The sequence below is a fragment of the Kosakonia cowanii JCM 10956 = DSM 18146 genome (assembly GCF_001975225.1).
GTDB lineage: Bacteria > Pseudomonadota > Gammaproteobacteria > Enterobacterales > Enterobacteriaceae > Kosakonia > Kosakonia cowanii.
The window spans coordinates 3,450,969-3,508,051 of sequence record NZ_CP019445.1 but is presented as its reverse complement, the minus strand read 5'-3'; the positions used below and the strand labels follow the sequence as shown (position 1 = coordinate 3,508,051).

49 protein-coding genes and 5 pseudogenes (1 of these 54 only partly in view) are annotated in these 57,083 nt (G+C 57.8%); 27 read left to right on the top strand and 27 right to left on the bottom strand.

Annotated features, from left to right (window positions below):
* Positions 1 to 1,818 carry the 5' portion of a TonB-dependent receptor PqqU gene (pqqU, locus tag BWI95_RS16530; protein WP_054803604.1) on the bottom strand. The gene continues 297 nt to the left of window position 1, outside the view, so the window shows 1,818 of its 2,115 coding nt (coding positions 1–1,818); its start codon is at positions 1,816 to 1,818; its stop codon lies beyond the left edge, outside the window.
* Positions 1,819 to 2,083: 265 nt separating this feature from the next.
* Between pqqU and yncE the strand changes: the two genes are divergently transcribed.
* Positions 2,084 to 3,145: a 7-bladed beta-propeller protein YncE gene (gene yncE, locus BWI95_RS16525; protein WP_054803603.1), complete on the top strand. Its 1,062-nt coding sequence runs from the start codon at positions 2,084 to 2,086 to the stop codon at positions 3,143 to 3,145.
* Positions 3,146 to 3,185: 40 nt separating this feature from the next.
* On the opposite strand, the gene BWI95_RS16520 is transcribed toward yncE, so the two are convergent.
* Positions 3,186 to 3,932: a metallophosphoesterase gene (locus tag BWI95_RS16520; RefSeq protein WP_054803602.1), complete on the bottom strand. Its 747-nt coding sequence runs from the start codon at positions 3,930 to 3,932 to the stop codon at positions 3,186 to 3,188.
* Positions 3,933 to 4,037: 105 nt separating this feature from the next.
* On the opposite strand from BWI95_RS16520, the gene bla reads away from it, so the two are divergent.
* The 9 genes and pseudogenes from bla (at position 4,038) to BWI95_RS16475 (ending at position 13,303) form a co-directional block, all read left to right on the top strand.
* Positions 4,038 to 4,907, top strand: a complete 870-nt coding sequence (gene bla / locus BWI95_RS16515; RefSeq protein WP_076769857.1) for a class A beta-lactamase — start codon at positions 4,038 to 4,040, stop codon at positions 4,905 to 4,907.
* A gap of 47 nt (positions 4,908 to 4,954) precedes the next feature.
* Positions 4,955 to 5,151: pseudogene (locus BWI95_RS16510) on the top strand (hypothetical protein); the annotation flags it as partial.
* Positions 5,151 to 5,305 (top strand): annotated as a pseudogene (locus BWI95_RS16505) (formate dehydrogenase cytochrome b556 subunit); the annotation flags it as partial. The pseudogenes BWI95_RS16510 and BWI95_RS16505, both read left to right, overlap by 1 nt.
* A 117-nt stretch (positions 5,306 to 5,422) precedes the next feature.
* Complete coding sequence (treZ, locus tag BWI95_RS16500; RefSeq protein ID WP_076769856.1) at positions 5,423 to 7,210, top strand: malto-oligosyltrehalose trehalohydrolase; 1,788 nt, start codon at positions 5,423 to 5,425, stop codon at positions 7,208 to 7,210.
* A gap of 41 nt (positions 7,211 to 7,251) precedes the next feature.
* The gene (gene treY / locus BWI95_RS16495) at positions 7,252 to 9,717 is read left to right on the top strand and encodes a malto-oligosyltrehalose synthase (RefSeq protein ID WP_232374461.1); all 2,466 of its coding nucleotides are present in this window, start codon (positions 7,252 to 7,254) and stop codon (positions 9,715 to 9,717) included.
* Positions 9,718 to 9,780: 63 nt separating this feature from the next.
* Positions 9,781 to 11,856: a glycogen debranching protein GlgX gene (gene glgX, locus BWI95_RS16490; RefSeq protein ID WP_054803601.1), complete on the top strand. Its 2,076-nt coding sequence runs from the start codon at positions 9,781 to 9,783 to the stop codon at positions 11,854 to 11,856.
* A gap of 141 nt (positions 11,857 to 11,997) precedes the next feature.
* Positions 11,998 to 12,429: a hypothetical protein gene (locus tag BWI95_RS16485; protein WP_054803600.1), complete on the top strand. Its 432-nt coding sequence runs from the start codon at positions 11,998 to 12,000 to the stop codon at positions 12,427 to 12,429.
* Positions 12,419 to 12,970 (top strand): RNA polymerase sigma factor, encoded by a 552-nt coding sequence (locus BWI95_RS16480; protein WP_232374379.1) that lies wholly within the window; start codon positions 12,419 to 12,421, stop codon positions 12,968 to 12,970. The genes BWI95_RS16485 and BWI95_RS16480 overlap by 11 nt, the downstream gene beginning before the upstream one ends.
* Positions 12,971 to 12,997: 27 nt before the next feature.
* Positions 12,998 to 13,303 carry a hypothetical protein gene (locus BWI95_RS16475; protein ID WP_054803598.1) on the top strand — a complete coding sequence of 102 codons (306 nt, stop codon included), beginning with the start codon at positions 12,998 to 13,000 and terminating at the stop codon, positions 13,301 to 13,303.
* Here the strand turns inward: BWI95_RS16475 and BWI95_RS16470 are convergent, their stop codons facing one another.
* A complete protein-coding gene (locus tag BWI95_RS16470) occupies positions 13,304 to 14,632 on the bottom strand; it encodes a glycoside hydrolase family 10 protein (protein WP_083699402.1) in 1,329 nt (442 codons plus the stop codon).
* A gap of 86 nt (positions 14,633 to 14,718) precedes the next feature.
* Positions 14,719 to 15,177, bottom strand: a complete 459-nt coding sequence (locus BWI95_RS16465) for a DUF943 family protein (RefSeq protein WP_054803597.1) — start codon at positions 15,175 to 15,177, stop codon at positions 14,719 to 14,721.
* Positions 15,178 to 15,295: 118 nt separating this feature from the next.
* Between BWI95_RS16465 and BWI95_RS16460 the strand changes: the two genes are divergently transcribed.
* The 8 genes and pseudogenes from BWI95_RS16460 (at position 15,296) to BWI95_RS16425 (ending at position 27,814) form a co-directional block, all read left to right on the top strand.
* Positions 15,296 to 16,513 carry a nitrate regulatory protein gene (locus BWI95_RS16460; RefSeq protein ID WP_076769854.1) on the top strand — a complete coding sequence of 406 codons (1,218 nt, stop codon included), beginning with the start codon at positions 15,296 to 15,298 and terminating at the stop codon, positions 16,511 to 16,513.
* A gap of 255 nt (positions 16,514 to 16,768) precedes the next feature.
* Positions 16,769 to 18,031 carry a CmpA/NrtA family ABC transporter substrate-binding protein gene (locus BWI95_RS16455; RefSeq protein WP_076769853.1) on the top strand — a complete coding sequence of 421 codons (1,263 nt, stop codon included), beginning with the start codon at positions 16,769 to 16,771 and terminating at the stop codon, positions 18,029 to 18,031.
* Positions 18,032 to 18,043: 12 nt separating this feature from the next.
* Positions 18,044 to 18,964, top strand: coding sequence for a nitrate ABC transporter permease (gene ntrB / locus BWI95_RS16450; RefSeq protein ID WP_076769852.1), 921 nt, complete (start codon positions 18,044 to 18,046; stop codon positions 18,962 to 18,964).
* Positions 18,965 to 19,761, top strand: a pseudogene (locus tag BWI95_RS16445) (ABC transporter ATP-binding protein).
* 11 nt (positions 19,762 to 19,772) lie between these two features.
* Positions 19,773 to 23,929: pseudogene (gene nirB / locus BWI95_RS16440) on the top strand (nitrite reductase large subunit NirB).
* A 56-nt stretch (positions 23,930 to 23,985) separates the two neighbouring features.
* A complete protein-coding gene (locus BWI95_RS16435; RefSeq protein WP_232374377.1) occupies positions 23,986 to 26,559 on the top strand; it encodes a nitrate reductase in 2,574 nt (857 codons plus the stop codon).
* Positions 26,560 to 26,609: 50 nt separating this feature from the next.
* Complete coding sequence (locus tag BWI95_RS16430; RefSeq protein ID WP_076769850.1) at positions 26,610 to 27,305, top strand: transporter substrate-binding domain-containing protein; 696 nt, start codon at positions 26,610 to 26,612, stop codon at positions 27,303 to 27,305.
* Entirely contained in the window at positions 27,302 to 27,814 is a 513-nt protein-coding gene (locus BWI95_RS16425) for a GNAT family N-acetyltransferase (protein ID WP_054804163.1), read from the top strand. Before BWI95_RS16430 ends, BWI95_RS16425 begins: the two co-directional genes overlap by 4 nt.
* Positions 27,815 to 28,092: 278 nt before the next feature.
* Here BWI95_RS16425 and BWI95_RS16420 read toward each other — a convergent pair whose 3' ends face one another.
* The 13 genes from BWI95_RS16420 to BWI95_RS16360 form a co-directional block, all read right to left on the bottom strand.
* Positions 28,093 to 28,572, bottom strand: coding sequence for an RES family NAD+ phosphorylase (locus tag BWI95_RS16420; RefSeq protein ID WP_076769849.1), 480 nt, complete (start codon positions 28,570 to 28,572; stop codon positions 28,093 to 28,095).
* Positions 28,573 to 28,623: 51 nt separating this feature from the next.
* A complete protein-coding gene (locus tag BWI95_RS16415; RefSeq protein ID WP_054804161.1) occupies positions 28,624 to 30,123 on the bottom strand; it encodes a helix-hairpin-helix domain-containing protein in 1,500 nt (499 codons plus the stop codon).
* Positions 30,124 to 30,149: 26 nt separating this feature from the next.
* Positions 30,150 to 31,706, bottom strand: a complete 1,557-nt coding sequence (locus BWI95_RS16410; protein WP_076769848.1) for a PP2C family serine/threonine-protein phosphatase — start codon at positions 31,704 to 31,706, stop codon at positions 30,150 to 30,152.
* Positions 31,706 to 32,746: a TerY-C metal binding domain-containing protein gene (locus BWI95_RS16405; RefSeq protein WP_076769847.1), complete on the bottom strand. Its 1,041-nt coding sequence runs from the start codon at positions 32,744 to 32,746 to the stop codon at positions 31,706 to 31,708. Before BWI95_RS16405 ends, BWI95_RS16410 begins: the two co-directional genes overlap by 1 nt.
* 87 nt (positions 32,747 to 32,833) lie before the next feature.
* Positions 32,834 to 33,472 carry a vWA domain-containing protein gene (locus BWI95_RS16400; RefSeq protein ID WP_042716801.1) on the bottom strand — a complete coding sequence of 213 codons (639 nt, stop codon included), beginning with the start codon at positions 33,470 to 33,472 and terminating at the stop codon, positions 32,834 to 32,836.
* A complete protein-coding gene (locus tag BWI95_RS16395) occupies positions 33,472 to 34,113 on the bottom strand; it encodes a TerD family protein (protein WP_076769846.1) in 642 nt (213 codons plus the stop codon). The genes BWI95_RS16400 and BWI95_RS16395 overlap by 1 nt, the downstream gene beginning before the upstream one ends.
* A gap of 21 nt (positions 34,114 to 34,134) precedes the next feature.
* Complete coding sequence (locus BWI95_RS16390) at positions 34,135 to 34,773, bottom strand: vWA domain-containing protein (RefSeq protein WP_023478652.1); 639 nt, start codon at positions 34,771 to 34,773, stop codon at positions 34,135 to 34,137.
* Positions 34,774 to 35,066: 293 nt separating this feature from the next.
* Positions 35,067 to 35,540 carry a hypothetical protein gene (locus BWI95_RS16385; RefSeq protein WP_023478861.1) on the bottom strand — a complete coding sequence of 158 codons (474 nt, stop codon included), beginning with the start codon at positions 35,538 to 35,540 and terminating at the stop codon, positions 35,067 to 35,069.
* 155 nt (positions 35,541 to 35,695) lie between these two features.
* Positions 35,696 to 36,652, bottom strand: a complete 957-nt coding sequence (locus BWI95_RS16380) for an HpcH/HpaI aldolase/citrate lyase family protein (RefSeq protein WP_076769845.1) — start codon at positions 36,650 to 36,652, stop codon at positions 35,696 to 35,698.
* Entirely contained in the window at positions 36,652 to 37,731 is a 1,080-nt protein-coding gene (locus tag BWI95_RS16375) for a cysteine protease StiP family protein (RefSeq protein ID WP_054804159.1), read from the bottom strand. The genes BWI95_RS16380 and BWI95_RS16375 overlap by 1 nt, the downstream gene beginning before the upstream one ends.
* Before the next feature lies 1 nt (position 37,732).
* Positions 37,733 to 38,506: an HAD family hydrolase gene (locus BWI95_RS16370; RefSeq protein WP_054804158.1), complete on the bottom strand. Its 774-nt coding sequence runs from the start codon at positions 38,504 to 38,506 to the stop codon at positions 37,733 to 37,735.
* Positions 38,499 to 39,641, bottom strand: coding sequence for a phosphoribosyltransferase domain-containing protein (locus BWI95_RS16365; protein ID WP_054804157.1), 1,143 nt, complete (start codon positions 39,639 to 39,641; stop codon positions 38,499 to 38,501). Before BWI95_RS16365 ends, BWI95_RS16370 begins: the two co-directional genes overlap by 8 nt.
* Before the next feature lie 9 nt (positions 39,642 to 39,650).
* Entirely contained in the window at positions 39,651 to 40,709 is a 1,059-nt protein-coding gene (locus tag BWI95_RS16360; RefSeq protein ID WP_054804156.1) for an ATP-grasp domain-containing protein, read from the bottom strand.
* Between the two features lie 320 nt (positions 40,710 to 41,029).
* On the opposite strand from BWI95_RS16360, the gene BWI95_RS16355 reads away from it, so the two are divergent.
* The 7 genes from BWI95_RS16355 (at position 41,030) to BWI95_RS16325 (ending at position 47,043) form a co-directional block, all read left to right on the top strand.
* The gene (locus BWI95_RS16355) at positions 41,030 to 41,611 is read left to right on the top strand and encodes a TerD family protein (RefSeq protein ID WP_054804155.1); all 582 of its coding nucleotides are present in this window, start codon (positions 41,030 to 41,032) and stop codon (positions 41,609 to 41,611) included.
* The gene (locus tag BWI95_RS16350; protein ID WP_054804154.1) at positions 41,611 to 42,783 is read left to right on the top strand and encodes a TerD family protein; all 1,173 of its coding nucleotides are present in this window, start codon (positions 41,611 to 41,613) and stop codon (positions 42,781 to 42,783) included. The genes BWI95_RS16355 and BWI95_RS16350 overlap by 1 nt, the downstream gene beginning before the upstream one ends.
* Positions 42,784 to 42,805: 22 nt before the next feature.
* Entirely contained in the window at positions 42,806 to 43,261 is a 456-nt protein-coding gene (locus BWI95_RS16345; RefSeq protein WP_042715814.1) for a tellurite resistance TerB family protein, read from the top strand.
* A gap of 22 nt (positions 43,262 to 43,283) precedes the next feature.
* The gene (gene terC / locus BWI95_RS16340; RefSeq protein WP_023478822.1) at positions 43,284 to 44,324 is read left to right on the top strand and encodes a tellurium resistance membrane protein TerC; all 1,041 of its coding nucleotides are present in this window, start codon (positions 43,284 to 43,286) and stop codon (positions 44,322 to 44,324) included.
* 48 nt (positions 44,325 to 44,372) lie between these two features.
* A complete protein-coding gene (gene terD / locus BWI95_RS16335; protein WP_000116676.1) occupies positions 44,373 to 44,951 on the top strand; it encodes a tellurium resistance membrane protein TerD in 579 nt (192 codons plus the stop codon).
* Between the two features lie 55 nt (positions 44,952 to 45,006).
* Entirely contained in the window at positions 45,007 to 45,582 is a 576-nt protein-coding gene (locus tag BWI95_RS16330; RefSeq protein WP_023478842.1) for a TerD family protein, read from the top strand.
* A gap of 213 nt (positions 45,583 to 45,795) precedes the next feature.
* Positions 45,796 to 47,043: a vWA domain-containing protein gene (locus BWI95_RS16325; RefSeq protein WP_076769844.1), complete on the top strand. Its 1,248-nt coding sequence runs from the start codon at positions 45,796 to 45,798 to the stop codon at positions 47,041 to 47,043.
* Between the two features lie 329 nt (positions 47,044 to 47,372).
* On the opposite strand, the gene BWI95_RS16315 is transcribed toward BWI95_RS16325, so the two are convergent.
* The 4 genes from BWI95_RS16315 to BWI95_RS16305 form a co-directional block, all read right to left on the bottom strand.
* Positions 47,373 to 47,729: an MmcQ/YjbR family DNA-binding protein gene (locus BWI95_RS16315; protein WP_076769843.1), complete on the bottom strand. Its 357-nt coding sequence runs from the start codon at positions 47,727 to 47,729 to the stop codon at positions 47,373 to 47,375.
* A gap of 140 nt (positions 47,730 to 47,869) precedes the next feature.
* On the bottom strand, positions 47,870 to 48,385 hold the full coding sequence (locus BWI95_RS23630) for an alpha/beta fold hydrolase (RefSeq protein WP_208864601.1): 516 nt from the start codon (positions 48,383 to 48,385) through the stop codon (positions 47,870 to 47,872).
* The gene (locus tag BWI95_RS23625) at positions 48,373 to 48,810 is read right to left on the bottom strand and encodes an alpha/beta fold hydrolase (RefSeq protein ID WP_208864600.1); all 438 of its coding nucleotides are present in this window, start codon (positions 48,808 to 48,810) and stop codon (positions 48,373 to 48,375) included. Before BWI95_RS23625 ends, BWI95_RS23630 begins: the two co-directional genes overlap by 13 nt.
* Before the next feature lie 116 nt (positions 48,811 to 48,926).
* Positions 48,927 to 49,709: an SDR family NAD(P)-dependent oxidoreductase gene (locus BWI95_RS16305; RefSeq protein WP_076769842.1), complete on the bottom strand. Its 783-nt coding sequence runs from the start codon at positions 49,707 to 49,709 to the stop codon at positions 48,927 to 48,929.
* Positions 49,710 to 49,866: 157 nt separating this feature from the next.
* On the opposite strand from BWI95_RS16305, the gene BWI95_RS16300 reads away from it, so the two are divergent.
* Positions 49,867 to 50,745: a LysR family transcriptional regulator gene (locus BWI95_RS16300; RefSeq protein ID WP_076769841.1), complete on the top strand. Its 879-nt coding sequence runs from the start codon at positions 49,867 to 49,869 to the stop codon at positions 50,743 to 50,745.
* A gap of 14 nt (positions 50,746 to 50,759) precedes the next feature.
* Here BWI95_RS16300 and BWI95_RS16295 read toward each other — a convergent pair whose 3' ends face one another.
* On the bottom strand, positions 50,760 to 51,347 hold the full coding sequence (locus tag BWI95_RS16295) for an alpha-ketoglutarate-dependent dioxygenase AlkB (RefSeq protein ID WP_023478845.1): 588 nt from the start codon (positions 51,345 to 51,347) through the stop codon (positions 50,760 to 50,762).
* 35 nt (positions 51,348 to 51,382) lie between these two features.
* Positions 51,383 to 53,800, bottom strand: a complete 2,418-nt coding sequence (locus BWI95_RS16290) for an excinuclease ABC subunit UvrA (RefSeq protein ID WP_156884950.1) — start codon at positions 53,798 to 53,800, stop codon at positions 51,383 to 51,385.
* Positions 53,801 to 54,157: 357 nt separating this feature from the next.
* Here BWI95_RS16290 and BWI95_RS16285 point away from each other — a divergent pair, with 357 nt between their 5' ends.
* Positions 54,158 to 55,042: a LysR family transcriptional regulator gene (locus BWI95_RS16285; RefSeq protein ID WP_076769839.1), complete on the top strand. Its 885-nt coding sequence runs from the start codon at positions 54,158 to 54,160 to the stop codon at positions 55,040 to 55,042.
* 61 nt (positions 55,043 to 55,103) lie between these two features.
* Here the strand turns inward: BWI95_RS16285 and BWI95_RS16280 are convergent, their stop codons facing one another.
* The 4 genes and pseudogenes from BWI95_RS16280 to BWI95_RS16265 all read right to left on the bottom strand — a co-directional run bounded on the left by BWI95_RS16280 (position 55,104) and on the right by BWI95_RS16265 (position 57,064).
* On the bottom strand, positions 55,104 to 55,430 hold the full coding sequence (locus tag BWI95_RS16280; protein WP_054804150.1) for a DMT family transporter: 327 nt from the start codon (positions 55,428 to 55,430) through the stop codon (positions 55,104 to 55,106).
* The gene (locus BWI95_RS16275; protein ID WP_054804149.1) at positions 55,427 to 55,753 is read right to left on the bottom strand and encodes a DMT family transporter; all 327 of its coding nucleotides are present in this window, start codon (positions 55,751 to 55,753) and stop codon (positions 55,427 to 55,429) included. Before BWI95_RS16275 ends, BWI95_RS16280 begins: the two co-directional genes overlap by 4 nt.
* A 320-nt stretch (positions 55,754 to 56,073) precedes the next feature.
* Positions 56,074 to 56,283 (bottom strand): annotated as a pseudogene (locus tag BWI95_RS16270) (hypothetical protein); the annotation flags it as partial.
* 385 nt (positions 56,284 to 56,668) lie between these two features.
* The gene (locus BWI95_RS16265) at positions 56,669 to 57,064 is read right to left on the bottom strand and encodes a nuclear transport factor 2 family protein (RefSeq protein ID WP_232374375.1); all 396 of its coding nucleotides are present in this window, start codon (positions 57,062 to 57,064) and stop codon (positions 56,669 to 56,671) included.
* Positions 57,065 to 57,083 lie beyond the last annotated feature (19 nt).

Here is a 57,083-nt window from a genome sequence, read left to right as displayed (position 1 = left end):
GAGTGAAGCAAAGCCCATATTGCGCGCGATGCCCGGAATGCGGTTGCCTTCGCAGGACGCGTTACCACACACTTCGCTGCGGTAGGTTGCGTCCAGCCAGGTCCATGCCGCTTTCGCGCGCCAGTTGCCGGCGAACTGCTGATCGACAGAGAGTTCTACACCCTGGCGACGCGTTTTCCCGGCGTTTTTATAGCTGGTGCGTCCGCCGCTGCTGCTGTCGGCAACAATTTCATTATCCGTATCGGTGCGGAACAGCGCCGCCGTCAGCAGACCGTTACCGATGCGGGTTTTGCTGCCGATCTCCAGCGTGTCGTTGGTGGCTGGTTTCAGCGCGAAGTTCAGCCCGCTCTGATCGCCGGAGCGGTAAGAGAGTTCGTTGATGGTCGGCGTTTCGAAACCGCGTCCGGCGGCGGTGTAGATATTCCACGCCGGAGTGACAGCATATTTCAGCGAGGCGGCCGGAAGCCACTTGTGGTAACTCGCATCGCCGCTGTCATCGCCATTCTGCGCGGTCACATAGTGGTCGTTGGAGTCAAACCAGACCGAGCTATAGCGCACGCCCGCATCCAGCGACAGTTTCTCAGTAAGCTGCCAGGCCGTTTGCAGATAGGGATCGACGTTCCACATCAGGTTGCGCTCGTTACGGCGCAGGTTGCCTTTCTGCCCATACTGCGGCGTGGTGCCATTCATGATGAAGTTTTCATAGCCTTTACGCTCTTCACTCATGTTTTCGTAGTTCAGCCCGGCGGTGAAAGTCATTGGCACGCCCAGCTCGCCTTTGTGCGTCCAGCGCGTATCAATGCCCTGGTAGTGGCGGCTCAGATTGATTACCCCGCCAGCGTGGGTCGGTTTGAGCTGCGGCGCGCGGGGAATCGACTGATACTGCGTGGTTTCACGCTCACCGGCATACATCATCACACTCAGATCGTCGCGCTCGGTCAGTTGACGCTCATAGCGCAGGCCCGCCTGGGTCTGCTTGATGGTTTTGCGCGTGTGAAACGCATCGGCGCGCGGCGACTGGCGCGGATTGGCCCGCCACTCTTCGCGGCTCAGCCCGCCCGCATCGTCCGCTTTAATATCAACACTGTTAAAGATGAGATTCAGCTTGCTGGCGTCATCGATGCGTACGCCCAGCTTGGCGTTAGCCAGATTTTTGCGCGCACCGCTGCGGTCGCGATAGCCGTGGGTAACAAAGCGGGTAGTCGAGGCGGTGTAATCCACATCTCCCGCGTGGGTGCCATCGCCCATTGCGCCGGTGGCTTTCATACCATAGCGCCAGCTGCCAAAGCTGCCGTAATAGCTGCTCGCTTCGACGGTGGCCGGTTCGCGCCCGGTCTGCGTCGTCACGTTCATCACGCCGCCGGAGGCATTGCCGTAGAGGGCAGAAAAGGGGCCGCGCAGCACATCAATATGCTCGACACTGTTGAGATCGATATTCGAGGTCTGCCCCTGGCCATCCGGCATGGTGGCGGGAATACCATCGACATAGAGGCGAATGCCGCGCACGCCATAGGTGGAACGCGAGCCAAAACCGCGAATGGAGAGTTGCAGATCCTGGGCGTAGTTCTGTCGGTTCTGCACCTGCAACCCCGGCACGCTGCCCATTGATTCAGAGAGATTCACGCGCGGCGCGGCCTGGCGAATATCATCGCCCTGAACCACGCTGACCGCCGCGGGGCTATCAAGCTCCGAGACCGCCTGCGGCGCAGCGCTGACGATCATGGTTTGCTCACCAGAGGCCGCCCAGGCGGAGGTAGAGAGTGCAACAGGCAGCAGCAAAACGGGCAGCGTGACCTTTGTAACTGAAATGATTTTCATGACGGAACCGAGTTGAAAGAGGAGCAAAAAAAGAAAAATGCGGCAACATGTTAATGGATATGTAAATTATTTGAAAATGTTGAACGCACGTTAGGTTAAGAATGAGTCTATATGGCGGCAGGAAATTTGCCGTGATCAACGATTAAGACTCCACTTTACGAACATAAATAATTACTATTCTCACCTACAACAATAAGCGAAACCGCAGTTTCGTGCACTGGATGCTTGTGAATACGTAATCATAATTTCAACAAAGGGAGTCGTTATGTCTTTAGCTCATTTTTCTCCGTCGCGCCTGCATCGCGCACTGTTCCTCGGTTCATTGCTGCTGGCAGGCTCATTCAGCGCCCACGCAGCCGAAGAGATGCTACGCAAAGCGGTCGGTAAGGGCGCGTATGAGATGGCCGTCAGCCAGCAGGAGAACGCCGTATGGATTGCCACCTCGCAAAGCCGCAAAACCGATAAAGGCGGCGTGATTTACCGCCTCGACCCGGCCAACCTGGATATCACCCAGGCCATTCACAGCGATGTGAAGCCCTTTGGCGCGGCAATCAACCAGCAGACGCAGACGCTCTGGTTCGGCAATACCGTGAATGGTTCAGTCACCGCCGTCGATGCAAAAACCGGTGATATCAAAGGCCGCGTAGTGCTTGATGGGCGTAAACGTTCCGACACCGTGCGTCCGCTTAGCCCACGAGAACTGGTGGTAGATGACACCACCAATACGCTTTACGTTACCGGCGTGGGTAAAGAGAGCGCCATCTGGGTGGTTGACGGCGCAGCGATGACGCTGAAAAGCACAATTGCGAATACCGGCACATATAACACCGGGCTGGCGCTTGATGCCGCCGCGAAACGTCTTTACAGCACCAACGGGGATGGCGAACTGCTGACCATTGATACCGCCACTAACAAGATTATCGACCGCAAGAAGTTGCAGGATGATGGGAAAGAGCACTTCTACCTTAACCTGAGTCTTGATACCGCCGGTCACCGCGCCTTTATCACCGACTCGAAAGCGGCGGAAGTGCTGGTTGTCGATACCCGCTCAGGCAAGGTACTGCAACGCGTCGCCGCCCCGGAATCGCTGGCGGTGCTGTTTAATCCGGCGCGCAACGAAGTCTATGTCACGCACCGTGAGGCGGGTAAAGTGAGCGTTATCGACGCGAAGAGCTACAAGGTCGTGAAGAGCTTCGACACGCCGACGCACCCGAACAGCCTGGCGCTGTCGCCGGACGGCAAAACGCTCTACGTCAGCGTAAAACAGGCGTCGAGCCGTGAAAAAGAGGCTACGCAGCCGGACGATATCATTCGTATTGCGCTGTAACAGCCACAGGCAACAAGCTCCCTGCGGGGAGCTTTTTTTTTCATCGATCCTCAACCGTTTCTACGCCAATAAAATGGCTGACCCGGCTCTGCGGGCCGATGTCGTGAAGCATCAGGGAGACGGGATCGGTAATCGGCGGCACGTTTTTCTCATCCAGCAGCAGCGGATTTGCCGGGCAGATTGAGCCGCAGCAGTAGGCGGCCACACCGGCAAAAGTCGATGCCATCGCGCGGTGCACATGCCCGCAGCAGATCGCCAGTGGCGGGTGCGGCAGGCGGTTAATCAGCGCCGCCAGCGCCTCACCACCATCGCACATTGCCGCATCCAGCGGCGCAATACCGCTCGGGAAGAGGTGCTGATGCAAAAACAGCATTGCCGGTTGCGCCTGCTCGCGCAAAGCCTGCTCCAGCCACGGCAGATGGGGCGTAATATCGCCGCCGCTCTTTCCGGCAACCGTCACATCGACGCCAATCAGCGAAATCCCCTCAACCGTTTCATTGAAATGCAGCGGTTCATCGGCTGAATATCCCGCCAGTTGCGGCATCGTCGCGCACATCACCGCTTTATCATCGGCATTACCCGCCAGCAGCAGGGTGCGGCAGGGCAAACGGCTGAGCTGTGCGGCGATGTCGCGATACCCCTCAGCCCAGCCATCGTCCGCCAGATCGCCACTTACCACCACGATATCGGGCGGGAAGGCGTGCAGCCACGCAATGGCGGTACGCAGCCGGGCGAGGTTGTCGTTATCGGCTGCGGCGTGAATATCGCTAAGTTGAGCAATGCGCATCGTGTCCCCGGATGAAATGAGTTTTCACTCAGCAGTATGGCAGCGCTGCGCCATCAGGCATAATCCGGCAGATACAATATTCACCGCTTAACAAGGACTATCGCTATGCATCTGCCTGCTAAATCATTTCTCGCGCTGCTGCTGCTCGGCGCCTCTGCCGCCAATGCCGCGACCATCGATGCGGCAACCCTCACCGCCATTGCCCGTTTGCAGGAGGAGAAGCTGCACGCGCGCATCGGTATCGCGGTGATCGATACCGCATCGGGAAAGAGCGTCAGCTACCGCGGTGATGAACGTTTTCCGCTGAACAGCACCCATAAAGCGCTGCTCTGCGGCGCGCTGCTCAGCAAGGTCGACCGGGGCGAGTTCGCCCTCAGCGACACCACGCAGTTCAGCAAAGAGACACTGGTGGACTATTCGCCGGTAACCAGCAAATTTGTCGCGCCAAAAAGCATGAGCTGGCAGCAGGTGTGCAGCGCGGCGATTAGCTACAGCGATAATACCGCCGCTAATCTGGCAGCGCAGAAACTGGGCGGCCCGCAGAAGGTCACCGCCTTCTTTGCCGGTTTAGGTGACAACGTCACGCGACTGGATCGGAAAGAGCCGGAGCTGAACAGCGCCGTGCCCGGCGATCTGCAGGACACCACCACGCCGCTCGCCGTCAGCCGCACGCTGGAGAAACTAACGCTCGGCGACGCGCTCAAACCCGAAAGCCGCGCGCAGCTGGTGCAGTGGATGAAGGATGACAAGGTTGCCGATGCGCTGCTGCGCGCGTCGCTGCCGTCGGGCTGGAAAATCGGTGATAAGACCGGCGCCGGTGCCCACGGTTCGCGCTCAATCATCAGCGTGGTGTGGCCGAAAAAAGGGCAGCCAATAATTGTCTCTGTCTATATTACGCAAACAGAAGCGACGCTGGCGCAAAGTAACGATGCCATTGCGCGCATCGGTAAAAGCATATTTGAGGCAACGCGCTAAATAGACGGGCAGAGATAAAACCGGCTTAAGTTAAATCTTATCTCTGCCTCGACAAGATGAACGACGGGCCGTTCCCGACCCATCAAATTGCCGATTGGCACCAACCCGCTGCGCCCGCAAGTCGTTTCCAGCCTGCTGGCAAGGATCTTTGCCAGTGACCGAAACAACATGGGCAACGCGGAAACATTTCCCTATGTCGCCACCACTTACTCGATTACCGAGCTGTTCCGCCACTGGACGATGATGCTCGCCATCCTCGTGCATATCTACATGGCCTTCTGGGTGAAAGGCTCGATCACCGGGATGATTGAGGGGGAATCAGCCGCCGCTGGGCTAAAAAGCACCATCCGCGCTGGTACCGTGAGGTCGAAGCGCAGCAGGACAAGCAGAGACAATAACCGCCGTCGCCTGGTATACAGCGCTGTACCGGGCGACGTACACCGCCGACCTGCGCCCATCGGGTTGCCAATTATCGTCTATGATTGTTCATCGTGGCATCGTGGAGAGGTAATTGCATGGCGACCAAAACGTTTTCAAAAACATGGGGTGCAGAGCGACTGGCCGACGGCGCGGTTCGCTTCCGTTTATGGGCCACCGGTCAGCAGAGCGTAACGCTACGTCTTGACGGGCAAGAGAAGCCGATGACGCGCAGCGAAGAGGGATGGTTTGAAACCACCGTCTCCCGCGTGAACGCAGGCGCGCAGTATCAATTTGTCCTCGCCGACGGTATGGCGATCCCCGATCCCGCCTCGCGCGGCCAGCTGGCAGAGGTTAACGGCCCGTCGCTGGTTGTCGATCCTGAAAGCTATCAGTGGCAACACGCTGACTGGCAGGGCCGCCCGTGGGAAGAGGCGGTGGTTTACGAATTACATATCGGCACCTTTACGCCGCAGGGTACCTTTCAGGCGGCGATCGAAAAATTACCCTATCTCGCTGAGCTTGGCGTCACCATGGTTGAGGTGATGCCGGTCTCGCAATTTGGCGGCACCCGCGGCTGGGGCTATGACGGCGTACTGCTCTATGCGCCGCACTCTGCCTACGGCACGCCGGATGATTTCAAAGCTTTTGTTGACGCTGCCCACGGCTACGGCCTGTCGGTGGTGCTCGATATCGTGCTTAACCACTTTGGGCCGGAGGGCAATTACCTGCCGCTGTTGTCGCCCGATTTCTTCCACAAAGAGCGCCAGACGCCTTGGGGCGCGGGCATTGCTTATGATGTCGACGCCGCGCGCGCCTATATTAGCGAAGCGCCGCTCTACTGGCTGCATGAGTACAACCTCGACGGCCTGCGTTTCGACGCTATCGACCAGATTGAGGACACCAACGAGCCGCATATCCTGGTCGAGATCGCCAAACGCATTCGCCAGGAGATCACCGACCGACCGATCCATCTCACCACCGAAGACAGCCGCAATATCGTCTCGCTGCATCCGCGCGATGAATCCGGCACCGCCACGCTCTTTACCGGCGAGTGGAACGATGATTTCCACAACGCGGTACACGTCTTCGCCACCGGCGAGACGCATGCTTATTACGAAGATTTTGCCGACAGCCCGGAAAAATGGGTAGCGCGCGTGCTGGCTGAAGGCTTTGCCTATCAGGGCGAAGTGTCGCAGCACGCGGGCGAACCGCGCGGCGTCGACAGCACCCAGCAGCCGCCGGTGGCGTTTGTCGACTTTATCCAGAACCATGACCAGGTAGGCAACCGCGCGCAGGGCGACCGCCTCATCTCGCTGGCCGGAGCCGATCGCACCCGCGTAATGCTCGCGACGCTGCTACTGTCGCCGCATATTCCGCTGCTGTTTATGGGCGAAGAGTATGGCGAAACCAACCCGTTCCTCTTCTTTACCGATTTCCACGGCGACCTGGCAAAAGCGGTGCGCGAAGGGCGCACGCGCGAATTTGAAGGCCACGCCGGGCATGAAGGGGAAGATGTGCCCGATCCGAACGATCCGGAAACCTTTACCCGCTCGCAGCTCGACTGGACGCGTCCTCACAGCGTGGAAGGGCAGCGCTGGCTGGCGTTCAGCCGTGAACTGCTCGCACTGCGCCAGCAGCACATTGTGCCGCTGCTACGCGGCGCGACCCGCCAGCAGGGCGAGATTATCGCCACCGCGCCCGGTTTTATCGCCGTGCGCTGGGCGCTGCCGCAGGGCACGCTCTCCATGGCGCTGAATATCGGTACGGCCAGCCAGCCGTTACCGGAACTGCCGGGCGAAACGCTTTTTGCCTGGCCTGAGGCGGGTGCCGAACTGGCGCAGAATGCCATTATTGTTCGTTTATCGCAGGGAGAAGCCGAGTGAGCACGCCAACCGCAACCTACCGCCTGCAGTTTCGTAACGGCATGACCTTTGAGCGCGCCGTAGCGCTGGTGCCCTATATCAAAAAGCTGGGCATCAGCCACCTTTATGCTTCACCGATTTTTACTGCTACCTCCGGCTCCACGCACGGGTATGACGTCACCGACGCTAACGAGATCGACCCGACTCTTGGCGGTCGGGAAGGGTTCGACAAGCTGGCGCAGGCGCTGAAAGCCGCCGGGCTGGGGCTGATCATTGATATCGTGCCAAACCATATGGCCGCCTCGCTGGAGAACGCCTGGTGGCGCGATGTGATCGCTAAAGGCGAAAAGAGCCCATGGGCGCACCATTTTGATATCGACTGGTCGCGCCGCCTGACGCTGCCGTTCCTCGGCGAAGATTTCGACGCCGTGGTGGAGAAGGGCGAGCTGAAAGTGGAAGCCGACCCGCAAACCGGTAAACCGGCATTTGTCTATTACGAGAGCGTTTACCCGCTGGTGGAAGCGAGCTGGCAGGGGCGCGAGCAGGAAATTCTTGGCCTGACCGATGCGGCGAAAATTGCCGAATTGCACGAGCAGCAGCCCTGGCGGCTGATGAGCTGGCGCGATGCGGCGAGCGATCTCTCCTATCGCCGCTTCTTTGAAATCACCGGCCTCGTCGGCATGCGGGTGGAAGATGATCAGGTCTTTGATGACACCCATAAACTGATCCTCGAACTGGTGCACAGCGGCGCGGTCGATGGCCTGCGCGTCGATCACGTCGACGGCCTTGCCGACCCGCGCGGTTACCTGATGCGCCTGCGGCAGAAAGCGGGCGATGACTGCCATATCACCGTTGAGAAGATCCTCGGTAAAGGTGAGCATCTGCCCGACGACTGGCCGGTTTCCGGCACCACCGGGTATGAGTTTATCGCTGCGCTCTCCGATGTGCTGGTTGATGATGAGAATCTCGACGGCCTGCGCGAGGCTTACGATCAGGTGGTCGGCAAACCGGTCGACATGAAAGCGGAGCTGCGCTCGGCGAAGCTATTGATGGTTGATCGTAACTTCGCCGGTGAGTTCAGCGTGCTGCTGCGACTCGCCAGTGAGATCGCCGGGCATGAAGCTTCTGCACCCGCTGAAGAGGCGCTGCACCAGGCCTTGCGCGAGCTACTGATCGCTTTCCCGGTCTATCGCACCTACGGCACAGCGCAGGGTCTGCCGCCTGCCGATCTGGCGCTGCTGCAAAAAGTGGTCTCGAAGGTGAAGGCCAGCAGCTTTGCCCCGGAGCCAACCGCTCTCGACTTTATTACCCGCATTCTGACCGGCGATCTGCCTGACAGCGCGCGTGAAGAGGCTGCCCGTTTCCGCACCCGCTTCCAGCAACTGACCGGGCCGCTGATGGCCAAATCAGTTGAAGATACGCTCTTCTTCCGCCAGAACATGGATCTCGCCCTTAACGAAGTGGGGGCCGAGCCGTTACGCCGTAACTTTTCCCTTGCCCGTTTCCATCAGGAGATGCAGACACGGCTTGAGAAACAGCCAGATGCGCTCTCCGGCACCTCAACTCACGACACCAAGCGCGGCGAAGATGCCCGCGCCAGGCTCTATACCCTGACGGAAGCGCCCGCACGCTGGGCCGAGTGCGTTACCCGCTGGCGTGAAATGAATAAAGATAAAGTGAGCATGCTGGAGGATGGCCCCGCGCCGCGTCCGGCGGTGGCATGGATGATCTATCAGGCACTGGCAGGCGTCTGGCCGGTGACGTTGCAGCCGGACGATGCCGAAGGGCTGAAAGCGCTGGAGGGGCGTTTTGTTGAGTTTGTCGAGAAGGCGCTGCGCGAGGCGAAGCAGCGTACTGACTGGGTCGACAGCAACGATGCTTATGAAAGCGCGGTGCTGGACTACGTTCGCCATCTGCTTTCGCCGGATAATCAGCCATTTTTACAGGATTTCACCACATCTTTACTGCCATTTATCCGCGCCGGGCTGGTGAATAGCCTGACCCAGACGCTGATCAAGCTGGCCGCGCCGGGTGTACCGGATATCTACCAGGGCAGCGAAGCGCTCAATTTCAGCCTCGTTGACCCCGACAACCGCCTTGAGCCGGACTACCCGGAACTGGAGCGCCTGCTTGATGCCCAGGAGCATGCCGACCCGCGTTTGCAGGAGGGGTGGTCGAGCGGTCAGCTTAAGCAATCCTTTATCGCGCGCCTGCTGCACCTGCGTCAGGAGAAACCGGCACTGTTCCGCCACGGCGACTATCTGCCGCTGAACGCCGACGGCGAGCAGGCGGATAATGTCATCGCCTTCGCGCGTGTTGATGAGGATGACGCGCTGATTGTGCTGGCACCGCGCCTGCTGTTTGGCGCGCTGGATGGCAGCCTGAACGGAGCGGTGATCCCGTTACCGGAGCGGCTGGCGCATCGCCATTACCGGGATATGCTTAGCGGAGAGGATGTGTTGCTCAACGATCGCGTCAATTTGCGATCGATTGGCGGTTTTACGTTTGCAGTACTGGTCAGCGCATAAAACGACTTTATGCGTCTGGTTGGGTTAAGTCAGGTGACGCTCTAAATAAGAGAAAGAGGGATCATGTCTAACGGTAAGCCATATCACATCACGGCGGGGCACGGCCAGCAACTCGGTGCGAATTACGACGGTGAGGGCGTGAACTTTGCGCTCTTTTCAGCTCACGCTCATCGCGTGGAACTCTGCTTATACGATCCGAGCGGCAAACAGGAGATTGCCCGCCTGGAACTGCCGGAATATACCCATGAAATCTGGCACGGCTATGTGCCAGGCCTGAAACCCGGTGCCCTCTATGGCTACCGTGTGCATGGCCCGTACGACCCGGAAAACGGCCATCGCTTCAACCCCAACAAACTGCTGGTTGACCCGTACGCGCGTGAACTGGTTGGCGATATCGAGTGGAACGAAGCGCACTTCGCCTACGATCTGCTCCACGAAGATAAAGATTTAACCTTTGACGAGCGCGACAGCGCGCCGTTTACGCCGAAGTGCCGGGTTATCGATCCCAACGAGTTTGAGTGGCAGGATCAAAACCGGCCGAATATCGCCTGGCCGAGCGCCATCATTTACGAAACCCACGTTAAGGGTTTCACCCAGCTTAATCAGGGCATCCCGCAGGATCTGCGCGGCACCTTTGAAGGGATGGGGCATAAGGCGACTGTCGACTATATCAAGAGTCTCGGCATCACCTCCGTGGAGCTGCTGCCGGTGCACTGGTTCCCGGACGATCAGCATCTGCTCGACAAAGGGCTGCACAACTTCTGGGGCTATAACACCCTCGGTTTCTTTGCGCCTGCCTCGCGTTACTATGGCCCGCGCGGCATCCAGGGTTTCCGCGACATGGTGCGCGCCTTCCACGATGCCGGTATCGAGGTGATCCTCGACGTGGTTTATAACCACACCGCCGAAGGCAACGAACTCGGCCCGACGCTCTCCTTCAAGGGCATCGACAACTTCTCCTACTACCGCACGCTGCCGGATCAGCATCGTTACTACATCAACGATACCGGTACCGGCAACACGGTGAACACCTCCCATCCGCGCGTGCTGCAAATGGTGACGGACTCCCTGCGCTACTGGTCGGAATCGATGCATATCGACGGTTTCCGCTTCGACCTCGGCACCATTCTTGGCCGCGAGCCGGAAGGGTTTGACCAGCGCGGCGGCTTCTTCGACGCCATCACCCAGGATCCGGTGCTGTCGAAGCTGAAACTGATTGGTGAGCCGTGGGATATCGGCCCTGGCGGCTACCAGGTTGGCGGCTTCCCGCCGGGCTGGGCAGAGTGGAACGATAAATACCGCGATACGCTGCGCGAATACTGGAAGGGCGATAACGTCTCGACCGATTTCGCCGCCCGTCTGCTCGGCTCCGGCGATCTCTACGATCTGCGCGGGCGTCGCCCGTGGGCGAGCGTCAACTTCATCACCGCCCACGACGGTTTTACGCTTAACGACCTGGTGTCGTACAACGAAAAACATAACGAGGCGAACGGCGAAGATAACAACGACGGTCACAATGATAACCGCTCCTATAACTACGGCGTGGAAGGCCCGACCGACGATGAAGGCATCAACGCCGTGCGCGAGCGCCAGAAACGCAACTTCCTCGCCACGCTGCTCTTCTCCCACGGCACGCCGATGCTGCTGGCGGGCGACGAGTTTGGCCGCAGCCAGTCCGGGAATAACAACGGTTACTGCCAGGACAGCGAGATCTCCTGGATTCACTGGGACACCTTAAACGGCGCGAACGAAGCGCTACGCGAGTTTACCCGCCAGGTGATTGAACTGCGCGCCGCGCAGCCGCTGCTGCGCCGGGAAAACTGGCGCGACGGGATGGAGATCAAGTGGTACAACGCCGGCGGCGGCGAGCAGCTGCCGGAGCAGTGGGAAGAGGGAACCACGCTGGGCGTCTATATTGGCCGCGCCGATCTGCAAGAGGAAGAGGGCATCTGGCACGACGTGCTGATGCTGTTCAACCCGTTTGAAGGCAACGTGCCGTTCCGCATTCCGCAGTTTGGCGAAGGCGGCTGGGTACTGGAGCTGACCACCTCCGATACGGTGAAACGCGGGATCGTTATCACCAAAGAGAAGGATTTCGAGCTGGAAGGCCGCAGCATCGCGCTGTTCCGCCGCCCGTAATAACTTCCTGTTACTCCGCACTTTTTCAGGCGCACTTGTTGCGCCTGTTTTTTTATTTCACTTTTTTAGCAATATTTCCCGCGCTCATTCGTCTACTTCATCACAGGCATTTATTCGCTAATCTGATGAGGAAGAAAAACAATGAGAGATTTTCATATGAATGAACCACAGCACGGTTTTGGTCGCCATCGCGGCGCGAAGCCGCTGATCATTGGCGCCGCGCTGTTTGTGGTGCTCGGCCTGGTGGTGATGTCGCTGTGGAACGCGCTGCTGCCAGCGATCCTCGGCGTGAAAAGCATCGGCTTCTGGCAGGCGCTTGGCATCCTGGTGCTGTCGCGCATTCTCTTTGGCGGCCTCGGTTTTCGCCCCGGCATGTTCGGCATGGGGCGCGCGCACCGGCGTATGCATGAGCGCTGGATGGCGATGACGCCAGAGCAGCGTGAAGAGTTTGTCGAGAAGCGCCGCGAAGGTTTTCGTCGCCACGGCCACTGCGGCTGGCACGAACGCCGCGGTGAGCCGGAGCAGCAGCGTCCGAACGCGGGTGAGCGCGATGACCCGCGTCATGACGACTGAGTCTGCACTTATCACGGCGCTGAACGCCTGCCGCTCAAAGCTGAAAGCCTTTATCCGCAGCCGCTCGCCGGTGAAAGAGGAGAGCGAAGATATCCTGCAGGAGATCAGCTGGCAGTTAATGAAGGTCGAGCAGCCGGTGGAGAATGTCGCCGCCTGGCTGTTTCGCGCCGCGCGCAATGAGATGACCGACCGGGCGCGTAAAAAGCGCGAAGTGCCATTATCGGGCCTGTTTGCTGAGGGTGACGAGGAATTAGACTTCGTTGAAGATGAGGTGGCCGAAACGCTGTTTGGCATCGCGCAGACGCCGGAAGAGGAGTATCTGAAGGGGCTTTTATGGGAGGAACTGGGCCGGGCGCTGGCAGAACTGCCGGAGGCGCAGCGCGAGGTGTTCGAAAAAACCGAGTTACAGGGTTACACTTGCAAAGCCCTGGCGCAGGAGCTGGGCGTCAGCGTGCAGACTCTGCTGTCGCGCAAGCATAAAGCGGTGCTCTATCTGCGCGCGCGGATGCAGACGCTCTATGACGCGCTGACCGGGGAGTAACTAACGGCCACCAGTAAGGAGAAGGGCGTGACGGATGAGGAGCTAACTCGGCTCGTACATGACAAAAGCGACTACCGCAAGCGGCTGGATCTGATTGCCCGCCTGCAACAGGAGCAGAGTGCGCGCAGCACCGAAGCGCTGGTCACGCTGGCGAAAGAGGATTTTGTCTTCGCCGTGCGTCACGCGGCATGGGAAGCGTTAAGCGAGCGGGGCGTGGCCCTGAAAGAGCCACGGCTACGCTCGCGCTTTGCGGACTGGCTGGAGAGGGCTATGGACAGAACCGCGCGCGTAATACGATTTCTTGGCGATTTTTACTGGAAATGGATCCCGTAATTACCTCCCCCAGCGCCCCTGTAGATAGTCCACCGCCTGGCGGGTCTGCGGCTGCGCCAGGTAACCTTCGCGGAACAGGATCGTCCCCGCAATACCCGGCAGGGTTTCATTCATCTCAATCTGCTTTCTCAGCTCCGGCACGCCGCCATCGCGCGTCCACTCCGGCTCCATTTTGGACGGCTCACCCACTTTATAGAGCGCCACGCCAATATAGAGCTTAGTGTTTGTCGGTTTCACCACCTGCGCCCACCACTTCGCCAGCACATCGTAGCGCGCGGCATCGCGGGTAAAGGGCCAGTAGATCTGCGGCGCAATATAGTCAAGCAGCCCCTGCTGCACCCAGCGGCGGGTATCGGCAAAGGATTCATCATAGGCTGCCGCACCGCGCGTCTCGGAACCTGCCGGATCGAACGAGCGGTTACGCCAGACGCCCGCCGGGCTGACGCCAAACTGCACGTTAGGATTCAGTTGCTTGATGGTGCGCGACACCTGCTCGATCAACAGCTGGGTGTTGTGCCGCCGCCAGTCAGCTTTGGCGACAAAACCTTGCCCATACTGGCGGAACGTCTGACTGTCGTTCAGCGCTGAACTGGCCGTTTCGCTGTAGAAGTAGTCATCAAACTGCACGCCATCCACCGGGTAGCGCGCTACCACCTCGGCGACAATACTGGTGATCCAGTCGCGCACCTCAGGAATACCGGGATCAAGCACGTAGCGGTCGCCCGCCGTGCGGATCCACTCCCGGTGCAGGACAAAAATCGACGCCGGGCGCAGGGAGAGGGTGCGGTTAAGCTCCGCGACCGTGGAGGGTTTGGTATTGGTCGAGACGCGGTAAGGGTTAAACCAGGCGTGCACCTTCATGCCGCGCTGGTGCGCCTCATCCAGAATAAATTGCAGCGGATCGTAACCCGGATCCTGACCAATCACCCCGGTAAGCGTATCCGACCACGGCAAAATCTTTGACGGCCACAGCGCGGTAGCATCCGGTTTTACCTGGAAGAAGACGGTGTTAATGCCGAGGCGTTGCAGCTTATCGAGCTTCGCGGTCAGCGCCGCTTTCTGCTGCTCTGCGCGCAGCGCCGGGCTGAGGGTTACCGAGTTGATCGGCGGCCAGTCGAGACGGGAAACCGTCGCCAGCCAGATGCCGCGCATGGTTTGCGGCTGGCTCAGCCCGCCATCGGGCAGCGGCTGTTTGCTCACCGGCGGGTTCGGCGTCACAAGAGATTTCGGCGGTTTTGACGCGCAGCTGGCAAGCAGCAAAGCAGCCATCAGCACGGCCATCTTTTTCAGGCGGCCTGTGCGGGTAACACAACGCGAGTGTGTGGTCATAGGTTTCTGTTTTTCAGCGAGATACGGGGCAAATACATTCTGGTCGGATTACCGGCTAAGTCAAACAATTCGGTGAGTGAATATATCTAGCGAATGCTAAAGGTCTCGTGAACACGTTTCAGGGTGCCGTCTGGCCTCTCCTCGTAACTTGTTTCACCAAAGCTATAAACGGTTTTCTTGCCAGGATGGATGAAAATCAACATCACCATCTCTTTATAGATGCAGTTTTGCGGCGCGCTGATATCGGTGAAGCAGTTGTAGTCATCAATACTGCCATCGCGGGTGCCTGTCGGCAGGCGATCGTAGCGATCGAAGTTCATGATGATCACTACGGCCTTACCGGGGCGCACCAGCAGGGGAAACTGCTTTTGTAGCGCCGCGCGGTTGTCGCGCCACCAGTTCACTTTGCCTCTATCGCTGAACGGCAGGTTTTTCACGTAGAGCGCGCTGTCATCAGCTCGGATTGCCTGCGGCGTACGCAGAAACAGCCACGCCAGCCAGACCACACCGATAAGTAACAGCAGTGCCGCCGTTTTCTTCACCATATCCTGACCCTCTCCCTGTGATGTGAAGTGGCATTCTCACCCGCCCGCGCCTGATGTCAATCGCGGCGGCACACTTCTTGCTTTAGTGAGCCTACGTTTTTCTGGAGAAGGGTGTGCGATGACGCTTTCAGCTCTCGATTTTGTGCTCGCCTCGCGGCGCAGCGAAATCACCGGCCTGCAACAGCTGTTGCAGATGGGCAAGCTGGTCGGCGCGGTGAGCCAGCTTATTCATCTGCTGCAACGCGAGCGCGGTACGGCCAATATTTTCCTCTGCTCGCAGGGGAAAACCTGGGGCGGGCGGCTGCGCGAGCGGGCAGAGCAGGTGGAGCGCGCCGCGCAGGCGGTGCATCAGCAACTGGCAACGCTCGATCAGGAAGGGCTGGAGCGGGGCAACGCCGCGCGGCTTTTTAGCCGCATCGCCAGCGTGCTGCACAGCCTGAGCACGCTGCCGCCGCTGCGCGAGCAGGTGCAGCAGCTCGTCATTGCCCAGCCGGAAGCGATGCAGCGCTACAACGAGGTGATCCGCTGCCACCTGGCGCTGATCGTGGAAACTGCCGACACCTCCGGCGATCCCAGCGTCTCGCGCGCGCTGCTGGCGCTGTTCAGCTTTATGCAGGGCAAAGAGCTGGCCGGGCAGGAGCGGGCGCTGGTGGCGGCAGGCTTTACCACTGGTTCGGTTGATGAGTCAGCGAGCCAGCAACTGGTGGAGCTGATTGATGCCCAGGAGCGCTGCTTTCACACCTTCAGCGAGTTTGCCGATGCCACAAGCCTCGCCCTGTGGCAGCAACAGCAGCAGGAGGAGAGCCGCGAGCTGGAGCGCTTTCGCCGCCTCGCCTGTAGCCGCACGCTGCCGCCGGGCGAGCCAACGGAGGCGGCACTGCGCTGGTTTGAGGTCACCACAATGCGTATCGATGCCATGAAACGTATTGAAGATGCGCTGGAAAAAGGGGTGATGCAGTGTTGTCGCCAGCGCATTGCTGCGGCACAGCGCGACGCCGAGCAGCAGCGCCAGGAGATCGCCCAGCTGCCGCAGGCTGAGGAACACTTTACGGCGCTGATCCCGCCGCAACTGAGCCGCGCGGTGCTGGAGCTGGTTGAGCAGCAGTCCCGCCAGTTGCAGGCGCTGGATGCGGAACTCGCCGGGCTGCGCGCCACCCTTGCCGAGCGCAAGCTGGTGGAGCGGGCGAAAAGCCTGCTGATGCAGCACCACGCGATGAGCGAGCCGCAGGCGCACAAAACCCTGCGCGAGATGGCGATGCAGCAGAACAAGAAGCTGGCGGAGATCGCCGATGCGATGCTCTCCGTCGCCGCCGTAATGGGTAAAAAACCCACCTAACCCCAAAGGAGTAGCTGCACCGCAGGTGTGCATTTCGCCGCCCGTTGCGGTGCAAATTTTGTGAGCCAAATCGCTAATCCCCTGTTTTTACAGGCATCAGAAACCTGGCACACATTCTGCTTATCTCATTTAAGAAGGTGCTGGCTAATGGCGGCCAGCATCACTTCCCGGATAAAGGCGTCCGTTAGCGTTCAGGAGACTGAGCGCTAACCGGACGCTTTTTTTTTGCCCCTTTTCAAATGACAGGATGCCGCAATGACGCAAGACGATGACAACACCGTGAGTAAACTTTCGCGCCGCCGCTTTCTGGCGGGCAGCGCGGCGCTGGGCGGCAGCCTGCTGATCCCGGGCCTGATGAACAGCGTGTGGGCGGCAGGTTCAGACGCGCCGGAGAAGAAGACCCTGCGCGTCGGCTTTATCCCGCTCACCGACTGCGCGCCGGTGGTGATGGCGGCGGTGAAGAAGTTTGATGAGAAGTACGGCATCACCATTATCCCGAGTAAAGAGTCGAGCTGGGCCTCGGTGCGCGACAAGCTGCTCTCCGGCGAACTCGATGCCGCCCATGTGCTTTACGGCATGGTCTACGGCTTGCAACTCGGCGTCTCTGGCCCACAGCGCGAGATGGCGGTGCTGATGACGCTCAACAACAACGGCCAGGCGATCACCTTATCGAATCAATTAAAAGCAGCGGGCGTTACCGATGGCGCATCGCTGAAAAAGGTGATTGCCGCCAGCCCGCAGGGCACCTACACATTTGCGCAGACCTTCCCGAGCGGCACCCACGCCATGTGGCTCTACTACTGGCTGGCGAATGCCGGGATCGATCCCTTTGCCGATGTGCGCAATGTCGTGGTGCCGCCGCCGCAGATGGTGGTGAACATGAAGATTGGCAATATGAGCGGCTTCTGCGTTGGCGAGCCGTGGAACCAGCGCGCCATTCTCGACGGCATCGGCTTTACCGCCGCCACCAGCCAGCAGATCTGGCCCGATCACCCGGAAAAAGTGCTCGGCACTACCTCGGCGTGGGTCTCGGCAAACGGCAATGCGGCGCGCGCCCTGACCGCCGCAGTGCTGGAGGCCTCGCGCTGGATCGACGCCTCCGATGAAAACCGCCGCGAAACGGCAAAAACCATCGCCGCCCGCGCCTATATCAACACCGCCGTCGAGACCATCGAAGGCCGGATGCTCGGCCACTATGAAGATGGATTAGGGAAAACCTGGCAGGACGCCCATGCGATGCGCTTCTTCAACGATGGCGCGGTCAGCTACCCGTGGCTCTCCGACGGCATCTGGTTTCTGACTCAGCAAAAACGCTGGGGCCTGCTGAAAAGCGCTCCCGACTACCTCGCCGTCGCGCGCCAGATCAACCGCAGCGAACTCTACAAACAGGCCGCGACGGCGGTGGGCGGCATCAGCGTGCCCACCAGCCAAATGCGCAGCAGCACCCTGATTGACGGAAAAGTGTGGGACGGCAGCGATCCTGCGGCCTACGCCAACAGTTTTGCCATCCACCGCTAAGTGAGGCCAAGAATGTCTGCGAATACCCAACCGAAAGTGATCCCGCTGGAGCCCACGCCGCAGAGCGCAGCGATTGTGCCGCTGAAAGCCGCCGCGCCACAGGCTGCACCTATAGTGGCGAAACGCGCGCCGGTACACCGCCTGCGCAAGATGATGCAGCGCGTTATTAGCGCCGCGATCCCCGGCCTGCTCGGCGCAGTTGTGCTGATCGCCCTCTGGCAGGTGGCGGCGCTCAACAGCAAAGGCTTTCCGACACCGCTGCAAACCTGGGAAGCGGCGAAAACGCTCTTCGCCGAGCCGTTTTATATCGACGGGCCGAATGATATGGGCATCGGCTGGAACGTGCTCGCCTCCCTTGAGCGCGTGGCGCTCGGCTTTGGTCTGGCGGCGCTGGTCGGCATTCCCGTCGGCTTTCTGATTGGCCGCTTTCGCTTTATCGCCCGCATGTTTGGCCCGCTGATCGCGCTGCTGCGCCCGGTCAGCCCGCTGGCCTGGCTGCCGATTGGCCTGCTGCTGTTTCAGCGCGCCGAACCGGCCTCGACATGGACGATTTTTATCTGCTCCATCTGGCCGATGATCCTCAACACCGCCGAAGGGGTGATGCGTATTCCGCAGGATTACCTCAACGTCGCGCGCGTTTTGAAGCTCAGTGAGTTCACCGTGATGCGCAAAATCCTCTTTCCCGCCGTGCTGCCGCACATCCTCACCGGTGTGCGCTTATCGATCGGTATCGCCTGGCTGGTGATTGTCGCCGCCGAGATGCTGACCGGCGGCGTCGGCATCGGTTTCTGGATCTGGAATGAGTGGAACAACCTCAATGTGCAAAACATCATCATCGCCATTCTGCTGATTGGCGTGGTGGGGATGGCGCTGGAGCAGGGGCTGATGGCCATTGCCCGCCGTTTTAGCTACGACACTCGTCGGGAGTCATAAATGAAAAAGAGACACGCCATTATCCGGGTCGAAAACGTGACCCAAACCTTTGCCACCGCCAGCGGGCCGTTTGTCGCCCTTGATGATGTCAGCTTTACCATCGCCCAGGGGGAGACGGTCAGCCTGATTGGTCACTCCGGCTGCGGCAAATCAACGCTCTTAAACCTGATTGCCGGGCTGAGCCGCCCGACACAGGGGGTGCTGCTGTGTGATAACCAGGAGATCGTCGGCCCGGCCCCGAACGCGGGGTGGTGTTTCAAAACCACTCCCTGCTGCCGTGGCTGACGGCGGCGGAGAATGTCGCGCTGGCGGTACACCAGGTGTTTAAAGGCGAGATGAGCAAAAGCGAGATGCAGGCGTGGATCGCCCACAACCTTGAACTGGTGCATATGGGGCATGCGATGCATAAGCGCCCCGGCGAGGTCTCCGGCGGCATGAAGCAGCGTGTCGGCATTGCCCGCGCGCTGGCGATGAAGCCCAAAGTGCTGCTGATGGATGAGCCTTTCGGCGCACTCGATGCCCTGACGCGCGCCCATTTGCAGGATGCGGTGATGGAGATCCAGACCCAGCTCAACACCACCATTGTGCTGATCACCCATGACGTCGACGAAGCGGTGCTGCTCTCTGACCGGGTAATGATGATGACCAACGGCCCGGCGGCGAAGGTGGGCGAGGTGCTGGAGGTCACACTGCCGCGTCCGCGCTCACGGCTGGCGCTGGCTAACGATGCGCAGTTTCATCACTACCGCCAGCAGGTGCTGCACTTCCTGCATGAAAAACATAAAGCCGTGGCCTGAGGAATATGCCGATGGAGAAACCGCGTCTGATAGTGATTGGCAACGGCATGGCGGGTGCGCGGCTGGTCGCACAGCTCTGCGAACGCGCGCCTGGCCGCTTTCATATTGTGCTGATCGATGAGGAGGCGAGAGCGGCCTATAACCGCATTCTGCTGACGCCGGTGCTGGCGGGCGAGAAAACCTTCGATGAGATCGTGATGCATGACGAGGCCTTGTATGCCCGCCACGGTGTGACGCGGCTTGCGGGGCAGCCGGTGACGGCGATCGATCGCGCCGCCCGCACCGTGTGCGTTGGCGGGGAATCACTCGCTTACGACCAGTTGGTGATCGCCACCGGATCGCGCCCCTTTATGCCGCCGCTTGCCGGCATCGATCTACCTGGCGTCTACGCCTTTCGCCAGCAGGCGGATGTTGAGGCGATGCTGAGCCAGCTCAGCGCCAAAGAGACGGCGGTGGTGCTGGGCGGCGGGGTGCTGGGAATTGAAGCCGCGGCGGCGCTGGCGCAGCGCGGTATTCACAGCGTGATTGTGCATCGCGGCCCGCACCTGATGGATCAACAGCTGGATGCGCACGCGGCAACGCTGCTGCAAGCGAGCCTCAACGCACGCGGCATCGACACGCTGCTGGCGGCAGAGACGCGCGCCTGCTGCGCCGATGCGCAGGGGCGACTTAGCGCGGTGGAGTTGCAGGATGGACGGCAGATCCCGGCGCAGGGCGTGGTGGTCTGCGCTGGGGTGCGACCGAATATCGCCCTCGCGCAGGCTGCCGGGCTGGCGTGCGATCGCGGCATTCTGGTGGATGGACACTTGCGTACTGACGATGCGGCGATTTCAGCGATCGGCGAGTGCTGCCAGTTCGGTGAGATCACCTTTGGATTGGTAGCACCTTGCTGGCGGCAGGCGGAGACCCTTGCCGCCAGGCTTCTTGGTGAAGCGGATGCGCCGTTCGCGCTTGAAGAGGTGCCGCTGCGCCTGAAAGTGAGCGGCCTCGATCTCTACTGCGCCGGGGTGCGCGACGGCGATGCGGTTTACACCGCAACCGATCCGTTTACCGGCGATTACCGCCGCCTGGTGATAAGCAATAACCAGCTGCGCGGCGTACTGCTGTGGGGCGATATCAGCGACGGGCCGGGTTACTTCGCCCGGCTTAATACCCCCGGCCAGCCGAGCCTCTTTACCCCTGAAGAGGATCTTTCCCCCATTCTGAACCAGCCGTTATCCACTGAGATAGCGAGGAGCGATGTGATGTCAAAACCTGTTTTAGTTGTCGCCGGACACGGCATGGTCGGCCACCACTTTCTGCAACAGCTGGTGGAGCGCGAACTGCATCTGCGCTACCAGGTGATTGTCTTTGCCGAGGAGTCGGTACCGGCCTATGACCGCGTGCATCTCTCCGCCTGGTTTTCCGGGCGCAGCGCTGCGTCGCTGTCGATGGTCGAAGAGGGCTTTTTCGAGGCCACCGGCATTGAGCTGCGCCTGAATCAGGGAATTACGCAGATCGACCTTCAGCACCGTTTTGTCGTCGATAAGCTCGGTCGCCAGACGGCGTGGGATCGGCTGGTGCTGGCTACCGGTTCATCGCCGTTTGTTCCGCCGATCCCAGGGAACGACGCACCAGGCTGCCTGGTCTACCGTACCCTCGACGACCTGGTGGCGATCAAAGCCTGTGCCGAGGAGGGCAAGCGTGGCGTGGTGGTCGGCGGCGGCCTGCTTGGGCTGGAAGCGGCGAACGCGCTGCAAAACCTCGGCCTGCAAACCCATGTGGTGGAGTTTGCGCCGCGGTTGATGGGCGTACAACTGGATGAGGGCGGGGCGGCGATGCTGCGGCGCAAAATCGAAGCCCTTGGCGTGCAGGTGCATACCGGCAAAGAGACGCGCGAAATCGTCGCCGGAGAGACCAGCCGCTATCGCATGAACTTTGCCGATGGCACTTTTCTTGAAACCGATCTGGTGCTCTTCTCGGCAGGCATTCGCCCGCGCGACAACCTGGCGCGCGACTGCGGGCTGGCAATTGGGCCGCGCGGCGGCATTGTGATTGATGACCAGTGCCGCACCTCCGATCCTGACGTCTTCGCCATTGGCGAATGCGCGCTGTGGAATGGGCAAATTTTCGGCCTCGTCGCGCCGGGGTATCAGATGGCGCGCACACTGGCGGAGACACTGGCGGACGGTGACGCGGCATTTACCGGCGCGGACATGAGCACCAAGCTGAAGCTGCTTGGCGTTGAAGTGGCGTCGATTGGCGATGCCCACGGCCGCACGCCGGGGAGTGAGAGCTACAGCTGGGTTGATGGCCCGGCGGAGATCTACAAAAAAATCGTCGTCTCAGAGGATGGCAAAAAGCTGCTTGGTGCGGTGCTGATTGGTGACAGCGAGTCTTACAGCACGCTGTTGCAGATGATGCTCAATGATATGCCGCTGCCCGCGAGGCCCGAGACGCTGATCCTGCCTGCCAGCAGTGGGGAAGCAGCGCCAACGCTCGGCGTTGCGGCGTTGCCCGACAGCGCGCAGATCTGCTCCTGTCATAACGTCAGCAAAGCAGATATCTGTGCGGCAGTGAACAGCGGCAGTGCCGATATGGCAGCGATCAAATCCTGCACCAAAGCGGCGACCGGCTGCGGCGGCTGCGCAGCGCTCACCAAGCAGGTGATGGAGTTCGCGCTTGAAGAGATGGGCGTCGAAGTGAAAAAGGATCTCTGCGAACACTTCCCGTACTCGCGCCAGCAGATCTACCACCTGGTGCGGGTGGGCAATATCCGCACCTTTGACGAACTGCTGGCGAAACATGGGCGCGGCCACGGGTGCGAGATCTGCAAACCGCTGGTCGGCTCGGTGCTCGCCTCCTGCTGGAACGAGTACCTGCTGAAGCCGCAACACCTGCCGTTGCAGGATACCAACGACCGCTTTTTTGCCAATATCCAGAAAGATGGCACCTACTCGGTGGTGCCGCGCATTCCCGCAGGGGAAATCACGCCGGACGGGCTAATTGCCATCGGGCAGATTGCGCGGCGCTATAACCTCTATACCAAGATCACCGGCGGCCAGCGCGTCGACCTGTTTGGTGCGCGCCTCGAACAGCTGCCGGAGATTTGGCAGCAACTGGTTGAAGCCGGTTTTGAGACCGGGCATGCGTATGGCAAATCCCTGCGCACGGTGAAATCCTGCGTCGGATCCAGCTGGTGCCGCTACGGCGTGCAGGACTCCACCGCGCTGGCGCTGCAACTGGAGCACCGTTACAAAGGGCTGCGCTCGCCGCACAAAATCAAGATGGCGGTCTCCGGCTGCACCCGCGAATGCGCCGAAGCGCAGAGTAAGGATGTTGGCGTGATCGCCACCGAGAAGGGCTGGAACCTCTATGTCTGCGGCAATGGCGGCATGAAGCCGCGCCACGCCGATCTGCTGGCGCAGGATTTGAGCACCGAGGCGTTAATCCGCACCGTCGATCGCTTTTTAATGTTCTACATCCGCACCGCCGACCGCCTGCAACGCACCAGCACCTGGATGGATAATCTCGACGGCGGCATGGCTTACCTGCGCGAGGTGGTGCTGGAGGATAGCCTGAACATCGCCGCCGAGCTGGAGAGCGAGATGCAGACGGTGATCGACGCTTATCAGTGTGAATGGCAAACCACGCTCTCGGACCCGGATCGGCTGGCGCTGTTTCGCCCGTTTGTGAACAGCGATCGGCCCGATGAGGGAGTGGTGATGGTGCCGGAGCGCCAGCAGATCCGCCCGGCAACCACACATGAGCGCGCCGCACTGCCTTCTTCTGGACACAACCCGCTGCCGCAGGGCTGGGTCGATCTCTGCGCATTATCGGAGATCCCGCACCATGCGGGGATGGCGGCGCGGCTCGGTCATCAGCAAATCGCGCTCTTCCATCTGCCGGATCACCCGCAGCAGGTGTTTGCCCTCAGCAACCATGAACCGGATAGCGAGGCGAATGTACTGGCGCGCGGGCTGCTGGGGACGTTAACGGTGAACCGGTGGTGATTTCGCCGCTCTATAAGCAGCGTTTTCGCCTGCGCGATGGCCGCAGCCTCGATGATGAGCAGACCGCACTCAGCGTCTGGCCGGTGAAAGTGGAGGGCGGGCGCGTGTGGGTGCTGGCGCAGCCGCAAAGCGTCGCGGCAGGGCGCGAACAGCGCATCGCCACGGTGAGCCTGTGACGGGCGCGGCGGTTTCTACCACCTGCGCTTACTGCGGCGTCGGGTGCGGAGTGCGTATGCAGCCTGAAGGGCAAGGGTTTAGCGCCCAGGGTGATACGTTGCACCCGGCGAACCACGGGCGGCTCTGTGTGAAGGGCAGCGCGCTGGGTGAAACGCTGGATCTCACCGGGCGACTGTTGCAGCCAGAGATCGACCAGCAGCCGGTAAGCTGGGAGCGCGCGCTGGATGCGGTGGCGGAAGGGTTGCAGCGGGTAATTGTGCAGTTCGGCCCGCAGGCGGTGGCCTTTTACGGCTCCGGCCAGTTGCTGACGGAGGATTACTATGTCGCCAATAAGCTGATGAAAGGCTTTATCGGCAGTGGAAACATGGACACCAACTCGCGCCTCTGTATGGCCTCGGCGGTGGTGGGCTATAAACGGGCGTATGGTGCCGATGCGGTGCCGTGCAGCTATGAGGATCTGGAGCTTGCAGAGTGCGTGATCCTCACCGGCTCAAATACTGCCTGGGCGCACCCGGTAGTTTACCAGCGGCTGATGAGAGCCAAACAGGCGCGCCCGGAGATGCGCATTATCGTTATAGACCCGCGCATCACCGCCACCTGCGATCTCGCCGACCTCCACCTGCCGCTGTGCCCCGGCAGCGATGCGGCGCTGTTTTGCGGCGCGCTCCATTTTATGGCGCAGCAGGGCAAGCTCGACCGGGAGTTTCTCAATCATTACACCACTGGCGCAGCGCAGACGCTGGCGGCGGTCGAGGAGTGGACGCCTGAGCGCACCGCGGACTATTGCCAGCTACCGCAGGAAGCGCTGCTGGCCTTTTACCAGATGATTGCCGCCAGCGATACGCTGGTGACGCTCTACTCGATGGGCATTAATCAATCCACTTCCGGCGTTGATAAGTGCAATGCCATTATCAACCTCCACCTGGCAACGGGGAAAATCGGCCGTGCAGGCTGCGGGCCGTTTTCGATAACCGGTCAGCCAAATGCCATGGGCGGGCGGGAAGTGGGTGGGCTGGCAAACCAGCTGGCTTCACATATGGGCTTCTCGCCGCAGGAGGTCGACCGCGTCGGACGCTTCTGGAAGAGTGACAACGTCACAAAAAGTCCCGGACTGAATGCCGTCGAACTCTTTCGCGCTGTGGAAAAGGGCGAGATAAAAGCGGTGTGGATTATGGGCACCAACCCGCTGGTCTCGCTGCCGGATGCCGATCGGGTGCGCGCCGGGCTGGCACGCTGCGAGCTGGTGATTGTTTCGGACGTGATGCGCGACACCGATACCACTCGCGCAGCGCATATCCGCCTGCCAGCGCTGGCGTGGGGCGAGAAAAACGGCACCGTTACCAACTCTGAGCGCTGCATTTCCCGCCAGCGCGCCTTTTTACCACCGCCGGGCGAGGCGCGCGCCGACTGGTGGATCGTAAGCCAGGTGGCGCAACGCATGGGGTTTGCCGACGCCTTTAGCTGGCAGCACCCGGCGGAGATCTTTTGCGAACATGCCGCGCTGTCGGGGTTTGAAAATGAGGGCTCGCGGGCGTTTGATATCAGCGGCCTCGCGACGCTCAGCCGGCAACAGTGGGACGATCTTAAGCCCGTGCAGTGGCCGGTAAATGCGCTGCATCCCCACGGCACGGCGCGGTTATTTACCGATAACCGCTTCTTTTTTGCCGATGAGAAGGCGCGCCTGATTGCCGTGACGCCGCGTCTGCCCGCCAACCCGCCGACGCCGCGCTGGCCGCTGGTGATGAACACCGGACGCATCCGCGATCAGTGGCACACCATGACGCGCAGCGCTAAATCCCCGCGGCTGATGCAGCATATCAGCGAACCGTTTTGCCAGTTTCACCCCGACGATGCGCCGCAGATTAGCGCCAACGATCTGCTGCGCGTTTCCTCAACTCATGGCTGGCTGCTGCTGCGCGCGCAGCCGGATGCGCTGCAACCGCGCGGCAGGGTGTTTGTGCCGATGCACTGGAACAGCGCCTTTAGCCAGCAGGCGCGGGTCGATGCGCTGATTGCCGCCGAGACCGATCCGCTTTCCGGTCAGCCGGAGAGTAAGCAGATGCCGGTCAGTATTCAGCGCTGGCAGGCCGCCTGGCAGGGCGAACTCTTTCTGCGTGAAGATACGCTTTCAGCGCCGAAAATCGCCTACTGGAGCCGCATTACTCAGCCCGGCATCACGCACTTTGCGCTCGCTGACAATGCGTGGCCAACATCATGGATGGCGTGGCTGCGCGAACATTTTCTGGCCGACGCGTGGCTGTGCCAGCCTGCCGCCCTTGGCAGCGACGGCTTTAATCTTCTCGCCTGGGCGGATGGCGAACTGCAACTGGCCTTTTACGCGCAGCGTCAGCGCCCGCAGCCAGACCGGGCAGCGGTCATCGCCGCCTTTTCCCGGCCGCCACAAAGCGCCGCACAACGGCTGGCATTACTGGCCGGGCGCAGCGCCAACGGCAAGGCGCCTGCCGGTGCGACAATCTGTAGCTGTTTTGCTGTCGGTGAGCGGGCGATCAGCGAGGCGATTCAGTCAGGGTGCAACAGCGTTTCGCGCCTTGGTGAAAAGCTTAAGTGCGGCACTAACTGCGGCTCCTGTATTCCCGAACTGAAAAGGTTGATTGCCCGCCCGCAGTGACGCGCGTCTGCTATCTTTTGAAGGCATAAACTGCTTTCAGGAGAAGCACTATGTCAGCCAGTCAACCGCTTCGTTTCGCCATCAATTTAGGCAATGCCGTGCTTGCCCGCCAGACCGCGGCGGGTGAGCCTGCCGGGATCACCGTTGAACTTGCCCGGCGGATTGCCGCCGATATGGCAAAAGAGGCGCAATTTATTACCTATCCGACCGCCGGAAAAGTGGTGGAGGATGCAGAGAACGGCGTCTGGGATATCGCTTTCCTCGCCGTCGATCCCAAACGCGAAGAGACATTACGTTTCACCCAGCCCTATATCACTATTCAGGGCACGGCGCTGGTAAAGGCGCAAAGCCCGTGGCAGAGCGTGGCGCAGATGGATAAACCCGGCGTGGTGATAAACGTCGGCAGGGGCGCGGCGTACGATCTCTACTTAACCCGCGAGCTTGATCACGCCACGCTCAATCGACTAAGTTCATCGCAGGCGGCGATTGAAGCCTTTCTACATGGTGAGGGCGATATGGTCGCCGGGATCCGCCAGCCCCTGGAGAAAACGGCGGCAGAACACCCCGGATACCGCGTGCTGGAGGATGATTTTATGCAGATTGCCCAGGCGATTTGTCTACCGCATCAGCAGGATGCGCTCTATCACACGGTAGTGGAAAAGCTGACGCGCTGGCAGACAGAAGGGGTGGTTAAAGAGATAATCGACAGTGAACTGATTGCCTCGAATAATTCAGGAACTCAATGAATGACATCACCATTGCGCCAGCCCGCACCGGGCATCTCGCCGCGCTAAGAGAGATTGAACTCGCCGCTTTTGAAACGCTACGAGCCGCCGGGGCGGTAAGCGGTGAACCGGCGGCAACCAGCCTTGAAGATCTCGAACATTTATCCCGCGAAGGAGTGCTGTTGGTGGCGTTGACTGCCGACCAACAGCCGGTCGGCTTTGCCGGGGCGCAGATCGTCGATAACTGGCTGCATATCGCCGAAATGGATGTTCACCCGGCGTGGCAGCGCAAGGGGATTGGTCGCCAGCTGCTGCGGGCGCTGCTGAGCGCAGGAGAGAGGCGCGGTTTAGCGGGCGCGTCGCTGACCACCGATCGCTATGCGCCATTTAACGCCGCGTTTTACGCTTCGCTGGGTTTTGAGGAGATCAAAGAGGATGTGCTTTCGCCACGGCTTAAAAGCCTGATTGCCGCAGAAGCCGCAAGCGGGCTGGATGCAAGCCGGCGGATTGCGATGCAGCGTTGTTACTAAAACGCAGGCGAAAAAAATGCCCTCACGGGAGGGCAGCAGAGTCAAAATACTATTTTTTCTTTTAGTACATCATCAGTTTGCTCAGTCACGAGCGGGTCTTGATTAGGCAGGAGACACCGTCAAGACAAGAGTAAATATCGCATAAAAATAGTATCGATCAACAATAATTGCCTACCATAATTAATGGTTTTGCAATGATCTGAGATTTATCTGTGCTCAAAAAGCGCGTTCTCTCATACTTTTTTACATTGATAAACAATCTGTTATCTTCACAGGCTTCACGCCACGATCTCCACCTCGGGCTGCCCGGCGCCGCTATTCCAGCTAAACAGCACCAGATGCCAGAGACCCGGCGCTTTGCGCGAAGGGTCAATTAAACCCGCCGCACCCAACGTTTCCAGCTGCTGACGCACGCGCCAGGAGGAGGGCGTGCCGCCTGCGGCGACAATCTCCTGCCACGGCGCAACGGCATCAGCAAGATCGATACCGGCGGCCGTTAACGCAGCAGCGTTGCGTAAATCAAAAATGCGGGCGGCGTGAACGCGCAGTTGCATAATCTCCTGCTGCGCGCTGCGGTTCGCTTTATGCGCCTGCATCGCCGCGTCGACGCCCTCGGGTGAGGAACTCAGGTAGAGCGTCGGTTGATCGGCCCGCGAATATCTGCCCGCATTTCGCGACCCCGCCAGTGCCAGATCGCGGTAAGCAGGATCGATTGCCCGATAAAAAATGCCACTGATGGTGGTAAGCGTTGGCAGCATGATGAACTCCATGAAAAAAAGCAGGCAAAGGCTGCCTGCCGTTGATGTTAATCAGTTGGAAAGGAGCTGAACTACCACAAGCCTGCCGCCTTCTTCCTGGGAGAGAACGAATTGCGCGTTGTCCGTCAGCTCGATTTTGTCGCCAATCGGGATAGGCCTTTTATCCGGGAGCGACATCAGCCCCTCAATCCCTTCGTTCACCAGCCACCACTGATCGTTATGGTAAACAAAGTAGCCAACACGCTTTTTCTGCTCCGCGGTGGTGCGCTCATTCGGCGCAATCAGCCGGTTCACATGCCAGGCGTAAAGGGACTGACCGCTCCACACCATTAACCGGTGATCGTCAGGCCGGAAGCTGCCTGCCTTACGGGAGGAGTAGAGGTTAAGAATCGGCAATTTCCCACTGTAGGGCGTTGCGCAGTAGGGGCAGACCGGTTTGGTTTTGCCGGAGAAGACATACCATTTCTGATCACAGCTGCTGTTCTGGCAGGGCTGGATCAGATCCACGGTTTTCACCAGTGCGCTTTCCCACTCATCAGCCGTCGGGCGACGGGGAGGGTTATGCAACCCCTCGATAAACGCCCGATCGAACAGCGGCGTCAGATAGGGCCCCATAATGGTATAGGGAATTTTTTCCGGGTCGGCCCAGGGCAGCGCAAACGGGGAGATCTGATTAAGCTTGACGGCATTGCTTCTGTCCGTCGGGTGTTCGATAAACAGCGCCCGCTCGCCCATCGCCAGCGTTTCGTCCCGTGTCTCATCATCGAGATCGTGAATTTTTCCGCCTCTGAGCGGGTGGCGGAAAAAGAGATACATGTAGATCAGCACCGCCAGCGCATGGCGATCCGTCGCGATGCTCGGCAGCACGCGCTTAGGATCCTCTTTCGCGAGGTGGCTGGTTTCCACCACTTCCGGCGCGATGAAATCGGGGGTGCCAACCACGTCAGGCGGGTATTTTCCCGGCACGACCAGCCCATCGACATCGATAATACAGGCGTGGCCCTGCTCGGGATCGACCAGCACGTTTTTGTAGCTCAAATCACTGTGGCAGAGGCCTGCGGCATGCATCCTTCTCACCGCACGGGTCAGCAGCAGGCAGACCTTCAGATAGGTGAGGGTGTTGCCGCGCTCGCGCGGATCGAGGAATTTGTTCTGGTTACTGGCGCTGGCGAACCATTTTCCCTCTTTTTCACGCCCTTTGATGCCGAGGAAGTCATCATTCTTCGAACCATACTTAAAGAAGAAGTGCTGCTGATAGACGGGAACGACAATACCGATTTTGTTGTTGTGCTCCACGACATGCGTCGGCCAGCAGAAGAGATCTTTCCAGTAATCCCCGCCCGCCTGCTCAAAGATATTCTGCCGGTAACGCCCGGTGATCATATCAATCCGCTCTCTCGCCTGGGCGTTTTGCGGCTTGTGGTAGAAGGCCACCACATAGGACTTGTCCGGTGAGAAGTAGACATCTTTCATCGAACCCGATCCGATGACTTCGTCGACGTACTGCACCGTCTGCCCATCTTTTGTTGTACATGTAACGATATTTGCCATATTCAGTCACCCGTAACGCGTGTCAGTCACCATGCCAGCACAAGAGTGCGGTCATCATGGTTGCCTGGGGAGAAAAAGTTGAGCCACTCGGCGAGACGTTCCGGTGCCTGCCCGGCATCCTCAAGCAGGGGTGAAAGCTCGTTGACCAGCTGCGTCCACTTCTCGTCGCTGCGCAGGCCGTTATCCGTTTCAAAGCGGGGATCGGAGACGCCATCGGTCATCAGGATAAGATGCGAGACATCCTGCCATTTGCCGACGCTGATGCGTCCGGAGAAGGCGGGATCGGCAATAATCGACGCGTCGAGAAAGCGCGTCTGCCCGGCATACTCGCCGCTGTCAGGATTGCCTAACACGCGCACTTTGCCCGAGGGGCTGTAAGCCGCAATTGCGCCGTCGCCCAGCCAGAACGCGGCGGCAAACAGCTGCTCGCCGAGCCGCAGTGAGACGGTTGCCAGCAGCGTGGTGGAGTAGGTTTTTACCGGCTGCTCCGCGCGAATAGCCTCATTCGAGATGCTGTTAACCGCAAGGGTTGCCGCCTGCTTAAAGTGGTGAAGCATCGCGTTAATGGTATTTTGCTGCTCCTCTGTGCCCCAGCGCGCAATCTGCTGCTTTAACTCTGCGCCTCGCGGCCCGCGTAACTGGCTGAAGAGATACTCCCCGGCCACTTCGGCGGCTATTCGCGATCCTTCGCGGGAGTTTGCCGCGCTGCCCGCGCCATCGGCCACCAGCATCACGCTCCAGCCCGTCTCTTCGCTGTGGTTGAGATAGAAGTCATCATCGCGGAAGCTGCCCGCATGCTCATGGGAGCGCCCGCGGCGGCTCGCCCCGGCGATCCTCACGCCATCACGCACAATCCCTTCATGTTCGACATGCGCTTTCGGGTAGGGGGCATCCGCTGGCGGCTCAATGATTTTCCACAGGCTGCGCGGATCCGGATTCACCACAAACAGCAGCGGCGTTTCACCATTGGTGTGCGAAGCGCAGGACCAGCGCACCAGCATCTCGATATCGCCGCTCTGTGACGGTACGCCGCTCAGTACCTGCTGCGCCTTGTCGAAATGAAGCCCGCACGCTTCAGGGATCACAACATCATTAATGGTTGCCGTCTGCCCATCATCAAGGGTAATCACCAGCGGGGCACAAAAGGCTTCGCCTGCACGGGCATTCGGCACGCTGATACGCGCGCATGGCACAGGGCGTGGCCGTTCTGCTTCGGCGGATCGCGCTGGCGGCACCTGGCCTGGTTTCAACACCGGCGGCGTTGGGTCAAGGGTCGCTTTTGCCGGGGTCTCAAATTCGTAATAGGGCATTAGCTTCCACAACTCCGGGCGCGGCGCGGCCTGTTCAGCGTCGGGCTCTGTTACCACGTCGTCTGCTGATGCGATCGCTTCAGCGCTCTCCTCAGCCTGCGGTGTTGTGGCTTTACCCTCGACGGCCGCGAGCTGGTTTTCCAGCTCGGTGAATAACGCGTCGAGTTTGTCCCGCAGCGCAGGCTCCCCGGACAACGCGGTTAACTCTGCCTCACCGACTTCATGCCCGCGCGACTGCAGAATAAAGCCGATAATCTCTTTTTCAGCGCTCATTAGCCTCGTCCTCTGCTCACGTCAAAATCGGAATCTCCGCCGTTATCTCTGAAGGAGAGCACTCTTTCGCACCATGGGCAAACCACCTCATCAGGCCCATCGATGCAGAGCAGTTTGCCGCAGGCGCACATGGCAAACGCGCTGGCGTTACCGCAGTGGGGGCAGCCCGGCACACCGTGCAGATCGCGGGTGTTTACCTGCACGTTGTAGGTCGATGCGTCAGACCAGTCGAAGTACTCTTCATCGATAGGGTAGCAACCGGCAATATTGAAGTTGTTCAGGTTAAGACGGAAATCGAGACCGGAGACGTTCACCGGCGGGCGCTCATATTTCATCAGATAGGGGCGGCGGGTTTTGCTGCAGCGCCCGGTGAGCGTCACGCAATTCTCATCATAGGCGCGGACAACGTCCTCTTTCGCCAGCCGGACGATATACTCCGTCTGGTTGAGTTCCGGCGGTTTCTCTTCACCCACGCTGCGGCTATGGGCGGTGACGGAGGCGGTGATCCACTTAATAAAGCGGGTAAAGTCACCCTCACGGGACTCGGTAAACAGCATCACATTTTCCGTCAGTTGCCTGAGGATATTGAGATCCGCCGAGGGGCCAAGACCGACCGCGATAAGGTTAACTTTGCGGGCGTAGTGCTCTTTCCAGCGTTTGATCTCCGCGCTGGGATCATCCGTCGGGCGGCCGTCGGTCAGCAGGTAGACCACCGGTTTCCAGTCCCCTTTAACTTCATGGGTGGTGACCCTCACCTGGGTGTCGATCTGCACGCTTAGCTCCCGCAGCGCGGCGCCAAGGTGCGTGCCACCACCAATCGGCAGGCGCGGCGGATAAAACGAGGCGATCTCATGCAGCGGAACAATGGTGCGCGCAATGCCTGCAAAGGCGATGACCGAGACCCAGGCAGTCTCCAGCGCATGGGGATCCTTTCTTAAATCACTGACGATCATTTGCAGACCATCGTTCATTTTTTTCAGGTTTTCACCAATCATGGACTCTGAGCAGTCCAGGACAAAAAATACCGGAAGGCGTCTCATGTCTTATCCTCGTGAGGGCCGTGTAACGCGAACAAAAGGGGAGTGACAGAGAGGCGCAGCACGCCAGCGCGTTGCCTCTCCTGTTCCTTACAGCACCAGCTGGATCTCCGGCGGTGGCGGCGGAAGGTTATCCGAGTCGTTATTCACGCCCGCGCTGGAGCTGCCCGATGAGACGCTCGCCGAGACCCATTTAAAGAAGCCCGCGAAGGCCGTTGAATCGAGGGTTTCGAGCGACACCACTTTATCTGTCAGCTGTTTGAGGTGCTCGTGGCCCGCTTTCGGGCCAACCGCACAGGCGATGATCGAGCCAAATGCGCGGCTGCGAATCGCTTTCACCGCTTCGCCATAAGCGAAGGCATCTGAAGGCGTGCCGTCAGTCATCAGAAAGACCAGCGGTCGCCAGTCACCTTTCTGGTCGCCATCGGCGCGACGTACATCCCGGTCGACGCACTCGATCAGGCACTCCAGCGCCGCACCGGTAAAGGTGGCTCCCGCGCTTGGCACCACGATGTCGGCGAACTGGAAATCCTCCAGCGGCGTCAGCGGAATAAACTCACGCGCCGCATTATCGAAGGTGATGATGGAGATATGGACACTTTCAAGGGCGTAGGGATCCTGACGAAGGGCGCTCAGCATCGCCTGGATACCGACGTTAACGGCGTGAATCGACTCGCCGCGCATCGAGCCGGAGGTGTCGATCACCAGGTAAACGGGTAAGCGGCGCATCACATATAGTTCCTCAGGTGGGCGACAAAGGAGTCTGAAGGCGACGGCTCGCCGATGGCATTCAGCTTCCAGCCGGTCGGTTCACGCACCAGCTCGGCAAACACCATGGAGCGCTGGTGAGTAAAGTTCGGCCCGCCGGAGAGATCAAAGCGCGCCATCTCAACGTTACGGGCATCAACGGCACGGATAAACGCGTTCTGCACTTTACCGAAGTGCTGCTGCAATTTTTCCCCGTTATAGATCTGCACGATAAAGACAATTTTTTCATATTTGGCGTCCAGCGCATTGAGCTTGACGATGATCTGCTCATCGTCGCCGTCACCCGCGCCGGTGCGGTTATCGCCCGTCAGCCAGATATCGCCCGATTTGTGGCGCAGGCTGTTGAAAAAGATAATGTCGCCATCGACCAGCGTCGGTTTGCCATTCTCCACTTTGCCGAGATCGGTCACCTTTCCTGCGGCGTTACAGAGGAAGGCGATCACATCGAGGTCATACTCCTCCTCTTTCTTACCAAACAGCCCGCCCAGCAAACCTTTCTTCTCTTCGTTGATATCCCAACCCAGACCAATGGTGACGGAGGAGAGATCGTGCTCATTTTTCTTCAGGCTCACGCCCTGGCCTTTGCTCAGACTGACAGACATAACGTCCCCTTAATCGATGAGTTATAAAACGACATTCACTTCCGGCGGCGGTGGCGGCAGATCGTCGAGGCCAATCACCTCTTTTTTGCTGGATTCCACCTTCTGGCTGCCTACCGAGATGCTGGCGCTGACCCATTTGAAGAACGCTTTGATGGATGAGCTGTCGGCGGTATCAAGCTGCAGCACCACTTCGGTGATCTCTTTCAGCACGCTGGTGTCGGCATCATGACCCGCTGCGCAGGCGACGACGACGCCGGTGCGCGCCGATTTAAAATCCTGCAACCCTTTGCGCCAGTCGTCGGTCGGGGAACCGTCGGTCATCAGAAACACCAGCGGTCGCCAGTCACCTTTGGTATCTGCGGTGGTTTTCTGCACTTCACTGCTGATGGCGCTGGCGGCAAGGGAGAGCGCTTCACCAAGGGAGGTTGTGCCGCTGGCGGCAAGTGTCGGTAATTGGAAGCTCAGCAGATCGGTTAGCGGTACCGCCTGGCGTGCCGATGAGTCAAAGGTGATCACCGAAACATAGGCAGTTTCCAGGGCATAGGGATCTTGCTTAAGGGTGGTAAGAAGTGTCTGCACGCCGTTTTTAACGGCTTCGATCGGTTCGCCATGCATCGAACCAGAGGTATCAAGCAACAGATAAACGGGTAGTCTTCGCATTATCTAATCCTGTTAGAGGTATGAAAGGTTTGTATCCAGCAATAGCAGAGAAAGCCGGGAGAGACTGTGAATTGCAGCGAAGCGCAGGAAAAAAAAGAGAGCCTTAAATGAAATTAGCGCTTTTTCAACAACTACATAGCGTTATGCCGCGCGGCCTCTGCGAAGTTTAGTCCGCATTCAGCGTGGCGACCATGCGCAATGCGTGTCAAGACGCCAACTTTTATAGGCATCAACAGGGGAAGATGAGGAGAGGGGTAAAACGTGGCGCCCGGCCTGCTGCCGGGGCACGGGAATTAACGCGCGAGCTTTTTGGCGTTGAACTCTTTAATCAGATCGTCGACGGCGCGTTCGGCCAGCTTTTCGACGGCTTCACTGCGCGTCGTACCGCTCAGATTCGCCAGGCGGTCGATTTTGCGCAAGATGCGCATACGCAGCGAGAGCGAGACGGCGGTTTTTTTATCCTTATCGAGATAAACTCTGCCGCCCGTTTCGCTGGTTTTCAGCTCGGCGTGCGCCGCGAGGGCTTCATTCATACGACGCAAGGTCTTCTTATCCAGATGCCCCGGGTTAACAAGGTGGTAAGAGTGCGCCGCCTTGCTGTACTTAATCTCCGCGGAGTAGGACTCACGCAGCTCCTTCAGCGCCCGGGTAAGCGTCGGCTCTGAGCACTCGAGGCTGGTAATAATATCGGCCGCGGCGACGGGTTTACCGGAACCCAGTAAATTGGCGAGCTTAAAAATCCTTTCCTGTCTGGTGTTTAATTGCATCGTTAGGTTTAGCCTGCCTCAAAGGTAGTGGATCAAGTGCGTTCAAACGTCTGACATTAACGTTGCGCTATTCTTCTCTCAGTTCGCTTCCCTGAACAAAATGGCCATCAATGCTAGCAGGCCGATCCTCAATATGAGCTAAATCACGCGCGCCCTTATTGATGCTGAGTCGCGGGAAGCAGCCTGATGCCATCTGCGCTTTGCTCATTCACCAGACCATACACCTGCGCGCGTTCGAGAATACCGACGGCCCAGCGACGGTGCGTCGCCGGTTCGCACATCGACCCCTGGGATTTAAATACCGCCTGGGTCGAGTTGAGAATGCGCAGGGCGTCGGAGTGCTCGCCCTGAGTGACCATCAGCGCTCGCTCAATGACCGCAATCTGCCGCGGATGGATCGCCGTTTTACCGACCAGACCATGCGCCATATCGAGCGCCAGCTCCCGCGCCATCACATCATGATCGTCAATGTGTTCGCAAACGGGCGCGGTCAGCGCGAAATCACGCGGTGCAAATACCGACACCAGCATTTTGATCACGTACCCCATCGGGCTGTCGTAGAGCGTCAGATCGCGCGGACGACGCAGGGAGACCACGTTCATCAGATCGTTGCCACCGATGCGCAGCGCAATAATCCGGCTGTGACAGGGGTGGGCGAGCAGGGCGATAGCCAGCTCACGCATCTGAACAACGTCAAACACCTCTTCGGTTTCGAGGGTAGGCATCATGCAGAGGTGCGTATTGCCCATGATCTCCCACCACTGCGGCAGTGCGCTGAGGGTGAATTTCGGCAGCACAAACCCGTCAACGGCAGAGAGAGCGAGGTGCTCCGTCAGCCATTTCCCCATCTCAGGGTGGCGCGGGCGAATGAACACCAGCGGCCAGTCACCATTGCCGCCAGCCTGTTTGGCAGCGTTGAGGGTGTGTAACAGCTGCGCAAGGTTGGCAAGGGCATCCGGCATATCCGCTTCGCTGACCGCGTCTTCCAGACAGATCACCAGCGAGCGCAGGCCGGGGATCTTCCCGTCGAGGATCGCCCCGGCAATATCGTTACGTGTGGCGGGCATGTAGAGCGTCGCGCCCAGATGCCAGGGGGAGAGGCGTGTAGTCATCAGAGTACCTTCTTGATTATCGTGACGGCCCGGTACTGCCCGAGCTGCTCGCCCATCTCAGTAACGGCAATGCCTTTTTCGCGCGCCAGCCCGACGAGCAGGGCAACGTCCGGATCGTCTGTTGCACGCACAAAGACGTGATCGGGTACGCGGCGCAGCACCGCGCGGGTCGCCTCCGCAATCCCGGGTTTGATACGGTTGACGCTGTCGACGTTAAACTGCTCAGCGAGATCGGCGATCACCTCGCGGCTCTTTTGCCATAACGCCTGCGCGGCATCCAGATCCCAGTGCAGGGCAGGGAGGGTCGCGGGTTGCAGCGTTTTACGAAACTGCGCAACGGTATCGACCAGCATGCGGCTGCACTCATATTCACGCAGATGATCACAGACCACACAGCCGTGTAGCCCCTCTTCAGTCCACACCGAACGGGAGATAAGACCCGATACCGGCGCGCCCATAATACCAAAGGGGATCAGCCAGTCGTCGTCGCTCGCCGCCAGCCATGAACAGCCGCAGGGATCGGCCAGCACCACCAGACGGGGCTGGGGCGGATAACCCTCGCGTCCTTTGAGGGTGCGGATCAGCTCCCCGGTGATGGCGCCTTTACCTGTCCAGCCATCGACAAACACAATGCCGCGCGTGCCGTGCTGACGCTCGATAATCTTCAGCGCTTCACTGTCGATACCACGGTCACGAATGATACTGATGCCGTAGTGAAAAGAGCTTTTGCCCATATCGCGCAGTGCCTGGTGCAGCATCACGCCGAGCGGGACGCCCGCGCGAACAAGGCTGACCAGAATAACCGGTTCGTCGCCAAAACGTGCCGCCAGTTCGCGGGCAAGCTGCGTAACCTCTCTGGCAAGCCGTTCGGCACCGCTGTCGAGCGCCCGCTTAAACAGATCGAGGTGCCACGGTGTTGGTGCCGGCTCCTGGCTGAGCATGTCGGAGTAGTGCTTTTTGCCTGACTGGATCAACGCCTCTTTTTGATCGACCGGGGTCATCTCCATCTCAACCGGCTGAAGCAGGAACTCTACGTCGCCGGGTAAGTAGGAACCGGAAAATCTCGCTTGTGGCTGCATGTTAACCCTCATTAAAAATGCGCTGCGCAATGGCGTCGGCAAACTGGCTCTGACGCGGCATCCCAAACCAGCTGCAGAGCTGCATAAAACGGTGATCGCTCAGGCTGTCGCCGAGACCCAGCACCGGGAAAATGCCGCGCTCGGCGCGCAGCTTCTCCAGCAACCAGCTCACGGCCAGCCCCTTCTCGACGGGCTGCGGAAGCCAGGCGACATTGTTACTGTTGCGGTGAATGTAGAAACCGTCGGTCGGGAACTGCTGCTCGATCTCATCGGCGATGGCATTCAGCTCGTCAAGGCGCGTGCTGTCCCGGTGTTTCATCACCATATAGATCGGCGTGCCATCATACTCATAATTGAGTCTCGCCCAGGCGTTGATGCCCTTCGCCTCCATCATTTCGGTGATAAGGCGCTGCATGGTGACGAGTCTCTCCCCATAGGCAGACAATTTATCGAGCATATGGGCTTTCCACGCCTCATCGGGCTTGCCCTCTGGTGTCAGGATCACCGCCCCATGAGTAGTAATGGCCCAGGAGCGGAAGGGGATCTGCACGCGGCTAATCTCTTCCGTTCCCCTGGCGGTAACCGGAATAAGCTCGGCCTGCTCCAACAGCCAGTCTACTAACATCGCCTGCTCTTCGGTCATAAAACTGCGTGGCGACAGCGAGCGGTCCACGGCACCGGTGCGAAAAGGCTCCAGCGCCAGCTCGTCGACCATTTTGCGGCGGGTCTGGAACAGGGTGTCATCAAGATCGCTCAATACGACGGGCTTATTCATAGGTAACAACCTCAACGACAGGGGCAACATCCGCCAGCGCCGTCAGCAACTGGGTATCGATACTCTCAGCCGCCGTCTCGGTGCAGAGCAGCACGCGGTCAAACCGCTGGTGGCCGACGTTATAGACAAAATTGGCAATGCCGAGACCATAATTGTCGGTAAAGGAGATAACCGACTCGATGGCAAAGCCGAGCGCAATCGGGGAGCGAGTCGTCGAGCTGTAAAAGGCCTGTGCGCCGGCGTTTTCAAGACGCTCGGCCAGCAGAAACGGCTCCCAGACAAACTCACCGCTGCCGAGAACCAGCACGCGCTCACCCGGCGCAACGCGAATCTCACGGCCCAGATCGGCCGCCGGCGCGATCATCCCGAGGCGGCCCCAGCTCTGTTTTCCGGTGATCTCCCACGTGCCGCGGGAGGTGACATTTACGGCGGGCATGACCGGTACAGGCGCATCGGGAAACGGAGTCCAGCTCCATTCGCCGCTGACAAGGGAGACCGCCGTTACCGGCAGTGGGCAGCGCGCCGGTAACGCATTGTTGCTCCAGTCGGTCAGCGTAATGGCGACTACCTGCTCCAGCTGTGGCAGGTGGCCGGTTTCACGGAGCGCCGCCAGCAGGTTGATGAAGGTGTTGCCGGTTGTCGCTTCGTCATCAATCATCACCAGCGTGCGCGCGTCGCTCACCCGGCGGCGCTTCTCTTCATCATCCGGCCAGTAGATCAGATGGTCGGTGGCATGGCTGTGCTCTTCTTTAAACTCGCAGAGCAGTTCGCCCTCGACAGGGTGGCGGGTCGAGGTGAGATAAACCGACTCTCTATAGGTATGGCGCAGTTCGTCAAATACGCCAGCGCCCAGACCGACGGCGGTTTCCGCCATGCCGATAAAGAGCACCGGGCCCGGCAGATCGGCCGGAAATTGACTGGCGAGCTGTCTGTAAGCCTGGCGCATGATGGCAGGCGAAACGGGAATATGGCGGCCGAGCACTTTACTGACAAAGAGAAACGCCCGCTTAGGGTTGCGTCGCTCGGCGATTTCGAACAGGTTTTGCAGCGCGATCTCTCCCTGGTTGCGCGTCACCTGGATGACGCCGCAGGAGAGCGTACGGCGATAGAGTGCATCTTCAGGCACTAAAGACATAATCCAGCCTTAGTTCAGTCGGTTAGAGAGGGTCTGCGGATAGAGCAGCACGTCTGTCACCGCTCTCACGGCGACGGAGGAAAAGGCGGATGCTGCACGCCCAATGACCTCATCTTTTGTCAGCAGGCCAAGCTTAAACGCCGCAAACAGGCCCGGTAAGTTGACGCCACTATGTTGGGTATAACCGATCCCGCCGGAAGGGCGCATGTTAATCTCCAGCAACAGTGGTGTTCCCTGACGATCGTTGCGTGTCTGCACGTTAACCAGCCCATCTGCTTTCATCACACGGGCGCAATTGCAGGCCAGCTCGAAAGCGGCCCCTTCGTTAACCAGATACTGAATCGCCCCCTCTTTTCTGCGACCGACGGCCGCGAGGATTTCGCCGTTGTCGGCAAAAATATCGACGGAGTACTCCGGGCCTGGCAGGTAGGGCATCAATACCAGCGGCTTAAATGATTCGGCGCTGGCGAGCGCGGCAAGATAGTGCTGCGGGTTAACAGTGCGGTTTTCGGGATGGTTAAAGAGATCCATTGCCGCTGCGGTGTCATCAAAACGCCAAAAACCCATGCCATAAATGCCGGTTACCGGTTTTACGCAGATCGGGGTGTCAGAGAAGGGCGGCGACGCGAGATAAGTTTGCAGATCGCTCACGGAATCAACCCGCCATGAGGGGACGACCGGCAGCGCGTGCTGCTGCATCAGCCCGGCAAAAGCGACTTTATCTTCGGCTAATGCGAGCCACTCTGCGCTGGTGGAACCGGTAGTGAGGGTAACGCCAGTGGCCTCAATGGCGGCGCGGTGCTCTTCAAACCACAGGGTGTTGCGGCCAGCGTGAATATGGTGAATGCCGTGTGTCGCTACAATATCGGTGATAAACGACAGGCGCTCAGAGGCCTCTTGTGGCTCGATCAGCGCGTGGTCTGCAACGGATAAGATCTCATTGCGCTCATGGCGGTGTGAGGCATATACGGTCAACTGAAGATGTTGCGCTGCGGCGAAGGTTTTAATTCCCTGAATAATATCTTTTTGGGATGACAAACCTTCCATGAGCCAAATTTTGTTATTCATATTTTTTTATTACCCGAAAAAGCATGCAGCAAGAGGTGATGGGTGAGTCTAAGAATGTCATCAGAGCATGTCAATCATAATATGATGAGTAAAACTGGCATCAGATTGCATTTCACTAAAAATTTATCACGTGTAAATAAATAATAAATTCAATTAGTTAATTTGTTTTTACGGGAACACTCCAGCGCAGTAATGTTGCCTTTTCGCCAAAACCTACCAATATTTACCTTGTCAGAGAACTTCATCATGATATGATTTTTTTCGTTCGCGATTAGCCTACCTTTGATTGTCATGACCATTACCAATTTAAGGAAAAAAGCATGGTTTCATTAACGAAGAACCAGACGGTATCACTCAGCAAACAATCTTCGGCACTCAGTCAGCTTCAGTTTGGTCTCGGTTGGGATCCGATTAAGAAAAAGGGCCTGTTCGGCGGGCTGTTTAGCGGCAGCGACTCTATCGATCTCGATGCGGGCTGCGTATTGATGGACAGCTCCGGCAATACCATCGACACCATCTGGTTTCGCAAACTGACCTCCAGCTGCGGCTCCGTCGTCCACAGCGGTGACAACCTCACCGGGGAAGGCGATGGCGATGATGAGGTCATCACCGTTAATCTCACCCGGTTACCTGGCAACGTTGAATACCTCGCTTTCACGGTAAACAGCTTCCGTGGCCAGACCTTTAATGACGTTGAAAATGCTTTCTGCCGCGTGGTCGATCAGTCTGGCAAAGAGCTTGCCCGCTACAAACTGACCGAGCAGGGCTCCCACACCGGTATTGTTATCTCCTCGCTGCGCCGTAACGGCGGTAACTGGGACTTTACGGCCCACGGTCACGCCTGCCGCGGTCGTACCATTGACGATATGCATACTGATATCGTCGCAACGGTCGTACGCTAATGAACCTGACGCCGGGGGGCAATGCCCCCGTTCCAGCACAAGAGCTTCGGGTTCGCGTCACCTCTGGCGGCGCGGTTGATGCCTCAGCATTTCGCCTCTATGCCAGCGGTAAGGTGCAGGGCGATGCGGATATGGTCTTCTACGGCCAGCCGCGCAACGACGACGGCTCAATCAGCCTCGCCAGCGAAGGCCAGTACTCCACCTTTACTGTGGCGCTTAATCGCCTGAAGCCTGATGTTCAGAAGGTCGCTTTTACCGTGACCTGTGACGGCGGGCAGACAGTTGCCGGGCTGCGCACGCTGACTATTGATGTAGAGCAGGGCGCAACCAGCTTGGTGAGCGGCGTTGTCGATGTCAATGGTCGTCAGGAAGCCGCGCTGATCCTGGGCGAATTCTATCGCCGTAACGACGAGTGGAAATTCCGCTTTGTCGCGCAGGGTTTTAACGGCGGCCTGAAACCGCTGGCAGAGCATTTCGGTGTCAACATCGCCGACGATCCTGCGCCAGCGCCAGTTTCGCCACCACCCGCACCGCCTGTGGCGCCTCCGGCTCCGCCGAAAGAGAGCAAAATCAGCCTGAGCAAAGTGTCGCTCACCAAAGAGAAACCGGCGATCAGCCTGACCAAACGGGATAACTTTGGCGAGATCCGCATTAACCTCAACTGGCACCGTGGCAACGGAAAATCGGGCCTGGCCGGCATTTTCGGCGCGAAGGGCATCGATCTCGATCTTGGCGCGTTTGTTGAGCTGCAGGATGGCTATAAGTCGGTTATCCAGGCGCTCGGTAACGCCTTCGGGAACTATCAGGGCGAGCCGTACGTTCAGTTGCAGGGCGACGATCGTACCGGTGAAGTGTCGGATGGCGAGTGGTTACACATTAATGGCCGTGAATGGAAGCAGATCCGTGAAGTCCTGATCTACGCTTTTATCTACCAGGGCGTGCCGAGCTGGGATAAGACGGATGGTGTTGTCACGATCCATATGCCGGATCAACCGCCCATCGAGACACGTCTTACCGAAGGTGAAAACCGCCAAACGCTGTGCGCTATCGCCAGGCTGGTAAACGAAAACGGTGCAATCAAAGTCGAGCGAATTAACCAGTACTTCAAAGGCCAGGATGAGATGGACCGGGCATTTGGCTGGGGGTTTCGCTGGAGTGCCGGCTCTAAATAACACAGCAATAAAGGACACCACTATGAGTTTTTTTGACAAAGTAAAAGGCGCCATCAACTCCAGTCGTGATGAACTGACCCGACAGGTTGGCCGTTTCAAAAACAAAAAATTTATGCAGGGCACCGTGGCAGTATGCGCGCGGATCGCCGTCTCTAGCGACGGCGTAAGCTCTGAAGAGAAGCAGAAGATGATGGGCTTTCTGCGCTCTTCCGAAGAACTGAAAGTTTTCGATACCAATGAGGTGATCGAGTTCTTTAACAAACTGGTCTCGAGCTTTGATTTCGATATCGAAATCGGTAAAGGCGAAACCATGAAATACATCCTGGCGTTAAAAGACCAACCGGAAGCAGCGCAGCTGGCTCTGCGTGTTGGTATTGCTGTTGCGAAGAGTGACGGCAACTTTGACCAGGATGAGAAAACTGCCGTGCGCGAAATTGCTCTCGCGCTGGGCTTCGACCCGGCTGAATTTGGCCTCTGATCTGCATCCCTAAGGGTAAATTATGGTTTCAACACACATCGGTTTTCCGACTGAAACAGTTATTGTTTTTATCGCGCTCTCAGTCGGTGCCATCTTTATTGACTTGTTTATGCACCGTGACGACAAGCCAATATCCCTGAAGAGTGCCGCGCTCTGGTCGCTCTTCTGGGTTGCGGTTGCGATGGCATTTGCCGGTTTCCTCTATATTCATCACGGCGCGGAAGTCGCCAGCCTGTTTGTGACCGGTTACGCGCTGGAGAAAGTGCTCTCCGTCGATAACCTGTTCGTGATGATGGCCATCTTCTCCTGGTTCGCCGTGCCGGATCGTTACCGTCACCGCGTGCTTTACTGGGGTGTAATTGGTGCCATCGTGTTCAGGGGTATTTTCGTTGCGATCGGTACCAGCCTGCTGAGCCTTGGTCCATACGTTGAAGTGGTTTTCGCCATTATTGTGGCCTGGACTGCGGTGATGATGCTGAAAAGCGGCGACGACGATGATGAAATCGAGGACTACTCCCAGCATCTGGCGTACCGCATGGTGAAACGCTTCTTCCCGATCTGGCCAAAGCTGAAGGGTCATGCCTTCCTGCTTAATCAGAAGGAAGTGGATGCGGAACTGGCAAAACCAGAAAACAGTGATGTGACCATCGGCCGCGGTAAGAAAGCCGCCCTGTATGCAACACCGCTGTTCCTGTGTGTGGCCGTCGTTGAACTTTCGGATGTTATGTTTGCATTCGACTCTGTCCCGGCCATTATTGCTGTTAGCCGTGAACCGCTGATTGTTTATAGCGCCATGATGTTTGCTATCCTCGGCCTGCGTACGCTCTACTTCGTGCTCGAAGCGCTGAAGCAGTACCTGGTTCATCTGGAGAAGGCGGTTATCGTTCTGCTGTTCTTTATCGCAGCGAAGCTTGGCCTTAATGCCACCGACCACATCTGGCACCATGGCTACAGCATTTCGGCGACGACCAGCCTGTATGTTGTACTGGGTGTGTTGGCGCTGGGCATTATCGCCAGCGTGATGTTCCCGGCGAAACCCGATTCAGAGGAAAAGGGGAGTTAATCCCCTCACGTATTACGCTAAATCCATAACAATTTGAGAGGTTATTTTATGAGTGTTTCTCTTTCCAAAGGTGGGAACGTATCCCTGAGTAAAGCCGCGCCGTCAATGAAAAATGTCCTGGTGGGCCTTGGCTGGGATGCGCGCTCGACTGATGGTCAGGACTTTGACCTGGATGCGTCAGCTTTTCTGCTGGCCGCTAACGGCAAAGTGCGCGGTGACGCCGATTTCATTTTTTATAACAACTTAACCTCTTCTGACGGCTCCGTAACCCATACCGGTGATAACCGCACCGGTGAGGGCGACGGTGATGATGAATCGCTGAAAATCAAACTGGATGCGGTGCCGTCTGACGTCGACAAAATCATCTTCGTAGTGACAATTCATGACGCGCAGGCGCGCCGCCAGAGCTTCGGACAGGTTTCCGGCGCGTTCATTCGCCTGGTTAATGATGATAACCAGACTGAAGTGGCGCGCTACGATCTGACTGAAGATGCCTCAACCGAAACCGCGATGCTGTTTGGTGAACTCTATCGTCACAATGGCGAGTGGAAATTCCGCGCGGTCGGCCAGGGTTATGCTGGTGGCCTGGCATCCGTTTGTGCTCAGTACGGCATCAACGCATCTTGATCTCATACATGGGCTGATTATTCAGCCCAAACACAACTGTTAGCAGGAGCTAAAAATGGCAGTTTCTCTCGTTAAAGGCGGTAACGTATCTCTGACTAAAGAAGCACCTACCATGAATATCGCCATGGTCGGTCTGGGTTGGGATGCACGTGTAACTGACGGTCAGGGTTTCGACCTGGACGCCTCCGTATTCGCAGTTGGTGATGACGGTAAAGTGCTGTCAGACGCCCATTTCATCTTCTTCAACAACAAAACCAGCCCTGACGGCGCAATCGAGCATCAGGGTGACAACCGTACCGGCGAAGGCGACGGCGACGATGAGCAGGTCAAAATCGATCTGACCAAAGTCTCTGCTGACATCAAAAAACTGGTATTCGCAGTAACCATCTATGAAGCCGAAGCGCGTAAACAGAACTTCGGTATGGTGAGCAACAGCTTCATGCGCGTTTACAACAACGACAACGGTACTGAAATTGCTCGCTTCGATCTCTCTGAAGATGCGTCTACTGAAACTGCAATGATCTTCGGCGAACTCTATCGCCACGGCGCAGAGTGGAAATTCAAAGCCGTTGGGCAGGGCTTCGCGGGCGGTCTGGCTGCGCTTGCTTCCCAACACGGCGTTAATATCTAAACGCTATAAAAATATAAAACCCCGGAGAGTAAGCCGGGGTTTTTATTTGCTTCTTATATTTAAAGCGTTGCCGCGTTTACAATTTTTATGGCTATTGTGGCATCCGCGCTATCACTTCCTTAACGACGCAAAAGAGATGAATCCGCTTCAGCGCTTCAGGCATACCCGCATGTCTGAGGGCAGGGAGCAGGGTTATTGATAAGGACAACACGTATGAGATTACAACCGGGACAAAACACGCCGCTGGCGGAGAACCTCATCACCCTGAACCTCAACTACACGGGACGGGCAGGGTTTAAGAGCGAAGTCGATACCTGTCTGTTTATGCTCAATGCCGGGGGAAAAGTGAGCGGCGATGCCGACTTTATCTTCTTCAATAATCTCACCTCTGCGGAGGGCGCGGTCAAACTGGCGCTCGGGCAGCAGCAATCCAGCGTAACGATCGCGCTCGATCGTGTTCCCGCCAGCGTCAGCAAGATTAGCATCACGGTCGTCATTGACGGCAGCGAAAGCATTGATGCACTGAGCCAGTTAAGCATTGAGGCTCGGGGCATTGCGGATTTTCACGTTGAAACCGCAGGGCGCAGCGAAAAAGCGATCATTCTGGCGGAAGTCTATCGCCACAATAGCGCCTGGAAATTACGTGCAATGGGGCAGGGCTTTAACGGCGGGCTTGAACCATTAGCCGTCAGCTATGGTGTGGATGTTGCTCAGCCTGCCGCGCAGCCTTCAACGCCGGCACCGACGCGCATAAGCCTCGAGAAAAAGCTGGAAGATAAATCGCCGCGGCTGGTTAGCCTGGCGAAGAAAGCCACGGTCAGCCTGACGAAGAATAAACTGGATACGCTGCAGGCAAGCGTTGCGTTTGTTCTTGATGCTTCCGGCTCAATGAGCGGGCAATTTAACAAAGGTAACGTCCAGGCTGTACTCGATCGCATCGCGGTGCTTGCCGTTCAGTTTGATGATGACGGCGAGATGGATCTGTGGGCGTTCGGCAAGAAACATAAAAAATACCCGAACGTCACGCTGGATAATCTTGACGATTACATCGAGACAATACGCAAGAACGGCAAGCGTACGATGTTTGAGATCCTGCCGGGGCTGGGCGGTGTGAATAATGAGCCGCCGGTGATGGAAGAGATCGTCGATTACTTCAAAGAGTCCAAACTGCCGGTTTACGTGGTCTTCATTACCGATGGCGGCATCAGCAAGACGCGTGAGATTAAAGAGGCGATTCGTCGCTCCGCAAACTATCCGATCTTCTGGAAGTTCGTCGGCCTTGGCGGGTCGAACTATGGCATTCTCGAAAACCTTGATGACTTTACCGATCGCCGGGTAGATAACACCGATTTCTTTGCGATGGATGATTTCGGCACCATGAGTGACGAAAAACTCTATGACAACTTGTTGGAAGAGTTCAGGCCCTGGATCGATGAGACCAGGAAGATGGGGATTCTCTGACAATACGCATAAAAGAGCCGGGGATCCTCCCGGCTTTTTTTATGGTGATAACGGTGAAGCGGTTTCTGCAAAGAGAAGCCGCTTTGATCGCAATGGAGTATGGAACGCGTAACCAGTCGGCTGATATGAGGTTTGCCTCAATGCCGACCGGTAGTATGGGTAGAGCAGGGAATAACACGGCCAGGGCGCGAAGGCTGAGACAACAAAGAGTCTGGATGGATAACCAAATATGTCATTTAACTAAGAGAGTAATGATTATCTGACGCTGCTGTTACTTGCGTTGCCGCGCCGGAAGAGGAAGGGCGCCGCCCGCGGGCGGCGCTGGCATCCTATGCCGGGGTCAGCCGGTGACTTTCAGACAGCAGATTGTGGATCTCGTCTGCTGTGAGGGGACCGTCCAGGATTACGCTCACCCAGTGCTCTTTATTCATATGCCAAGCGGGCAGAATGCCTTCTTTCCTGCGAAGCGACCCGATGTGTTCAGGTCTGACCTTCACGTCCAGTACATCAACGTCATCATGGGTATTAAGACCCAGCTTTGTTCCGGGCACGTTCATGACCAGACCAAACCATTTTTTGCCACCGTGATGGCGCAGCACTGCATAGTGCGGCAGGTTACTCCATAAATATTCAGGTTCAGATTTAAAGTGTTCGCGGGCATATCTGAACAGGCTTTCTCTTTTCATCTCTTCCTCCCGGAGTGACCGGTTTATGATTTCTGAGAATGCAGCGTTTTGCACGTTAAACGTTCATGCGTCGCTCCTGTGATAAACGGGATGCAGCCTAGCCGACGCGCTGACGGCGCTACGGGGAATGTCATCCGGTTTTACGTCAGAAAGAACATTCTGAACGCGTCTGCCAGCTCATCCGGGAACTGCTCCGGTATGTAGTGCCCGCCACCTTCATAGATGACCGACCGGACGTCACCGGCGATTTTATACAGCTCGCGCTGTACCATTTCGCCGCACGCCAGTTCGCCGGCAAAGGCCAGTACGGGAAGGTTCAGCCCGCGTTCGGCATGACTGCGGTACTGGGGGATGGAGCAATCGATACCGCGGTAGTAATCGAAGCTGCCTTTAAGTGCCCCTGGTACTCTACGTAGCATCTCAATATAAAAGTCGCGTGCGTGACGGGGCATGGCGCCCGGCGGGCCAGCCTTTTGATCCATCTGCGTTCCGAAGTAGATTTCTTCGCGACCTTCAACAAGGCGCTCATTGACGCCGTCAATACGGTTAAACATGTGATGCCATAAAAAGGTATTGGTCTGTCCGTCGTCGCAGACGATGGGTGGTGATTCAAACACGCCCGGAATAAAGGCCTCGCCCAGGGCTACCTTGCGCACGCGCCCGGGGCCGTGGCCGCCATGGCGAAGGCGATCCACATCCCTACGTCATGGCCTGCAAGGTAAAAATCAGCGAAACCTAGCCGGTCCATCAGGGCAAACAAATCTGCTGCCGGCGTGTCGGCGTCATACCCGTCGCAGGGCTTGTCTGAGAGACCGGTGCCGCGTGGATCGACGGCAATAACGGTGAAATTCTGGCTCAACGGCAGCATCATCCGGCTCCAGGTGTACCAGTTCTGTGGCCAGCCAGGAACAAGCAGAAGGGCTGGCCCGCGTCCCCCCACCACCGCGTGAAGACCAACGGATCCGGTGTCGACATAAATACTGCGAAACGTCTGGCCAAAGCCGGCTTCCAGCCAGGGCACGCCCGTGACCGAGCCAAAGCCGCTCAGGGAAGGAAACTGCGTAAGATCGGATATGGACATAAATAATTTCCTGCATGATCGGCCTGTCACTGAGTGGACCCAGGCCGGTGTTGCGTGCGGCTCTCCACGTAGTCATGGAGGCCGCAGGGTAAGCGAATGAAGTGAATGTGACTGAATCAGCTGGCGATCCAGCCGCCGTCAACGTGGATCACCTCACCGTTAATGTAGGACGCACCTTCGCTGGCGAGAAAATGAATGGTGGCTGCCACTTCTGATGGCTGACCAGTGCGACGGGCAGGCACGACGGTCTCAAGAAACTGCGCGTTGGATTCGCTGTTGTCGCCACCTGAATCCTGGCCGGCCAGGTCGCCGAGAATTTCTCCTGAGGTGGCCAGAATATCGGTTTCAATGACGCCCGGCGCGACCGTGTTTGCGGTGATACCGTATTTTCCCAGGTCAACGGCGAGACGGCGGGTCATCCCTTCCAGGCCAGCTTTGGAGGTGTCATAGGAAAGGCCATCCGGTGAGGTTCGCGTGGCGGCAATGGAGCTGATGGTGATGATCCTGCCCGACTTCTGGCGAACCATCGCCTCCGAGGCTGGCTTAATAATGTTGAACGCGCCGGTCAGGTTCGTTTCGATGATTTTGTGCCAGAGTTCGTATGAGGTTTCCTCAATACCGGCCAGCCCGTCGAAAATACCGGCGTTGCTTACCAGCACGTCAACCGAACCAAACTCTTTTTCAATACCTTCTACCGTTTCACGAACACGATGCGCATCAGTGACGTCTACCTGGTAGATTTTGACCGTTTTCAGCTCTGCAGCGACGTCATCGAGCCGCTCCTGTGACAGGTCAAACAGGTGAACGCGATCCCCTGACTCTGAAAATGCCCGTGCCGCTGCCGCGCCAATACCGCTCCCGGCGCCGGTAATGATGATGTTACGTTCTGAATGGGACATAGCACTCTCCTTGAGTCGTCTGAATGAAAAAAAAGTATAGGAATGGCTTCCGGGGAAGAAAATGCGTCAAAATGCAGTTCAGAAGTGAAGGTTTGTCATGAATTAACTGTCTGTTGCTATAGTCTGTGCGGACAACTTTTACGGATCGGGTTTACAGATGAATATTTTCAACGGCATTGAAGCCTTCATACAGGTAGCAGAAAAGGGGAGCTTTGCAGGTGCCGCGCGCCAGCTGAACCTTTCACCGTCTGCGGTCAGCAAACTGGTCGCGCGCACTGAAGATGCTTTGGGTACCGTGCTGTTCAACCGCAACACGCGCAGCCTGAGCCTGACGCCGGAAGGCCAGCTTTTCCTGAAAAGAGGCCGGGTAATCCTGAGTGAAATGGCTGCGGCCAGGGCGGATATTGCAGCAGCAGCCGGCACGCCGCGCGGTCAGCTGAAAATCAGCATGCCGAATATCACCTCTTTTTTTCTGCCGCTGATTTGCGGTTTCCAGGAGGCGTATCCCGAAATCGATCTGGAGCTGGATTTCAGCGATCGTGTCGTTGACGTGATTGATGAAGGTTTTGACGTGGTATTTCGCGTGGGGCAGTTGTCTGACTCAAGGCTAACCTCCCGGCAGGTTGCCCGTATCAATATGCAGCTAGTAGCGTCACCGGCGTATGTGGCGAAAAATGGTCTGCCCGACTCGGTCGAAAGCCTTACGCACCATCACTGCATCCAGTATCGCTATCCCACCACGGGACGGCTGGAAGCCTGGCCCATTCCTGAGGAGTACAGAGGAAGCCTGAGTTTTTCAAAACGGCTGGTATGTAACAGTGCCGACGCCCGATTAGGTCTGGCGCTCCAGGGACACGGAATTGCTCTAATGCCCGACCTGCTGTCCGCGCCTTATCTCGGCTCAGGCGATCTGGTCGTGGTTCTGGGGGAGTCGGTGCAAAAAGAGTATCAGCTGCACTTGCTTTGGCCCACGAACAAGCATGCCATGCCGCGCCTGCGTGAATTCGTCGACTATTTCCACCATCACCTTTCCTGAACGCGCGGGAGGAATCAACGGCCCGGCTTCGCCCGGTTCACTCGCAGCGTGATAGACCAGCGCGGATACTTCACCGGGGGTACGGCGTGCTGCCATCCCCAGCGGGCCTCGCCGTCGAGCTTATAAATCGAGCGGGGCATTACTTCAAGGCTGACCGCCCGGCGGCTTGTCAGCACGTCGGGCGGCCAGGGCCTGAAGCGGATCGTTGCCGGGTTGCCCAAGGAAATACCGACGATGGTTTCATAGACCGGGACATCGCGGTGCCATCCCAGTTGCGTGCCGGGCAGGTATTCAGTGACGAGCAGATGAGAAATCGCCCCGTGCTCAATCCTCAGCCAGTCGGCGACGCGGTTTCGCAGCGGAACCAGACGTGCATCAAGCGCCGGACTGGACTTGACGGTATGCGTGTTGAAATCGTAAAGCCCGCCGAAGCTGAGAATGCGGACTTTTGATTCATACTCTTTATACCGTGCAGGCATGAGAGGCAGCGTGGCGATAATCTCCAGCAGGCCTTTCTCTTCTTCCGGGGTGAGAAAATCGGCCTGATAAATCAGCCCCGGGATGGAGGGCAGCGCTTCGTCTGCAAACAAATCAAACTGCATGTATCCTCCGAAACCATCACTAAACCTGACCGGTATTACTCGTCAGGATCGCCATTCCTTTTTTTTAGTCTGGCCGCCAGCCAGGGCGCAGTGAGGCTGTGTTTACTGCGGCTGACCTCTTCCGGCGTGCCGGCCGCAATAATACGTCCGCCGTTTTCGCCCGAGCCGGGACCGAGATCGAGAACCCAGTCGGCTTCTGCGGCAATGCGCATATCGTGCTCCGCCATGACCACCGTATCGCCGCGCTGAACCAACCTGTCGAGAACCCGCATCAGCTTGTCCATATCCGCCGGATGCAGCCCCGTGGAGGGCTCGTCCAGCAGATAGAGCGTTTTACCCCGCTGTACGCGCTGCAGTTCCCAGGCGAGCTTAATGCGCTGGCATTCGCCACCGGACAGTTCGGTGGCGGGCTGACCCAGCTTCAGATAGCCGAGACCGAGCGAGGCAAGCGCGGCCAGGGAGCGCTGGATGGTGTCATTATTTCTGAACACCTCAACGGCTTCGTCGACGGTGAGATCCAGCACGTCCGCTATCGTTCTGTTATGCCAGCGGACCTCAAGGGTTTCCTCATTGTAGCGCCGTCCGCCGCAGGCAGAGCAGGGCGCGCTTGCCTGAGGCATAAACATCAGTTCGATAGTGATCTGTCCCTGTCCTTCACAGGCGCGGCAGCGGCCGGCGGGCAGGTTGAAGGAAAAGCGGCTGGCGTCAAAATTCCGTTTTTTCGCCTCGTCGGTATCGGCAAATAGCTTGCGCACGGTATCAAAGAAGCCGGTATAGGTCGCCAGGTTAGAGCGCGGCGTGCGCCCGATGGGTTTCTGGTCGATGCGAACCAGACGTTTCAGGGAGGTCCCGCCTGCCGTGATCTTACCCTGTACCTCCGGCACCAGGCTGCCTTCCTCTGACTCCTCATCCTCCGGGGTTTTGTCTAGTCGCTGAAGCAACGTCGGGAGCACCCGGGCCAGAAGGGTGGACTTGCCCGAGCCGGATACACCGGTGATGGCGGTCATACGTTCAAGAGGGATGCGGACATCCAGCCCGTGAATGTTATTGCAGGTGATTTTCTCAAGCTCGAGCCAGCGCTCGGGAAGTCGACGCCGACGCAGGCCCGGACGGTGTTTGTCGAAGAGGTAGCCTGCGGTAGATGAGCGGGAAATTCGTGCCAGCCCGGAGGGTGCGCCGTTATAAACGATCTCACCACCCAGGCGCCCGGGACCCGGTCCCACCTCCGTGAGCCAGTCGGCTTCGGCGATAACGTCCAGATTATGTTCGACAATAACCAGCGAGTTACCGGCCTCCAGAAGCAGACGCAGGGACTGGAGGAGGGCGCGAACATCTTCCGGATGCAGGCCGGCCGCGGGCTCGTCGAGCACGTAGATCACGCCAAACAGGCGAGAGATAAGCTGCGTGGCCAGTCGGATACGCTGCAGCTCACCGGACGAGAGCATGGTAGTCCGGCGACCGAGAGAGAGGTGGCCGAGGCCCAGCCTTTCGAGCTGGTCGAGGCGGCCGCAGATATCGGCCGTCATCCTGATGACGGCCTCCCGTAGCGCGGCTTCGCCAGGCATATTCAGTGAACGGCCTTCGGCAAAGGGTAAAAGCAATGCCTTCAACTGCGTTATCGTCAGCTCACCCATTTCAGCAATATCGTGGCCCGCAAAGGTATAAGCCAGGGCATTGCGGTTTAGCCGCTTGCCGTGGCATTCGTTGCATGGCGCCACGGTAATGAAGCGGGAGAGGCGTTTTTTCACTGACTCCTTACCGCCCGAATAGCTCTGCAGAAGATATTTTCTGGCACTGGTATAGGTACCGGTATAGGCGGGCTCGGTGCCTGCCGCGATCGCCTCCCGGCGCTGCTCCGCATTCAGCCCCATAAAAATCGGCACTGACGGCTGTTCGTCGGTGAAGAGGATCCATTCCCGATCTTTTTCAGCCAGCGTATTCCACGGGGCATCGATGTCGTAGCCCAGCGAATCAAGAATTGAGCGCAGGTTTTTTGCCTGCCAGCCGTTGGGCCAGGAGGCTATCGCCCCTTCGCGGATGCTAAGCAACCCGTCAGGGACAAGCGCGTCGGCCTTAACTTCATGCACCATGCCCATGCCCTGACAGGCAGGGCAGGCGCCCTGAGGATTATTGGGCGAGAAGGCCTCTGCCGGCAGGAACGGGATGTCGGCGGGATGGAGGCCGGCGCGGGAAAACAGCAGCCTGAGGGTGACGGAGATCCGCGTCAGGCTACCGACCGTTGAGCGTTCCTGCGCGCCGGCCCGGCTCTGCTGCAGGGCTACGGCAGGCGGCAACCCGTCTATGCTGTCCACATCCGGTGCCGAAGCCTGCTCAATCAGGCGCCGCGCGTGCGGCGCGACGGACTCCATAAACCGTCGCTGCGCTTCGGCGTAGAGTGTGTCAAACGCCAGGGAGGATTTACCCGATCCGGATATCCCGGTAAAAACCACCATGGCATCACGGGGAAATGTGAACGAAACGTCCCGGAGGTTATGCGTCCTGGCTCCATGTACAGTGACGCCGGTACGGATATCTTCAGGCTGTGCATTTATGCTTTGTGATGGTTTTTCTGATGACATTGGTTCCCCTGATAATGCGTCAGTCTGCCGATATTATTGGTTTCGCCTTTCACGTAAGAGCTCCGCTCTGACTGAAAAGGGCCGGACAGACGGCATGAGAAAAGAACTTCAAGGTTAGTCCCGGGACGCGTATTGGACAATTGCCGGTTTCGGTAATTCAGTCGTGACGAAATGGAATGCCAGTACGGGGTAAGATGGCAGAACTGCTACACCTATTTACAGGAGAAGAAGATGAACCTGGTAGACGGTATCGAGGCGTTCGTGAAAATTGCTGATCTGGGCAGCTTCGCCGCCGCCGCGCGCGAGCTGAATATTTCCCCCTCTGCCGTAAGTAAGCTGGTCAGCAAAACAGAAGAGGAGCTGGGTACGCGTCTGCTTAACCGCAACACGCGCGGTTTAAGCCTGACGCAGGAAGGCGAAATGTTTCTTGAGCGAAGCCGGGTAATACTTGATGAGCTGACGGCAGCGAAGGAGGAGCTTTCGTCTGTATCAGGCGAGCCCAGAGGCAAGCTGCGCGTAAGTATGCCCTATATACCGTCCTTCTTCCTGCCGGTGATTAGCCGCTTTATGGAGCAGTATCCGGCAGTAACTCTTGAGGTAGATCTCAGCGACAGGCTGGTTGATGTGGTGGAAGAGGGATTTGATGCGGTGATACGCGTCGGCCAATTGTCAGACTCCCGGCTGACGGCCCGCTCGCTCGGTAACTGCGCCATGAATCTGGTGGCATCACCGGACTACCTCAGGCGATACGGGATTCCAGCCTGCGTGGAGGATCTCAGTTCCCATATCTGTATCCAGTACCGCTATCCCTCAAGTGGGCGCACGGAGCCCTGGCCGCTTCTGAATTCAGCATCCGGAGTGCAGGGCGTTATCCCATCGCTTGTCTGTAACAGTACGGACATTCGCCTTGGGCTGGCGCTTGACGGAAAAGGCATTGCTTTTATGCCGGGGCTGCTCACGGAAAAATATATTGAATCAGGTGAGTTGAAAATTGTGCTGGGAAATATCGTCGGACAAAACTATGAAATTAATCTGGTCTGGCCCACGAACAAATATGCGCCCCCCAGACTCAAAGCCTTCACTGATTTTATAGTGAATCATTTTACCGTAAGCTAATAACAGTCAGAAAGGTTTCTCTCTTTCATTCGGAATCCTGTATGAAAGAGAGAATTTGGAATTAAACCAGCTTCAGCATGATCGCACTGAAGATAATAAGAAAGATACTTGCCCCCTTGAGCAGACGTATTTTATCTCCGTTAATAAATATGCCTACCGCAACGGCACCGATCGTACCCACCCCCGTAAAGATGGCATAGGCCACGGAAAGGGGGATCTCTCGCATAGAGATACTCAGCGAGCTGAGCGCAATGGCAAAGAGTGCAATGGTGGCCAGAAGGAACGTGACCTTACGGCGAGCGGTTCCGGCATTAGCATAGCCATTCAGGGTGGAAATACCCGCAACCTCGAAGCAGCCGGCAACAAACAGAATGAGATAGGAAATCATGACTTTGCTCCTTTAACACCAATGACGCCCAGCATCAGGGTGACCACGAATACGATACGGAGAATGTCTGGCTGCCCTCCGTGAGACAGGGTGTCGGCCATTTCAACCAGCACCACAAACAGGGTACCGAGACCGGTATAAACTACATACGCGATACTCGCCCCAACATATTTAAATGACAGCATGAATATGCCGAAGCTGGCCACCACGCAAACCACGGTCAGAAATATTTCAAATGGACCCTGGGCATGTTTAAGTCCGAATGCCCATGCGCACTCAAACATCGCGCCGATGATAATAAGAATGAGACCTCTGGTGTTCATAACATTTTTCTCTTCTGCTACTACGATGAATTAAAATTTCTGTTTCGCCACAACACATACGCGACAATTTCCTGTCGTGAAATTGAAAGAAATAAAAAATCAGAAAGATTTATTTTAAATAATATTGATTCAGCAAAGTTTATTTCGTTCCTCACTGGAATGAATGTAATAGTAAGACTCAGATTCTGTCCGGACAATATACCTTATTGATATTTCAGAAGTGACAAAATGGAAATACTAGTCAGAGCGACGCTCAAAACTCGCTTTTGAAGGATTTGCCTCAAGGCGAGCATAAATCTGCTGAGTTACACCCAACACTTGAGAACCAAGTGCTGATAATGCTGATTTTGAGTGATATCAACACGCCCCATTAACATCGCTTGTAAGTGGTCAGAAATCTCTGCAATTGCGCGAAAAGTATTAATGTTGTGTCGAGGAATATGCGTGCGGAGCTGAGTAAGGTGGCCGTCATCTTCGAGCAGCTGGTATTTGCTGAAAACAGATGCATAGCCAGCAACGTTGCCGAGAAGCCTGGAGGGAGGCTGATTGGGTTGAGGGTGAGCGATACTCCAGATGGTCAACTACATACCTTAACGGATAAAGTGCGGGTAAACAGATGGTTACATCCATCAGAATCCAGCGCCGTCGGCCCTTTGAACTTACAATCTGGGAAAGTGAGTACATAGAAACACCCAACAATTAGCTTGAGTTGAAGTAAATGTACTATAGACCCAATGCAATAAAAGGGGAGGATCTCAAAATTCACAAGATGCTGATATCTATGGCAACACCAGAGAACCATGAAGTAATGGACCCATGGAAGTCATTTAACATAATATACATTATACGCGCCAAAGGAACCAAGAGCCCAATCCGACATTTCTCGGTGATAATCAGCTTGCTCAACCGAGCTGCTCAACACGCCTCTGGCGTACCCTGATGAAACTGCATTTGCCACTCTTCACCTGTTTTTATCCATATCGATGCGCGCAGCGTTGGTTTTGCCATAGCGCCTTGTGCATCAAAGGTAAAACTGCGATACGTCAACAACGCGCATCCTTCGCTCAGCACGGTAACTGCGAAATCCTCCGCATGGATTTCATCTTCCGGCGTGTCGTTGATCAGCGCGTCAACAACCTGCGCTCTGTCGTAACGTCTTCCTGAGCGACCAATCTCAAAAAACTGTTCATGCAACAATTCGTCGATCACGCTGAGTTGGTTACGGGTTTCCAGGCAATGTAACTGCCGCTCACGTTCGCGAAGCTTCGCGCACAGCGTTTGGTTGTCGTCCATCATCTGCTCCAGTTTCATAAAACGCGGCATGGTTTAA

What these genes read in the sequence shown, in the direction of transcription:
- yncE (WP_054803603.1), top strand. Translation starts at nt 2,084, where the DNA reads ATGTCTTTAGCTCATTTTTCTCCGTCGCGCCTGCATCGCGCACTGTTC.
- BWI95_RS16520 (WP_054803602.1), bottom strand. Translation starts at nt 3,932, where the DNA reads ATGCGCATTGCTCAACTTAGCGATATTCACGCCGCAGCCGATAACGAC.
- bla (WP_076769857.1), top strand. Translation starts at nt 4,038, where the DNA reads ATGCATCTGCCTGCTAAATCATTTCTCGCGCTGCTGCTGCTCGGCGCC.
- treZ (WP_076769856.1), top strand. Translation starts at nt 5,423, where the DNA reads ATGGCGACCAAAACGTTTTCAAAAACATGGGGTGCAGAGCGACTGGCC.
- treY (WP_232374461.1), top strand. Translation starts at nt 7,252, where the DNA reads ATGACCTTTGAGCGCGCCGTAGCGCTGGTGCCCTATATCAAAAAGCTG.
- glgX (WP_054803601.1), top strand. Translation starts at nt 9,781, where the DNA reads ATGTCTAACGGTAAGCCATATCACATCACGGCGGGGCACGGCCAGCAA.
- BWI95_RS16485 (WP_054803600.1), top strand. Translation starts at nt 11,998, where the DNA reads ATGAGAGATTTTCATATGAATGAACCACAGCACGGTTTTGGTCGCCAT.
- BWI95_RS16480 (WP_232374379.1), top strand. Translation starts at nt 12,419, where the DNA reads ATGACGACTGAGTCTGCACTTATCACGGCGCTGAACGCCTGCCGCTCA.
- BWI95_RS16470 (WP_083699402.1), bottom strand. Translation starts at nt 14,632, where the DNA reads ATGACCACACACTCGCGTTGTGTTACCCGCACAGGCCGCCTGAAAAAG.
- BWI95_RS16465 (WP_054803597.1), bottom strand. Translation starts at nt 15,177, where the DNA reads ATGGTGAAGAAAACGGCGGCACTGCTGTTACTTATCGGTGTGGTCTGG.
- BWI95_RS16460 (WP_076769854.1), top strand. Translation starts at nt 15,296, where the DNA reads ATGACGCTTTCAGCTCTCGATTTTGTGCTCGCCTCGCGGCGCAGCGAA.
- BWI95_RS16455 (WP_076769853.1), top strand. Translation starts at nt 16,769, where the DNA reads ATGACGCAAGACGATGACAACACCGTGAGTAAACTTTCGCGCCGCCGC.
- ntrB (WP_076769852.1), top strand. Translation starts at nt 18,044, where the DNA reads ATGTCTGCGAATACCCAACCGAAAGTGATCCCGCTGGAGCCCACGCCG.
- BWI95_RS16435 (WP_232374377.1), top strand. Translation starts at nt 23,986, where the DNA reads ATGCAGCCTGAAGGGCAAGGGTTTAGCGCCCAGGGTGATACGTTGCAC.
- BWI95_RS16430 (WP_076769850.1), top strand. Translation starts at nt 26,610, where the DNA reads ATGTCAGCCAGTCAACCGCTTCGTTTCGCCATCAATTTAGGCAATGCC.
- BWI95_RS16425 (WP_054804163.1), top strand. Translation starts at nt 27,302, where the DNA reads ATGAATGACATCACCATTGCGCCAGCCCGCACCGGGCATCTCGCCGCG.
- BWI95_RS16420 (WP_076769849.1), bottom strand. Translation starts at nt 28,572, where the DNA reads ATGCTGCCAACGCTTACCACCATCAGTGGCATTTTTTATCGGGCAATC.
- BWI95_RS16415 (WP_054804161.1), bottom strand. Translation starts at nt 30,123, where the DNA reads ATGGCAAATATCGTTACATGTACAACAAAAGATGGGCAGACGGTGCAG.
- BWI95_RS16410 (WP_076769848.1), bottom strand. Translation starts at nt 31,706, where the DNA reads ATGAGCGCTGAAAAAGAGATTATCGGCTTTATTCTGCAGTCGCGCGGG.
- BWI95_RS16405 (WP_076769847.1), bottom strand. Translation starts at nt 32,746, where the DNA reads ATGAGACGCCTTCCGGTATTTTTTGTCCTGGACTGCTCAGAGTCCATG.
- BWI95_RS16400 (WP_042716801.1), bottom strand. Translation starts at nt 33,472, where the DNA reads ATGCGCCGCTTACCCGTTTACCTGGTGATCGACACCTCCGGCTCGATG.
- BWI95_RS16395 (WP_076769846.1), bottom strand. Translation starts at nt 34,113, where the DNA reads ATGTCTGTCAGTCTGAGCAAAGGCCAGGGCGTGAGCCTGAAGAAAAAT.
- BWI95_RS16390 (WP_023478652.1), bottom strand. Translation starts at nt 34,773, where the DNA reads ATGCGAAGACTACCCGTTTATCTGTTGCTTGATACCTCTGGTTCGATG.
- BWI95_RS16385 (WP_023478861.1), bottom strand. Translation starts at nt 35,540, where the DNA reads ATGCAATTAAACACCAGACAGGAAAGGATTTTTAAGCTCGCCAATTTA.
- BWI95_RS16380 (WP_076769845.1), bottom strand. Translation starts at nt 36,652, where the DNA reads ATGACTACACGCCTCTCCCCCTGGCATCTGGGCGCGACGCTCTACATG.
- BWI95_RS16375 (WP_054804159.1), bottom strand. Translation starts at nt 37,731, where the DNA reads ATGCAGCCACAAGCGAGATTTTCCGGTTCCTACTTACCCGGCGACGTA.
- BWI95_RS16370 (WP_054804158.1), bottom strand. Translation starts at nt 38,506, where the DNA reads ATGAATAAGCCCGTCGTATTGAGCGATCTTGATGACACCCTGTTCCAG.
- BWI95_RS16365 (WP_054804157.1), bottom strand. Translation starts at nt 39,641, where the DNA reads ATGTCTTTAGTGCCTGAAGATGCACTCTATCGCCGTACGCTCTCCTGC.
- BWI95_RS16360 (WP_054804156.1), bottom strand. Translation starts at nt 40,709, where the DNA reads ATGAATAACAAAATTTGGCTCATGGAAGGTTTGTCATCCCAAAAAGAT.
- BWI95_RS16355 (WP_054804155.1), top strand. Translation starts at nt 41,030, where the DNA reads ATGGTTTCATTAACGAAGAACCAGACGGTATCACTCAGCAAACAATCT.
- BWI95_RS16350 (WP_054804154.1), top strand. Translation starts at nt 41,611, where the DNA reads ATGAACCTGACGCCGGGGGGCAATGCCCCCGTTCCAGCACAAGAGCTT.
- BWI95_RS16345 (WP_042715814.1), top strand. Translation starts at nt 42,806, where the DNA reads ATGAGTTTTTTTGACAAAGTAAAAGGCGCCATCAACTCCAGTCGTGAT.
- terC (WP_023478822.1), top strand. Translation starts at nt 43,284, where the DNA reads ATGGTTTCAACACACATCGGTTTTCCGACTGAAACAGTTATTGTTTTT.
- terD (WP_000116676.1), top strand. Translation starts at nt 44,373, where the DNA reads ATGAGTGTTTCTCTTTCCAAAGGTGGGAACGTATCCCTGAGTAAAGCC.
- BWI95_RS16330 (WP_023478842.1), top strand. Translation starts at nt 45,007, where the DNA reads ATGGCAGTTTCTCTCGTTAAAGGCGGTAACGTATCTCTGACTAAAGAA.
- BWI95_RS16325 (WP_076769844.1), top strand. Translation starts at nt 45,796, where the DNA reads ATGAGATTACAACCGGGACAAAACACGCCGCTGGCGGAGAACCTCATC.
- BWI95_RS16315 (WP_076769843.1), bottom strand. Translation starts at nt 47,729, where the DNA reads ATGAAAAGAGAAAGCCTGTTCAGATATGCCCGCGAACACTTTAAATCT.
- BWI95_RS23625 (WP_208864600.1), bottom strand. Translation starts at nt 48,810, where the DNA reads ATGTCCATATCCGATCTTACGCAGTTTCCTTCCCTGAGCGGCTTTGGC.
- BWI95_RS16305 (WP_076769842.1), bottom strand. Translation starts at nt 49,709, where the DNA reads ATGTCCCATTCAGAACGTAACATCATCATTACCGGCGCCGGGAGCGGT.
- BWI95_RS16300 (WP_076769841.1), top strand. Translation starts at nt 49,867, where the DNA reads ATGAATATTTTCAACGGCATTGAAGCCTTCATACAGGTAGCAGAAAAG.
- BWI95_RS16295 (WP_023478845.1), bottom strand. Translation starts at nt 51,347, where the DNA reads ATGCAGTTTGATTTGTTTGCAGACGAAGCGCTGCCCTCCATCCCGGGG.
- BWI95_RS16290 (WP_156884950.1), bottom strand. Translation starts at nt 53,800, where the DNA reads ATGGTGGTTTTTACCGGGATATCCGGATCGGGTAAATCCTCCCTGGCG.
- BWI95_RS16285 (WP_076769839.1), top strand. Translation starts at nt 54,158, where the DNA reads ATGAACCTGGTAGACGGTATCGAGGCGTTCGTGAAAATTGCTGATCTG.
- BWI95_RS16280 (WP_054804150.1), bottom strand. Translation starts at nt 55,430, where the DNA reads ATGATTTCCTATCTCATTCTGTTTGTTGCCGGCTGCTTCGAGGTTGCG.
- BWI95_RS16275 (WP_054804149.1), bottom strand. Translation starts at nt 55,753, where the DNA reads ATGAACACCAGAGGTCTCATTCTTATTATCATCGGCGCGATGTTTGAG.
- BWI95_RS16265 (WP_232374375.1), bottom strand. Translation starts at nt 57,064, where the DNA reads ATGAAACTGGAGCAGATGATGGACGACAACCAAACGCTGTGCGCGAAG.